General features: G+C 39.1%; 50 protein-coding genes and 1 pseudogene (1 of these 51 running past the window's edge). 22 read left to right on the top strand and 29 right to left on the bottom strand.

Features of this window, described 5'->3' with window-relative positions; genetic code table 11:
• Nucleotides 1–124: 124 nt before the first annotated feature.
• On the bottom strand, nt 125–883 hold the full coding sequence (locus JOD18_RS08695; RefSeq protein ID WP_204668568.1) for a DeoR/GlpR family DNA-binding transcription regulator: 759 nt from the start codon (nt 881–883) through the stop codon (nt 125–127).
• 837 nt (nt 884–1,720) lie between these two features.
• Between JOD18_RS08695 and JOD18_RS08700 the strand changes: the two genes are divergently transcribed.
• From JOD18_RS08700 to JOD18_RS24595, 8 genes are all read left to right on the top strand, one after another.
• Entirely contained in the window at nt 1,721–3,178 is a 1,458-nt protein-coding gene (locus JOD18_RS08700) for a CoA-acylating methylmalonate-semialdehyde dehydrogenase (protein WP_204668569.1), read from the top strand.
• 353 nt (nt 3,179–3,531) lie between these two features.
• Entirely contained in the window at nt 3,532–4,350 is an 819-nt protein-coding gene (iolB, locus tag JOD18_RS08705) for a 5-deoxy-glucuronate isomerase (protein WP_204668673.1), read from the top strand.
• Between the two features lie 215 nt (nt 4,351–4,565).
• The gene (iolC, locus tag JOD18_RS08710; protein ID WP_204668570.1) at nt 4,566–5,546 is read left to right on the top strand and encodes a 5-dehydro-2-deoxygluconokinase; all 981 of its coding nucleotides are present in this window, start codon (nt 4,566–4,568) and stop codon (nt 5,544–5,546) included.
• A 135-nt stretch (nt 5,547–5,681) separates the two neighbouring features.
• Nucleotides 5,682–7,595 carry a 3D-(3,5/4)-trihydroxycyclohexane-1,2-dione acylhydrolase (decyclizing) gene (gene iolD / locus JOD18_RS08715; RefSeq protein WP_204668571.1) on the top strand — a complete coding sequence of 638 codons (1,914 nt, stop codon included), beginning with the start codon at nt 5,682–5,684 and terminating at the stop codon, nt 7,593–7,595.
• Nucleotides 7,596–7,614: 19 nt separating this feature from the next.
• Nucleotides 7,615–8,502, top strand: coding sequence for a myo-inosose-2 dehydratase (gene iolE, locus JOD18_RS08720; protein ID WP_204668572.1), 888 nt, complete (start codon nt 7,615–7,617; stop codon nt 8,500–8,502).
• A 28-nt stretch (nt 8,503–8,530) separates the two neighbouring features.
• A complete protein-coding gene (fba, locus tag JOD18_RS08725; protein WP_204668573.1) occupies nt 8,531–9,394 on the top strand; it encodes a class II fructose-1,6-bisphosphate aldolase in 864 nt (287 codons plus the stop codon).
• 76 nt (nt 9,395–9,470) lie between these two features.
• Nucleotides 9,471–10,484 carry an inositol 2-dehydrogenase gene (gene iolG / locus JOD18_RS08730; RefSeq protein ID WP_204668574.1) on the top strand — a complete coding sequence of 338 codons (1,014 nt, stop codon included), beginning with the start codon at nt 9,471–9,473 and terminating at the stop codon, nt 10,482–10,484.
• Nucleotides 10,485–11,060: 576 nt separating this feature from the next.
• Nucleotides 11,061–11,186, top strand: coding sequence for a hypothetical protein (locus JOD18_RS24595; RefSeq protein WP_275582976.1), 126 nt, complete (start codon nt 11,061–11,063; stop codon nt 11,184–11,186).
• Nucleotides 11,187–11,490: 304 nt separating this feature from the next.
• On the opposite strand, the gene JOD18_RS08735 is transcribed toward JOD18_RS24595, so the two are convergent.
• Nucleotides 11,491–12,429: an aldo/keto reductase gene (locus JOD18_RS08735; protein WP_204668575.1), complete on the bottom strand. Its 939-nt coding sequence runs from the start codon at nt 12,427–12,429 to the stop codon at nt 11,491–11,493.
• A gap of 422 nt (nt 12,430–12,851) precedes the next feature.
• Complete coding sequence (locus tag JOD18_RS08740) at nt 12,852–13,658, bottom strand: histidinol-phosphatase HisJ family protein (protein ID WP_204668576.1); 807 nt, start codon at nt 13,656–13,658, stop codon at nt 12,852–12,854.
• Nucleotides 13,659–13,796: 138 nt separating this feature from the next.
• On the opposite strand from JOD18_RS08740, the gene JOD18_RS08745 reads away from it, so the two are divergent.
• Complete coding sequence (locus tag JOD18_RS08745) at nt 13,797–14,405, top strand: biotin transporter BioY (protein ID WP_204668577.1); 609 nt, start codon at nt 13,797–13,799, stop codon at nt 14,403–14,405.
• 47 nt (nt 14,406–14,452) lie between these two features.
• Here the strand turns inward: JOD18_RS08745 and JOD18_RS08750 are convergent, their stop codons facing one another.
• From JOD18_RS08750 to cidR, 3 genes are all read right to left on the bottom strand, one after another.
• Complete coding sequence (locus JOD18_RS08750; RefSeq protein WP_239588012.1) at nt 14,453–14,815, bottom strand: hypothetical protein; 363 nt, start codon at nt 14,813–14,815, stop codon at nt 14,453–14,455.
• Nucleotides 14,796–15,344 (bottom strand): acyl-CoA thioesterase, encoded by a 549-nt coding sequence (locus JOD18_RS08755; RefSeq protein ID WP_204668674.1) that lies wholly within the window; start codon nt 15,342–15,344, stop codon nt 14,796–14,798. Before JOD18_RS08755 ends, JOD18_RS08750 begins: the two co-directional genes overlap by 20 nt.
• Nucleotides 15,345–15,472: 128 nt before the next feature.
• Nucleotides 15,473–16,375: a cidABC operon transcriptional activator CidR gene (gene cidR / locus JOD18_RS08760; protein ID WP_204668579.1), complete on the bottom strand. Its 903-nt coding sequence runs from the start codon at nt 16,373–16,375 to the stop codon at nt 15,473–15,475.
• Between the two features lie 360 nt (nt 16,376–16,735).
• Here cidR and JOD18_RS08765 point away from each other — a divergent pair, with 360 nt between their 5' ends.
• The 3 genes and pseudogenes from JOD18_RS08765 (at nt 16,736) to JOD18_RS08780 (ending at nt 18,421) form a co-directional block, all read left to right on the top strand.
• Nucleotides 16,736–17,026 (top strand): PadR family transcriptional regulator, encoded by a 291-nt coding sequence (locus tag JOD18_RS08765; protein WP_204668675.1) that lies wholly within the window; start codon nt 16,736–16,738, stop codon nt 17,024–17,026.
• A gap of 64 nt (nt 17,027–17,090) precedes the next feature.
• Nucleotides 17,091–17,386 (top strand): annotated as a pseudogene (locus tag JOD18_RS24995) (DUF2812 domain-containing protein); the annotation flags it as partial.
• A gap of 258 nt (nt 17,387–17,644) precedes the next feature.
• Nucleotides 17,645–18,421 carry a hypothetical protein gene (locus JOD18_RS08780; protein WP_204668581.1) on the top strand — a complete coding sequence of 259 codons (777 nt, stop codon included), beginning with the start codon at nt 17,645–17,647 and terminating at the stop codon, nt 18,419–18,421.
• A 124-nt stretch (nt 18,422–18,545) separates the two neighbouring features.
• Here JOD18_RS08780 and JOD18_RS08785 read toward each other — a convergent pair whose 3' ends face one another.
• The 11 genes from JOD18_RS08785 to JOD18_RS08835 all read right to left on the bottom strand — a co-directional run bounded on the left by JOD18_RS08785 (nt 18,546) and on the right by JOD18_RS08835 (nt 32,523).
• On the bottom strand, nt 18,546–18,782 hold the full coding sequence (locus JOD18_RS08785; protein WP_204668582.1) for a TM2 domain-containing protein: 237 nt from the start codon (nt 18,780–18,782) through the stop codon (nt 18,546–18,548).
• A 98-nt stretch (nt 18,783–18,880) separates the two neighbouring features.
• Nucleotides 18,881–20,203 (bottom strand): nucleotide sugar dehydrogenase, encoded by a 1,323-nt coding sequence (locus JOD18_RS08790; protein WP_204668677.1) that lies wholly within the window; start codon nt 20,201–20,203, stop codon nt 18,881–18,883.
• A 922-nt stretch (nt 20,204–21,125) separates the two neighbouring features.
• Entirely contained in the window at nt 21,126–22,139 is a 1,014-nt protein-coding gene (locus JOD18_RS08795; RefSeq protein WP_204668583.1) for a LacI family DNA-binding transcriptional regulator, read from the bottom strand.
• A 12-nt stretch (nt 22,140–22,151) separates the two neighbouring features.
• Nucleotides 22,152–23,420: a CehA/McbA family metallohydrolase gene (locus JOD18_RS08800; protein WP_204668584.1), complete on the bottom strand. Its 1,269-nt coding sequence runs from the start codon at nt 23,418–23,420 to the stop codon at nt 22,152–22,154.
• Nucleotides 23,420–24,271: a carbohydrate ABC transporter permease gene (locus JOD18_RS08805; protein WP_204668585.1), complete on the bottom strand. Its 852-nt coding sequence runs from the start codon at nt 24,269–24,271 to the stop codon at nt 23,420–23,422. Before JOD18_RS08805 ends, JOD18_RS08800 begins: the two co-directional genes overlap by 1 nt.
• A 2-nt stretch (nt 24,272–24,273) precedes the next feature.
• Entirely contained in the window at nt 24,274–25,185 is a 912-nt protein-coding gene (locus JOD18_RS08810) for a carbohydrate ABC transporter permease (RefSeq protein WP_204668586.1), read from the bottom strand.
• 67 nt (nt 25,186–25,252) lie between these two features.
• A complete protein-coding gene (locus JOD18_RS08815) occupies nt 25,253–26,593 on the bottom strand; it encodes an extracellular solute-binding protein (protein WP_204668587.1) in 1,341 nt (446 codons plus the stop codon).
• Nucleotides 26,594–27,366: 773 nt separating this feature from the next.
• On the bottom strand, nt 27,367–29,376 hold the full coding sequence (locus tag JOD18_RS08820; protein WP_204668588.1) for an alpha-amylase family protein: 2,010 nt from the start codon (nt 29,374–29,376) through the stop codon (nt 27,367–27,369).
• Between the two features lie 35 nt (nt 29,377–29,411).
• The gene (locus tag JOD18_RS08825; protein WP_204668589.1) at nt 29,412–30,239 is read right to left on the bottom strand and encodes a carbohydrate ABC transporter permease; all 828 of its coding nucleotides are present in this window, start codon (nt 30,237–30,239) and stop codon (nt 29,412–29,414) included.
• Entirely contained in the window at nt 30,226–31,173 is a 948-nt protein-coding gene (locus tag JOD18_RS08830) for a carbohydrate ABC transporter permease (protein WP_204668590.1), read from the bottom strand. Before JOD18_RS08830 ends, JOD18_RS08825 begins: the two co-directional genes overlap by 14 nt.
• Nucleotides 31,174–31,263: 90 nt before the next feature.
• On the bottom strand, nt 31,264–32,523 hold the full coding sequence (locus JOD18_RS08835; RefSeq protein WP_204668591.1) for an ABC transporter substrate-binding protein: 1,260 nt from the start codon (nt 32,521–32,523) through the stop codon (nt 31,264–31,266).
• A 279-nt stretch (nt 32,524–32,802) separates the two neighbouring features.
• On the opposite strand from JOD18_RS08835, the gene JOD18_RS08840 reads away from it, so the two are divergent.
• The 3 genes from JOD18_RS08840 to JOD18_RS08850 all read left to right on the top strand — a co-directional run bounded on the left by JOD18_RS08840 (nt 32,803) and on the right by JOD18_RS08850 (nt 33,814).
• Nucleotides 32,803–33,105, top strand: a complete 303-nt coding sequence (locus tag JOD18_RS08840; RefSeq protein ID WP_204668592.1) for a helix-turn-helix domain-containing protein — start codon at nt 32,803–32,805, stop codon at nt 33,103–33,105.
• A gap of 207 nt (nt 33,106–33,312) precedes the next feature.
• The gene (locus JOD18_RS08845; RefSeq protein ID WP_204668593.1) at nt 33,313–33,459 is read left to right on the top strand and encodes a hypothetical protein; all 147 of its coding nucleotides are present in this window, start codon (nt 33,313–33,315) and stop codon (nt 33,457–33,459) included.
• Nucleotides 33,446–33,814 (top strand): hypothetical protein, encoded by a 369-nt coding sequence (locus JOD18_RS08850; RefSeq protein WP_204668594.1) that lies wholly within the window; start codon nt 33,446–33,448, stop codon nt 33,812–33,814. The genes JOD18_RS08845 and JOD18_RS08850 overlap by 14 nt, the downstream gene beginning before the upstream one ends.
• A 149-nt stretch (nt 33,815–33,963) precedes the next feature.
• On the opposite strand, the gene JOD18_RS08855 is transcribed toward JOD18_RS08850, so the two are convergent.
• Complete coding sequence (locus tag JOD18_RS08855; RefSeq protein ID WP_204668595.1) at nt 33,964–34,593, bottom strand: spore coat protein; 630 nt, start codon at nt 34,591–34,593, stop codon at nt 33,964–33,966.
• 174 nt (nt 34,594–34,767) lie between these two features.
• Here JOD18_RS08855 and JOD18_RS08860 point away from each other — a divergent pair, with 174 nt between their 5' ends.
• Nucleotides 34,768–35,352: a TetR/AcrR family transcriptional regulator gene (locus JOD18_RS08860; protein ID WP_204668596.1), complete on the top strand. Its 585-nt coding sequence runs from the start codon at nt 34,768–34,770 to the stop codon at nt 35,350–35,352.
• Between the two features lie 19 nt (nt 35,353–35,371).
• Nucleotides 35,372–36,436: a serine hydrolase domain-containing protein gene (locus tag JOD18_RS08865; protein WP_204668597.1), complete on the top strand. Its 1,065-nt coding sequence runs from the start codon at nt 35,372–35,374 to the stop codon at nt 36,434–36,436.
• A gap of 61 nt (nt 36,437–36,497) precedes the next feature.
• Here JOD18_RS08865 and JOD18_RS08870 read toward each other — a convergent pair whose 3' ends face one another.
• The gene (locus JOD18_RS08870) at nt 36,498–37,631 is read right to left on the bottom strand and encodes an IscS subfamily cysteine desulfurase (RefSeq protein ID WP_204668678.1); all 1,134 of its coding nucleotides are present in this window, start codon (nt 37,629–37,631) and stop codon (nt 36,498–36,500) included.
• Nucleotides 37,632–37,750: 119 nt separating this feature from the next.
• Here JOD18_RS08870 and nadB point away from each other — a divergent pair, with 119 nt between their 5' ends.
• The 3 genes from nadB to nadA all read left to right on the top strand — a co-directional run bounded on the left by nadB (nt 37,751) and on the right by nadA (nt 41,307).
• On the top strand, nt 37,751–39,328 hold the full coding sequence (nadB, locus tag JOD18_RS08875) for an L-aspartate oxidase (RefSeq protein ID WP_204668598.1): 1,578 nt from the start codon (nt 37,751–37,753) through the stop codon (nt 39,326–39,328).
• Nucleotides 39,297–40,130 (top strand): carboxylating nicotinate-nucleotide diphosphorylase, encoded by an 834-nt coding sequence (gene nadC, locus JOD18_RS08880; RefSeq protein ID WP_204668599.1) that lies wholly within the window; start codon nt 39,297–39,299, stop codon nt 40,128–40,130. Before nadB ends, nadC begins: the two co-directional genes overlap by 32 nt.
• Nucleotides 40,131–40,203: 73 nt before the next feature.
• Nucleotides 40,204–41,307, top strand: coding sequence for a quinolinate synthase NadA (gene nadA / locus JOD18_RS08885; protein ID WP_204668600.1), 1,104 nt, complete (start codon nt 40,204–40,206; stop codon nt 41,305–41,307).
• A gap of 97 nt (nt 41,308–41,404) precedes the next feature.
• Here the strand turns inward: nadA and JOD18_RS08890 are convergent, their stop codons facing one another.
• From JOD18_RS08890 to JOD18_RS08915, 6 genes are all read right to left on the bottom strand, one after another.
• Nucleotides 41,405–42,760, bottom strand: a complete 1,356-nt coding sequence (locus JOD18_RS08890) for a sulfatase family protein (protein WP_204668601.1) — start codon at nt 42,758–42,760, stop codon at nt 41,405–41,407.
• 372 nt (nt 42,761–43,132) lie between these two features.
• Nucleotides 43,133–44,011, bottom strand: coding sequence for a carbohydrate ABC transporter permease (locus JOD18_RS08895; protein WP_204668602.1), 879 nt, complete (start codon nt 44,009–44,011; stop codon nt 43,133–43,135).
• A 13-nt stretch (nt 44,012–44,024) separates the two neighbouring features.
• Nucleotides 44,025–44,978 carry a carbohydrate ABC transporter permease gene (locus JOD18_RS08900; protein WP_204668603.1) on the bottom strand — a complete coding sequence of 318 codons (954 nt, stop codon included), beginning with the start codon at nt 44,976–44,978 and terminating at the stop codon, nt 44,025–44,027.
• A gap of 68 nt (nt 44,979–45,046) precedes the next feature.
• Nucleotides 45,047–46,474 carry an extracellular solute-binding protein gene (locus JOD18_RS08905; RefSeq protein WP_204668604.1) on the bottom strand — a complete coding sequence of 476 codons (1,428 nt, stop codon included), beginning with the start codon at nt 46,472–46,474 and terminating at the stop codon, nt 45,047–45,049.
• Between the two features lie 101 nt (nt 46,475–46,575).
• Complete coding sequence (locus JOD18_RS08910) at nt 46,576–47,313, bottom strand: response regulator transcription factor (RefSeq protein ID WP_204668605.1); 738 nt, start codon at nt 47,311–47,313, stop codon at nt 46,576–46,578.
• Entirely contained in the window at nt 47,306–49,177 is a 1,872-nt protein-coding gene (locus JOD18_RS08915; RefSeq protein ID WP_204668606.1) for a cache domain-containing sensor histidine kinase, read from the bottom strand. The genes JOD18_RS08910 and JOD18_RS08915 overlap by 8 nt, the downstream gene beginning before the upstream one ends.
• A 402-nt stretch (nt 49,178–49,579) precedes the next feature.
• Here JOD18_RS08915 and JOD18_RS08920 point away from each other — a divergent pair, with 402 nt between their 5' ends.
• Both JOD18_RS08920 and JOD18_RS08925 read left to right on the top strand, forming a co-directional pair.
• Nucleotides 49,580–50,083 (top strand): hypothetical protein, encoded by a 504-nt coding sequence (locus JOD18_RS08920; protein ID WP_204668607.1) that lies wholly within the window; start codon nt 49,580–49,582, stop codon nt 50,081–50,083.
• 749 nt (nt 50,084–50,832) lie between these two features.
• On the top strand, nt 50,833–52,761 hold the full coding sequence (locus JOD18_RS08925; protein ID WP_239588014.1) for a CDP-glycerol glycerophosphotransferase family protein: 1,929 nt from the start codon (nt 50,833–50,835) through the stop codon (nt 52,759–52,761).
• Nucleotides 52,762–53,106: 345 nt separating this feature from the next.
• Here JOD18_RS08925 and JOD18_RS08930 read toward each other — a convergent pair whose 3' ends face one another.
• The 4 genes from JOD18_RS08930 to JOD18_RS08945 form a co-directional block, all read right to left on the bottom strand.
• Nucleotides 53,107–54,153, bottom strand: a complete 1,047-nt coding sequence (locus tag JOD18_RS08930) for an ABC transporter permease (RefSeq protein WP_204668608.1) — start codon at nt 54,151–54,153, stop codon at nt 53,107–53,109.
• A gap of 155 nt (nt 54,154–54,308) precedes the next feature.
• Nucleotides 54,309–55,808 (bottom strand): sugar ABC transporter ATP-binding protein, encoded by a 1,500-nt coding sequence (locus JOD18_RS08935; protein WP_204668609.1) that lies wholly within the window; start codon nt 55,806–55,808, stop codon nt 54,309–54,311.
• Between the two features lie 79 nt (nt 55,809–55,887).
• Entirely contained in the window at nt 55,888–56,877 is a 990-nt protein-coding gene (locus tag JOD18_RS08940) for an ABC transporter substrate-binding protein (RefSeq protein WP_204668610.1), read from the bottom strand.
• A 493-nt stretch (nt 56,878–57,370) separates the two neighbouring features.
• Nucleotides 57,371–57,671 carry the end of a hypothetical protein gene (locus tag JOD18_RS08945; protein ID WP_204668611.1) on the bottom strand. The gene runs 350 nt beyond the window's last position, so only the last 301 of its 651 coding nucleotides appear in the window; its start codon lies beyond the right edge, outside the window; it ends in the stop codon at nt 57,371–57,373.

Below are 57,671 nucleotides of genomic sequence, written 5' to 3' on the forward strand. Positions count from 1 at the left end.
ATTATGCCCTGCAAAGCATACATTTTATGATAGAGTACCTTCTCTTTTTTGGCTAGGGGATTTTTTATCACTTTCGAGTATTATTTTACACATACAGCCATCCTGGCGCAGGATGGCTTTTCGATTATTGTTCCGGATATAGAATTTCGTAATAATTTTCTTTACTATGTTTGATATAGTCCTCATCCGGCTGCTTGTCTGTGATTAGATAATCAATTTGCTTAAAATCACAATAAGTGGTTAGTGAGTACTTACCGAATTTGCTATGATCTACCAGAACAAAGACTTGCTCACTTTTCTCGATTACTTGACTTTTGATCTGTGTTTCTAACGGAGAAGAATTGGTAACCCCCTTCGATAAAGAAAGACCTGTAGAAGCCATAAAAGCTTTATTAAAGTTATATTTGCGGATAATATCGGCACTTTCTGTTCCGACATAAGATCGAGTCGAACGCTCAAACATGCCTCCGGTGGAATAAATACTCAAGTTCGGATAGCCTGTTGCCTCTAAGGTAAAATCAAGGTTATTCGTCACAATCGTAATATGTTTATCTCGAATAAACTCCAACATTTCCCCTGTTGTTGTACCAGAATCAATAAAAATGATATCTCCATCCTTGACAAACTGAGCGGCAAGTTGTGCCAATGCTTGTTTTTCACGGAATTTCTTCACTTTACGATCTTGATATGGGACGGTAAGTGGTTTTGCGATCGAAACGCCGCCATAAACCTTTTCTAATTGTTCTGTGTCAGCAAGCTCCTGTACATCCCGTCGGATCGTATTCTTTGATACATTAAAGACCTCGACCAATTCATCCAAAGATACCGATCCATGCTGTCTCACATATTCTAAAATGGCATTTACCCGTTGTGCTTTCATCATAAGACATTCTCCTTGTCAGATTAAAGTGCGTTGCTTTTATCTTACCAGAACAGACTCAAAAGTTCATCAAATTTTCATAATTCTTTTCTTTAATAAACAGTTTTCGCTCTGTTGATTTCTAATTATACCTAAATCAGTTCACCTTTTTTGTTCTACATTGGTGACATAATAAGTGTAAATCCCTTATCATCTTTTCCAAAACACCCAATAATTACCCAACCCCTGTATAACATCATCACTATAAAACGCTTACTACTTATTTTAACATAAACACCTCACCAAACTTAACCAAAATTACATCATTTTTTAATCACTTTATTGTTAACTTTTTGAATATCCTATGTTATACTCAATGTATAAAGTGAGGCTTCATCTCACTGACTACTGTAATTCAGGCGATATTAACAGTCTATCCATGCTGATAAACTAACCTGTCCAGCCAACTGTGATATGGGCTGTCTTTTATTTATCCCGGTGCAACCCCCAAGACTAGGTGGATTGCAAAGAAGTCTAAATGGAAGATAACAGAAATGATCCCGATAAGTCTTATTTTATCAAAAGCATAAGTAACCGTTATCACACATTGTTTGCAGTGTTCCAGCTTATGCTTGGAACGCTTGTCTTGTAACAGGAATGACAGTGACGAAATGTCCAGATACATCCTTGCTATACTAATAAGCAGCTATTTGAATTAATTTGGATTAAAAGGATATCATCCCTTTTGAACCAGGTGGAACCGTCCGTAAACTGCACTTCCATGGCAAAGAAGGATGATTCCAACCTATAAATCTCGTTTTATAAGACTATCATCTATATATATCTAAGGAGGAACTATCAATGTCAAGGAAATTAAAGAATTTTATTAATGGTGAATGGGTGGAAAGCAGAGCAGAACACTATGAAAACGTCTATAACCCCGCCACCCAAGAAGTACTGGCACAAGTACCAATCTCGACAACAGAAGATTTTGAAGAAGCCGCTCAAAAAGCACAAGAGGCACAAGACAAATGGAAAAAAGTATCTGTTTCGAAACGGGCACGTATTTTATTCAAATACCAGAATTTACTGCTAGATCATCAAGAAGAACTGGCAACTCTCATTACAAAAGAAAATGGAAAAAGCTACACCGAGGCACTGGGAGAAGTAGGACGCGGGATCGAGAACGTAGAATTTGCCGCAGGCGCACCGAGTTTAATGATGGGTGATTCCTTGGCTACTATTGCATCCAATATTGAAGCAGCAAACTATCGCTACCCGGTCGGTGTTGTTGGCGGTATCGCACCATTTAACTTTCCAATGATGGTACCTTGCTGGATGTTCCCTATGGCGATTGCACTTGGCAATTCTTTTATCCTCAAGCCATCAGAGAAGACACCTCTGCTTGCAGAACGTTTAGCAGAGCTGTTAGATGAAGCCGGCTTGCCTAAAGGTGTCTTCAGTATCGTTCATGGGGCACATGATGTCGTCAACGGCATTTTAGATCATCCGATTGTAAAGGCTGTTTCCTTTGTTGGTTCCAAACCAGTTGGTGAATATGTGTACAAACGCGGCAGTGAGAATCTCAAACGTGTTCAGGCACTTACAGGCGCCAAAAATCATACCACTGTACTTGCTGATGCTGATTTAGACTTAGCTACTAAGGAAATTATCAGTGCTGCCTTTGGTTCTGCAGGAGAACGCTGTATGGCCTGTGCCGTTGTAACAGTAGAAGAATCGGTTGCTGATAAACTAGTGGCTAAATTAAAAGAAGCCTCTGACCATATCAAAATGGGGAATGGCCTTGATGATGGCGTCTTCCTAGGCCCCGTTATCCGTGATGAAGCAAAAGACCGTACATTAGGCTACATTGAAAAAGGACTGGAAGAAGGAGCTACACTTGTCCGTGATGGACGCAATGATCAGCTGGAAGATGGTTATTTTATCGGTCCGACAATCTTTGAAGGTGTTACACAAGAAATGGCCATCTGGAAAGATGAGATCTTCGCTCCTGTTTTATCGATTGTACGAGTGAAAAATTTAAAAGAAGCGGTCGAATATGCCAATCAATCGGAATTTGCCAATGGTGCCTGCCTATTCACAACCAGTGCTATTTCCGTACGTTATTTCCGTGAGAATATTGACGCAGGTATGTTAGGTATCAACTTAGGTGTTCCTGCACCAATGGCCTTCTTCCCATTCTCAGGCTGGAAATCTTCTTTCTATGGAACATTGCATGCCAATGGGAAAGACAGTGTAGATTTCTACACTCGCAAAAAGGTCGTTACTGCTCGCTATAATGAACCCGACTTTTCTTAAGTATATGGACTAACCACCTTTTACGATATGATCAACACTTATGAATGATAGACTTTTGTTTTGATAGTTTACTTAATTAAGAAGATGTTCAAAAAGTCCAGGTAGCGAACTTTTTATACGAAAACTCTGTCTAAGAGATTGCACGAATGAAGCAAATCAGGAGGGCGACTAAAGTTTTCACAACTAGAGATGCCTTTCAAAACATGTTGATTTTGAACACGCGCTATAAAGGAGCGCATCTGTTTTTCTCCATTCAGCTCTTTGAACTAGGAATGCGAGACTTGCTGATGCTCTCCTCATGATAAAGCTGGAAGCGTTATCCCAATATCATTCTACATAGGAGGGAACTGATGGTGAGCAAATTATTGAGAAAACCTGCCAATCAATCTATCACCAATGGCGTAACCCTGGTACATGAAGTAAATAATGAGAATTCCGGACTGGAATATGTAGGCTTTAAAGTAATAGATCTGGAACCCAATGGAGTTTACAGTGAACAGCTGACAAACTTGGAACTATGTGTCGTTGCATTAACTGGAAAAATTACTGTATCTGATGGTAAGGAAAGTTTTGAAGAAATCGGAACACGGGATACCGTATTTGAAAGAAAACCAACAGACAGTGTCTATATTTCTCACAATAAATATGTAACGATAACCGCTAATACCAAGGCTCGTGCTGCTCTATGTTATGCACCTTCTCTTAAGGAACTGCCAACTAAATTAATCAAGGCAGCCGACAATGGTGTCGAACACCGCGGAAAATATAATAATAAACGCCTAGTACACAACATTTTGCCTGATGCGGATCCATCAGCAAATAGTCTGTTGGTGGTGGAAGTATTTACGGAAACAGCAAACTGGTCCAGTTATCCTCCTCATAAACACGATCAGAATAACCTGCCAGAAGAATCCTTCTTAGAGGAAAGTTATTATCATGAAATGAATCCGCCTCAGGGATTCGTCTTCCAGCGTGTCTACACGGAAGATCGTTCCTTAGACGAGACCATGGCTGTAGAAAATGGAGATGTCGTACTCGTTCCTAAAGGATATCACCCTGTAGGTGTGCCAGATGGCTATGCCTCTTACTATCTCAATGTTATGGCTGGACCAGAACGTATTTGGAAGTTTTATAATGAGAAAGATCACGAATGGATTATTGATCGACCATAAAGTGAAACTTCATTCAGTGGGGGTTTTTCGGCGCACAGAACGTGCTAATGCAGACGCTGCGACACGACGTCGCAAACTTAGTCTGGTTTCATCATCCCTCACTGAATGTTAGTTAAGCCAATCGTGCCGTTACTGGCTCTTAGAAATGACATGCTTCCTTATGAGTCTTATAGCCAGTTACACTGCGATAAATCTAATTAAAGGAGAGAAAAGCAATGGCACTTACATTTCATCAAAATAGAGAGTTTGACATTATTGCGATCGGCCGTGCATGTATTGACCTGAATGCAAATGAATATAATCGTCCCATGGAAGAAACGATGACTTTTACGAAATATGTTGGCGGCTCCCCTGCCAACATAGCGATCGGAAGCGGAAAACTTGGACTAAAAGCTGGTTTTATCGGAAAAATCCCTCAAGATCAACATGGAAATTTTATTAAACAATATATGAGTGACAAAGGCGTGGACACTTCTAACATGGTATTTGACACCGAAGGACGAAAAACAGGCTTAGCCTTTACGGAAATTCTCAGTCCTGAAGAGTGCAGCATTCTTATGTATCGTGATAATGTAGCAGACCTTTATTTAGAGCCCTCAGAAGTAAACGAAGCATATATTAAAAAGGCCAAGATTCTGCTTGTTTCTGGTACAGCATTGGCATTGAGTCCTTCCCGTGAAGCAGTCTTTAAGGCGATCAGCTTGGCTAAGAAAAACGATGTGAAAGTTATCTTTGAATTAGATTATCGTGGCTACACTTGGAAATCCCAAGAAGAAACTTCGATCTACTATTCGTTAGCAGCAGAATTAGCTGATGTTATTATCGGAACGCGAGATGAATATGATGTGATGGAGAACCGAAGTGAAACAGGCGATAATCAGACTACCGTTAACCACCTTTTTGCACATGGTGCAGAATTGGTAATCATCAAACATGGGGTCGATGGTTCTTATGCTTATGAACCAGATGGTACGATTCATCATGGGCAGGCTTATAAAACAAAGGTCTTAAAAACATTTGGTGCTGGTGACTCTTATGCCTCTGCCTTTCTTTATGCATTAGTGAAAGGAAAAGACTATGAAACAGCCCTCAAATTCGGCAGTGCCTCTGCCTCGATCGTTGTCAGTAAACACAGTTCCTCCGAGGCAATGCCTACAGTAGAAGAAATCGAACAGCTGATTAAAGAGCATTCCTAAATAAAGCAAGACTTATCAAGGTGTTAACATCCGAAATCTCTCAACTTACAAACGAAATAAAACAGAACTGTCAGCGGGCCTTCTCTCCCCGCCGCCAGTTGATCAAAGATCAAATAAGAAAGAAGGTTAGATGGTATGGGTAAAAAAATTCGTTTAACAACCGGGCAAGCGTTGGTTAAATTCTTAAAACAGCAATATATACATGTCGATGGCGAAGAATTTCGGTTTGTGGACGGGGTATTTAATATCTTTGGACATGGAAATGTATTAGGAATTGGGCAAGCACTTGAACAATATGGCGACGGCCTGAATATCTATCAAGGGAAAAACGAGCAAGGGATGGCACATGCTGCAATAGCTTTCAGTAAACAAAAGCTCCGCCAGCAAATCTATGCCGTAACCACATCGGTCGGTCCAGGTTCCGCTAATCTTGCCGCTGCAGCGGGAACGGCTCTTGCTAACAATATTCCTGTCTTATTTATCCCTGGTGATGTATTCTCCAGCAGACAGCCAGATCCTGTTTTGCAGCAGGTAGAGCATGAATACAGTGCTGATGTTTCTACTAATGATGCACTTCGCGCCGTTTCACGCTACTGGGATCGTGTGACAAGACCGGAACAGCTGATGTCTAGTTTGATTCGTGCTTTTGAAGTGATGACAAACCCAGCAACAGCAGGGCCAACAACCATTTGCATCGGTCAGGATGTAGAGGGAGAAGCGTTTGATTATGATGCCTCCTTCTTTCAAAAACGAGTTCACTATCTAGATCGAAAAACACCGGTAGAACGTGAACTGCGCGGGGCGACAGATCTGATTAAAAACAGTAAGAAGCCGGTTATTCTAGTCGGTGGCGGTGCCAAATACTCACAGGCAGGAGAAGTGTTAGCTCGTCTGTCAGAAAAACATAATATTCCTTTAGTAGAAACACAAGCCGGAAAAGCAACTGTGTCTGCAGATTTTCTAAACAACTTAGGCGGTATAGGAGTTACCGGTACGCTAGCTGCTAATAAGGCAGCAAGAGAAGCTGATTTAATTATCGGGGTCGGCACACGTTACACAGATTTTGCAACGGCTTCAAAAACAGCATTTGATTTTGACAACACTACATTTTTAAATATTAATGTTAGTCGTTTTCAAGCCTATAAACTAGATGCCTTCCAAGTAGTTGCGGATGCCCGTGCTAGCCTTGAACAGCTAGAAAAAACACTGGGTGATTACCAGTCTTTATTCGGTTCTCGTATCGCTGAGTTAAAAGCGGTCTGGAATCAAGAGCGCAAACGGCTTGGCAGTGTAACATTTGATCGAGACGCATTTGTACCTGAAGTAAAGGATCATTTTTCACAAGCACTTTTCAACGAATATGCCGATGCCTTAAACACTACTTTTGCCCAGACAACGGCACTATATACGATTAATGAAACCATTGAGGATGATGCGATTGTGGTTACCTCCTCTGGCTCCCTGCCAGGAGATATGCAGCGATTATGGCATCCGTCTAAGGAAAATACGTACAATGTCGAATATGGCTATTCTTGTATGGGGTATGAAGTATCCGGTGCACTAGGTGCAAAGATAGCCGCACCAGATCGAGAAGTCTATTCTATGGTTGGAGATGGCAGTTTCTTATTGCTCCACTCTGAATTTATCACGGCACTTCAATATAAGAAAAAAATCAACATTATGCTGTTCGACAACGCTGGCTTTGGCTGTATTAACAATCTTCAAATGGAACATGGTAGCGGCAGCTTCTTTACGGAATTCCGAACAGCCGATAACCAAATTCTAAATATCGACTATGCCAAAATAGCGGAAGCCTATGGTGCAAAGGCATATCGCGCCAACACGATCGAAGAATTAAAGGCCGCTATAGAAGATGCCAAAAAACAAGATACCTCTACACTAATAGAAATGAAGGTATTGCCAAAAACCATGACAGAAGGCTATGAAGCGTGGTGGAATGTTGGTGTAGCTGAGGTGTCTGACAACGAAAAAGTCCAAAAAGCTTATGATGATAAACAGCGTGTACGCCAAGAGGCCAGACAATATTGATAACGGATGAGGTGAGAAGATGGTAAATAAGCAGATAAAATGGGGCATTGCCCCGATCGGCTGGCGCAATGATGATATTCCCTCGATAGGAAAGGATAATACATTGTCCCATCTGTTAAGTGATATCGTTGTCGCAGGTTTTGACGGCACTGAGGTAGGTGGATTCTTTCCCGATGCACAAACACTTAATAAAGAGCTACAGCTCCGCAACTTAGAAATCGCCGGTAAATGGTTCTCTAGCTTTATCATTCGAGATGGTATCAAACAGGCCATTTCCGATTTCCGTGAACACTGTCAATATTTACAGAATGTACAGGCTGCGGTAGCAGTAGTATCTGAACAAACATACAGCATTCAGGGGTTAAGCCATAACATTTTTACCGAGAAACCGCATTTTACTGACCAGGAATGGGAATTACTCGCCGACGGATTAAACCAGCTTAGCCAAGTTGCGGATGAGTATGGACTAAAGCTGGTATACCATCACCATTTGGGCACTGGTGTACAAACATTAGCAGAAATTGACCGTTTAATGGACACCACCGACCCAGAACATGTTCACTTGCTCTACGATACAGGCCATATTTATGCCTCTGACGAAGAGTATATGCCTTTATTAGCAAAGTATATCAACCGAATTAAGCATGTCCATTTTAAAGATATTCGCCAAGAAGTAATGCAGAAAGCAAAAACGGAAGGCTTATCCTTCCAAAATGCCTTTCTAGCCGGTATGTTTACCGTTCCAGGTGATGGGATCATCGATTTCACAAAAGTATATGATACATTACAAGAAGTCGGCTATCAAGGCTGGATCGTGGTCGAAGCAGAACAAGATCCAGATATCGCCCACCCATTAGAATACGCACTCATTGCGCGAAAATATATTGACAGCAAATTATTGAAGTAATGACTCCTGAAAAAACGAGGTGAAAGTTATGGTATTTGTCTCCCTAAAAGACCTGCTCCCTGAAGCAAAGAAAAACAACTATGCTATCGGACAATTTAATATAAACAGCTTCCAATGGGTAGAAGCCATTTTACGGGCCGCACAACAACAGAATGCACCCGTAATATTGGCATCAACCGATCGGATTGTAGATTACCTTGGCGGTCTTAGGCTCATCGCTACAACAACAAAAAAAATCGTGGAAGAAATGAAGATCACGGTACCTGTTGTCTTACATCTTGACCATGGCTTCACTATTGAACGATGTAAAGAAGCAATCGACGCAGGATACAGCTCTGTTATGTATGACGGATCGAAACTTCCGTTGAAAGAAAATATTGCCCAAACCAAAGAAGTAGTCGATTATGCCAAAAGGCACCATGTCTCTGTAGAGGCTGAAATCGGTTCAGTTGGCGGTACGGAAGACGGGGTAACCTCTGGGATCAAATATGCCGATCCCAATGAATGCTATCAATTAGTCGAATCAACAGGTATTGATGCTTTAGCAGCAGCACTTGGTTCTGTACATGGTCCCTATCAAGGTGAACCAAAACTTGCCTTTGATTTAATGAAGGAAATTTCTGATCACCTGCAGGCAGTTCCATTTGCTCTTCATGGCGGCTCCGGTATCCCTGATCATCAAATTGTCAAAACCATTGCATACGGCCATGCCAAAATCAATGTAAATACCGAGTGTAACCAAGCATGGGCTCAAACTATCCGTGAATTATTAACGAATAACCCGGCTCTGTACAGCCCGCCTGATATCTTAGGAACAGGTATGAAAGCTATCGAAAAGGTGGTTACAGAAAAAATCCAGTTATTTGGTTCAGCAAATAAAGCTGCATCATAAAAATTGTATTATACAGCACCCAAGCTGTTTACACCGTGTAAACAGCTTATCATTCTGATAACTTGGAGGTACCAGCATGAGTAAAGTAACCGTAGGCATCATAGGTGCAGGACGTATTGGTCAACTGCATGCACGTAACATCTTATTATCTGACAACTATCAATTAAAAGGCATCTCTGACGTATATACGGATCACATCAAAGACATCGAATTCTTACAAGCTGTACCTGTGATCACGAACGAGGCGGACGATATTTTTCATGATCCGGAAATTGATGCCATATTTATCTGCTCCAGCACAGACACACATATTGATTTCATCACAAAAGCTGCACAAAACAAGAAACATATTTTCTGTGAAAAACCAATCAGCTTCGATATCGAGAAGACACGCAGCGTATTAGAAACCGTAAAAGAACATGACGTGAAATTTCAAGTCGGTTTTAACCGCCGTTTTGACCATCATTTCCGTAAAGCTTATGACGTGGTAAGAGAAGGCACGATTGGTACACCACATATTATTAAGATTACTTCACGCGATCCAGAAGCTCCACCGGAAGAGTATATCAAGCGTTCTGGAGGATTGTTTATCGACATGGCTATCCATGATTTTGATATGATCCGTTATCTATCAGGTCAGCCTGTCCAAAATATTACTGTAAAGGCAGCCTCTTTAGTAGATGAGAAATTCAGCCGTAATCAGGATGTGGATACAGCGATTATTACAATTACATTTGCTGACGGTTCATTAGGTGTGATTGATAATAGCCGCCAAGCGGTATACGGCTATGACCAACGTATTGAAGTCTTCGGTAATCAAGGAATGGTGCAAGTAGAGAACGAAAAACCGACCAATGTCAAAATCAGTACCAGTCTGACAGTTACAGAAGATAAACCCAAATACTTTTTCTTAGAGCGTTATAACGAAGGATATATCGCAGAAATCAATGAATTTGCCCAATCCATCTTATCCGACAGACCAGTCTTAGCAACCTTTGAAGATGGGCTGCAGGCAGAACTGTTAGCCCTTGCTGCCAGAAAATCTTGGCAAGAAAATCGCACAGTCGAATTAACGGAGTTTGATAGATAATAATGTATGTTAAAAAAGTTTGGTAAAAAGGATCAGCCTCGGTTAAATTCGCAATATGATATGCCTCAAAAGTTTTAGCCGATGTAGTTTTGAGTAACGGCTCTACACAGAAAGTGTTACTCTCTTTATTACTTATACAAGATGAGCAATCATATCAGAAATTCTACTTGTACCGACACATAAATTCGCTGCGTCATTTTATCGGATTTTTTGAACAATCTCTAATAATCAAACAAGAAGGCATTACCTATTTTCAAGGATAGGTAATGCTTTTTCAAAACAAATTTTCCTTTACCTAAGAACATACGTTCATTGTATATCAAAGCTGATCAAGGCATGGCAAAAGAAACAACTTGACCCATGGGAAAATCTGTTAAGTGGCTGGCTGTTGCTGTTAGGTGTAGTTGATAAACGTAAAAATCACTTCTATGATGATATCTATCAGGAATTGGAGGGAATCGCTATGCAGGATGAATCTTTACACAAGGCAATCATATCCTGGGATGATCTCAGTCATACCCGGAAGAACGCTTAGCCTACGAAGCACGCCTCAAACAGATTATGGATGAACAATCGGTGCAGCGGGATCGGGAGTTGTTGGAGATAGGGCGCAAAAAATTAGAAGAATTAGAAGAAGAAGTAAAAGGATTACAAAAGATAAATCAAGAGGTACAAAAAAAGAACGGGAAAAATCTGCGCTAGCGTCTGGAAAAATAGCGCAACGAAGCAAAAAGAGAGATTGCACGCCAGTTATTGCTACAACGTATAGATAGCTCAGCAATTATACAAGCTACCGGACTTTCTGAGGCAGAGATTCAAGTATTGGCAGATGAGATAGAGTAATAAAATAAACGCCTCTTAAAGAATTTGTCTCAGTAGCAGGTAACTTTCTCAAAAATAAATGATAAAACCAAGATTCTTTCTCTCTCACTTATAAACATACAGACGGCTGTAACCTGCTTATTCAGTGACAGCCATCTGTTATCTCTGTCATTTCCTTTTACCATTAAGCAAAAATATCACTAATCGCTCGATACTCTGCCTCTGAAATAGTAACATCTAATGTTTGTAAGTTGCTTTGTACCTGACTGCCATTCTTGGCACCAGGGATAATTACATCAATGGCATCATTAGCCAAATACCATGCCAATACTAAATGAGGAACTTCCACTTGCTTCTGACTAGCAATTTCTCGAAGCTTTTCTACTTTGGCGAGATTCTCACGGAATGCTTCGCCTTGGAAATGAGCTTGATTATTACGCAAATCACCTTCCGGGAACGTAGTATCTTCCTTATACTTACCTGCTAACAATCCAGAAGCAAGTGGAAAAAACGGAACAAAGGAAATTTGCTTGGTTTTGGTATAGTCGAAAAATTCTTGCTCTGCCTCACGCTGCATTAAATTATACAGCCCTTGAAGTACATCGACATAACCATCTTTATTAGCCTCTTTTAATTGTTCCGGTGAAAAGTTCGACACACCGATCGCACGAATTTTCCCTGCATCCTTCAACTCTTTCAAAGCTCCAACTGCTTCGTCTTTTGGTGTGTCTTCATCAGGAAAATGAATATAAAATAAATCAATATAATCGGTTTGTAAGCGTCTTAATGCTTCATCAACGGATTGCTTTAAGAATGCCGGAGAATTATCCATTCGCATTTCACCATCAACAAAATTATGGGCTGCTTTAGTTGCAATCACTACGTCGTGACGTTTCCCTATCTCTTTGACAACTTTCCCTACTAGTTCCTCTGAATAGCGCGGTCCATAAATAAATGCTGTATCCAAAAAATCAACACCATGATTAATGGCATCACGCACCATATCCATTCCCTGCTGCTCATCCAAATTCGGATATAGGTTATGGCCTCCAACTGCATTCGTGCCTAATCCTATTGGGTTCACTACTAAATCAGTGTTCGCAATGCGTACTTTATGACTCATCTTGTCCCCTCCTTTAATCCGTTCCGTTATCTTATCATATTAGCTGCAGTTTCAGTGTAGTATCTTTTGATGTTCGATGATTTCCTAGGGCAGAATAAAAATTTCTTCCCACCCACCTTTTTCTAAAAATCGATTGGAAGTAAAAAACAGGCAAACACTAATCCTTCACTTTTTCTGTTTACGGCATCCATGATATCATATGCTTGTTCAAAGGTGTTAATAGTTGATTCACAATATCCATCAAATTTCCAAATTAGTTTTCTTCCTAAAATAGTACAACAAATAGAACAATGACACAATAAATCAGTATCTAATTGATCATATACCTGACATCTCACGCATTTTTTCAGTCATATACAGCATGTTACATTAGCTTTCACTTTTCCAGAAAAAAGACACCCATTTCGAGAGCCTCATCTGCCCTATAAACTTACCGCCCGTCTTTTCTTTTCCACATAGTAAACCATTTCCTTAAAACCAATTTCCCTTAAAGTCTGTTGGACTTCCTCATACTCATCTCCAATTCGCTCTGGTACATGTGCGTCTGAGCCAAAGGAAATATCGACACCGTAATAACAAGCACGCTCTAAAATTTCATGAGACGGATACCAGCCGCCACAATCTTTCATTTTGCCGGAGGTATTTACTTCAATTGCTACACCTTCCTGAGCAATCACCTGCAGCGTTTCTTCAATAATAGGAGTCTCAATCTGAGAGAACTTTGGGTAAAAGCCTTTCATCGCATCAATATGACCTAATATTTGAAAAAGGCCGCTTCTTGCTGACTGCTGAATTAGTTTATAATAAAGTTCCTTTTCCGCTATACGTTCCTCTTCATTGAGACCATTCCAGCGTCCCCTTGCAAAAATATTAATACCCTCGACATAATGGACCGAACCAATGATATAATCAAAAGGATACGGACTATACATCTTTTGATACAATTCTTCATATGACGGAAAATAATCACTTTCCATTCCTAACAATACATGAATTTTGCCTTGGTATTTTTTCTTTAAGTCCAGTACTTCCTTCACATAATTAGGAAATTCACTCTTTGCCATCGCAATGCCCGGATATAATTGATCTTCTTCACTATAGAAATAAGGAGAATGATCAGCTATCCCGATATAGCTTAGCCCTCGTTCTATAGCCGCTTTTATGTAATCCTCAATATTTCCCTCTGCATGACCGCAGCGATAATGGTGATTGTGCAAATCAAATTTCATGAGAACGCCTCCCTTTTTATCTACTAGTTTACGGGAAATACAGAAGGCCAGCAACCCTTCTTTAATTGTTAACCAAACAAAATAATAGTTGACAATTATTCTATCTGCTATTAATCTATTGAAAGAGGAGGAATCAATATGTCTACGAAAAAAGGATTAACAGCCCTCGATCTATCAATTGGTGCTATCTTTGTAGCATTAATGGCGATTGGGGCCAACATTACATCAATCGCACCATTTATGGTAATCGGCGGAGTGCCTATTACATTACAAACATTCTTTGCACTTCTTGCTGGCTTAATGCTTGGCAGCCGCTTAGGTATGATATCTATGCTTGTTTATATGTTACTTGGTTTAGTAGGAGCGCCTATCTTCTCCCAATTTAGCGGCGGACCTTCTACATTACTGGCACCGACATTTGGATTTATTCTGTCTTATCCGATTATTGCATTTATTATTGGAAAAATCGCAGAGAAGAACCGCAAACTGCCTGTTTATCTTGGCGCTTCTCTATTAGGCTTAATACTTAACTATGCAATTGGGGCAAATTGGATGTATTTGGCTTATCAAGTGTGGTTTGAGGCACCAGAAGGATTAACTTATGCATTAGTTTGGATATGGCTCGCTGTTCCTCTGCCGAAGGATATTATCTTAGCCATCGTGGGAGGGATATTCGCCCATCGCCTCGAAAAAAGCTTTCTTGCGCGATCACAATTCCGTGCACAAACGAATATAAATAATTCTTGAAAATGGAGGCAGATCACTTTTTTAGCATGATCTGCCTGACCCATCTCTTATTTTATTATCGTATTAACTTGAATAAACTCTGGCTTGGCACCGAGCACTAACAGAAATACCTGTGAATAAGATATCTGCTCTGACTCATTAAGCATACGAAGCAGTTGATCAATATCCTCATCTTCTTTTAATTGCTGTACTTCCCCAAGATAAAGCTCTAGTACCGAGTCACGGATGAAAGGAGGCGGAGTTGCTGCCTCCCCTTTTACCAATACTTCTCCTAAATACTTATAAGGGATTTGCAATTGTCTGGTCAAACTTACGACATGTTTTAATCGTTCATATAGTCCAATATAGTTACGGCTGAGTCTTCGCAGTTCTGATTCTGCTTGATACAAATTATTTAGACTCGCAAACATAGATATCACTTCTTTCCCATGGTTTTTCAAGACCGATAATTTGTGTTAACTCTTTACTGTGCTCTCTTCTTTTACGACGCATGGCCGCACGTTTCTCACCTGATTCGTACAAAAATTTCTCTTCTGTTGATTCCGGAACAATATGTGGTACCTTAAGAGCCTTTTTGTTCTCATCTAAAGCCACAAAAGTAAGAAATGCAGTGGCCGCAATTTTTCTTTCTCCAGTCATCATATCCTCTGCAATCACCTTACAGAAGATTTCCATCGAGGTGTTACCTGTATAAGATACGAACGACTCAATACATACCGAATCGGTTTGGCGAATCGGATGAAGAAAATCGATAGAGTCGGTAGAAGCAGTCACACATTCTTTTACTCTGGCATGTCTTCTGGCAGATATGGTCGCATTGTTATCCAGCTTTTTCATTAATACACCTCCAAAAAGTGTATTATAATTATTTAGATCATTTACTAATACTTGATCAGTACTAACTACTCTGCTTTCATTTGGATGTTTATAACTATTCATGTCTAACACTCGTTCCTTCCATTCGTTTACTTTATTTTTTGCTACATTTCTTATCATAAGACGGATGGATTGATAATAAAAATAGTTATTTTTCATTGCACCTATAGATAAAATCTATGATAACGCCATCACTCCTGCTCATTATCATGTTGCAACATTAATTGTTCTTGAATAAACTTCAGCCATTCTTTAGTAACAAAGGAGGTATAGCTGTTCTTCTTCCAGATGATAGCCAGTTGCCATAATATTGAAGGATTGTTGAGTTCGACACTGACGATATTTTTATGAAGCATATCGATAATACTAGCTGGCAGAATGCTGACACCTAAGTTTGATACAATCATCTGCTCAATGAAATTCCACTGGGAACTTTCTGCAATTACCTTTGGAATAAAACCAGCTGTCTTACACGCTTCAATAATACGATCATTTAAGGCAAAATCCTTGTTAAACAGAATGAAATCTTCTTCTGCTAATTCCGCAAAATCAATTTTTTCTCGATTAGCTAAGCGATGTGTGCGAGGAACAACTAATTTTAACTGTTCTTCTAACAAAAAGAATTGATGGAACTTATCTGTATCGGTCGGCAATACCGTGATCCCGATATCCACCTCATCATTGATAATACTTTCCTCAATTCTCTTACTGCCATTCTCTGCTAATTGAAAGGTGATATCTGGATACCGCTCATGAAATTCCCCTAAAATATGTATAAACAGGTTGACATTCATTATCGGCGGTAAACCTATCTTGATATGACCTTGTCTTAATCCCAATAAGTTATCCATCTCGGTTGGCAAGTTCTTATATAATCGCACGATTTCCTTGGCTTGTTCCAAAAAGGCTTTGCCTGCATCGGTAAGCATTAGCTGTCGTTTATGCCGGTCAAATAATTCCACACCTAATTCAGCCTCTAAATCTCGCAGTAATTTACTAATTGTTGGCTGTGAAATAAATAAATTTTCTGCAGCTTTTGTCATACTGCCTGTCTTGATAATTTCAATAAAATAAATCATATGTTTAATTTCCATAACTTGCTCCTTTTCATAAAAAAATAATCAATCCTAGTGTAGCATTGAATACCGCCGGAATAACAGAAAAACCATGTAGAGAGTAAACTCATAGGGAGCATATAGGCCAGCAATAACTAATGCTCCTTTATATGTTTTCTAAGTTTATCAAAGATTAGGTACTTTATCGCAGTGTAATTGGCTTAAGTCTCCCACTTCAAGAAATAAGGAATATGTCATTTCAAGCGGGAACTCCAACAGTGAATAACGGTCTGATCGGTTCAACTATACAATTGACATTTATAAAGTTAAACTATATAGAACAACTGTATATAAAGAGGTGATCATTTGCGACCAAAACTACTGCCATTATCTGAAACAATGCATTATATCTTGCTTGCTCTACAAAAACCATTACATGGATATGGTATTATGCAATTAGTAACCGAAATGAGCAATAAAGAGGTTAATATTGCAGCAGGCACTTTATATGGGGCAATTGAAAATTTAAAAAAGCATGGATATATCCAGTTAGTTTCTGATGGAGACAGCCGCAAGAAAGTCTATCAAATTACAGCGTCAGGCCGCGAGATCTTAGCTATTGAAAACGAAAGGTTAAAACATTTAGTCCAATTATTTGAGAAAGGAAGCGATAGAGGTGAAAAAGTATAAAACCTTTTTCAATCCGATAAAGGAAGAAAAGTGGATTAACGAACAGCAATAGCAAGGTTATCACTTAACCAAGGTTACTCTGGGCTGTGCCTTTACCTTTGAATCAACTGATAAAGACTATGTAACACGGGTAGATTATCAGGAGTTTTTCCATGATGAAAAATTTCAAGAGTATATTGCTATTCACGCCTTGGCTGGACCCATACTAGTGGTTTGAAGTTTGGCGTCGGTAATCAGTACTGGACGAAAGAGAAAAATGGTAATGATGAACTATTCTCTGATGTAGAATCAAAAATTGATTATTATAAACGTACTTTACATATGACCTCGTCGTTTGCCATCTTATTTTTTCGTATCTGATATTCTTTGGTTTTGATATCAATTTCAGCTTCTACACACCTGGATTGTGGGAGATGGAAGGTCTGGAATTTTGGCGTGGCTTCTTGTTTGAATTACCATTCGTCTTGTTAAGGGCAATACCAGTTCCGCTCTTCATCATATGCCTCGCAGCCTCCTTGCTGGCATACAATAATATAAACAAAGAAAAGAAAAACCTTGGGTCATAAGGAAACAATGCTATAATAGACATAGAAAAGCAGGTTGTGAGGAGGGGGCGCCATGAAGACAAAGAAGAAGACTCAGACTTTTCAGTTAATAGATATCCGCAAACTGGCAGACACCAGCTTATTTCTAGCTGCACTTATCTTGCTGCTTCCGCTCGTGTTATTTGTTAGCCGATCACTGCTGACTGCCTATTTCATCATAGCCGTTCTGGCGCTTGCCTTACTGGTAACAATTTATTTACTGGTACAGGCAGCTTTCACCAAGAGAGACAACCCTGAATTATATATATCCTTTCTCAGTTTTCTGCTGATTCATTACATGGCTGTTTTACTATCTCTTGCATTTCACGCTGCGCTTGTGGTAACTACCTTGCGTTCGCTAGCTATTTTTTTATGGCTGTTTGCCTGTAGTCATGTCATCTTACAGGTTATCCAGGTATTTTTTGTCTGGACACTAAAGCAAGTGTTCCCGGATCAGTTGGCTGCTCCTAAAGAAGTCCAGATTCCATCATTGGCCAAACTGTCACCTTATATAGATATAACGACACAGAAAACATATCATGCTATGCGCTTGGGTAATACTGCTTTGAGCTATATTTTCTTTATTTTCTTTGCTTTTTGTATCCAAAACAGTACCGATATCTTCCGTATGGATCTTCATCCAGCACTCCTAAACTGGGTGGACAGCAACAATAATTGGTTTATTTTCTTTAATTGCTTAAGTTTGTTGGCTTTGATTATTACCATTCGCACCTTTACCTACATTGAGAAGAATAAAATGGTGGCTAATGCCTATCAGCGAATGAAAGAAGAGTTTAATAACCGTGTATAAAGTGATGGTTAGCACCATTATAAAAACTTAAATCAGGAAGAAAATGACTTATGGATAATTACGCTAGAATAAAAAATGATACAAACCTTATAAGATTTGTATCATTTTTTGATAAATATTACTTTTACCTAGGATTACGGCACAGTCCTGGAATAAGTAAAATATCAATAATTAGCCAGAAACCAAGAATCGCCAAGAAAAGCCATCCTACCAGCAGCCATGTCGTTGCCCAGCCAATAATACCTAGTAATGCTTGTGCTATCGCACTGCCTGAATATCCAGTATAAAAACGATGGACACCTAATTGCCCTAGGAAAAGCCATAGTATATAAGCAAGCAGTATATTTCTTCTTCTTTCCATTGAGTTACCTCCTCCTGATACAGCCTCTATCAGTAGTATATATAGTTTGATCATTTTTGCAAATATACTTTGGAAGCTCCTTCAAGAAACTGGTATTCTTATAAATTCCAGTAACGATACCCCATACGCTCCATTTCCTGCTGCTGATAGATACTCTTTACATCAATTATAATCCGCTCTTCTAACGGCACTTGGCCAAATAATCGATCCAGAGCGCCCCAGTCTAAGTCACAAAACTCGTCATGGGCAACAGCAAAAGCAAGACAATCTGCATCGGTTACTTCATTCATATGAGGCAAATCTAACTGGTACATCTCTTTTACCTCCATGGGGTCAGCCCATGGATCAACGATAATAGGTTCGATGCCGTATTCTCTTAGACGAGCGATAATATCTTCCACTTTAGAGTTACGAATATCTGCACAATTTTCTTTAAACGTAACTCCCATAATAACTACCTTCGCTTGCTTGACTACCTTGTTCGTTAATACAAGTTCTTTTATTAGGGCATCGGCGATAAATGCTCCCATGCCGTCATTAATTTTGCGGCCAGCCGTAATAATCTGACTATGGTAACCTAAGCGCTCGGCTTCATAGACAAAATAATAAGGATCTACCCCTATACAATGTCCTCCCACCAAACCAGGATAGAATTTCAGGGCATTCCATTTCGTATTCATGGCAGTGATGACTTCTTTTGTATTAATATTCATTTTTTCAAATACCATTGCTAATTCGTTCATAAAAGCGATATTAATATCACGCTGACTATTTTCTACTACTTTAGCAGCTTCTGCTACCTTGATTGACTCAGCCCGGTGGACACCAACTTCAATAATCAATTCATATACCTTGGCAATTTCTTCGAGGCTCGCTTGATCCACTCCGGAGACAATCTTGATAATGTTTTCTAACCGGTGGACTTTATCGCCAGGATTAATTCGTTCCGGTGAGTAGCCCACCTTGAAGTCTCGGCCGCAGCTTAAGCCAGATTCTGCTTCCAAAATAGGAATACATATATCCTCTGTTACACCAGGATAAACCGTTGATTCATAGACAACAACAGCGCCCTTTTTCAAATAAGACCCTATCATTTGGCTCGCTTTTTTCACAGGTGTTAAATTTGGTTTCTTATCCATATTGACAGGGGTAGGCACTGTTACAATATAAAACGAGGCTTGCTCCAACTTAGAAATGTCGGACGTGAAATCGACCGTTGTCTGGCTGATTTCTTCATTTCCTACCTCATCAGTAGGATCCACTCCTGCTTGATACAGGGCAATTTTCTCTTGATCTACATCATAACCAATTACCTTTACTTGCTTCTTAGCAAAAGCAATCGCTAATGGCATCCCTACATATCCTAATCCGATCACAGCAACCTTCGCTTCTTGATGAATAATCTGCTCGTATAGGTCCATGTACACTGCGCCTTCCTTCTATATAGTATGTCATTACTATTACTATTTCATTATATAGCACAATTTTTTATTAAGCTATCTTAATATGCAAGCAAACGGCTGTCATAATAAAAAGGAGTGTTCTCATTTAATAAGAATACTCCTTTTTTATGCGAGACCAGTTGAACCTCAGGTGATATACGAAGTAAAGTCTACTTTAAAACGAAACTTTGTGTTTCCTCATACCACATCGGGAAATTAGTTCCCCATACATTGTTATATAAATTAAAATGCACACCGCCATTTAATGCAGCTGCTTAATCATCAAACTGCAAAATCCGTTTTGCCCCAGGACTTACAAGAGCAGCATCTAGTAATGGGATATCCATCCATCACTCGCCTGATAACGAATTCCATGATATACAGTATGTAATTGCCCATTTTCGTGTTTCACAACTGTTAACGGTAATACATAGCGATCCACCTTATACACTTTCTACTGATTTGAATTATCCAACTTTGGTATAAAAGAAAACCAAATTGTTTCAGGTATTCTATTAGCCTCTTTGTTTCTCCAATAAAAAGTTATTTCGATTTAATTATTTATATAAAAGCCGTATTCGATAGAATTTGTTCAGGCGCCCCATCATTTCCTGCTGTCTTGGTTCACTGACATGATTTAGATAGTAATCAAATAACCATGAACCTGTCGTCCATAAAAACATATCCTGATAGCCATAATTCTCTAATTCATTGGCTAATTAAAGAGCTTTCGGAATATACTGATGTGTATATTGCTGTACGACATTCTCTGCAAAGTCTGAGAATTCAATATCTAAATGTGTTTTAAATATCACATGGACTTTCTTCACCATGATCATTCCCCTTCTATGATATGATTGCCGTCCTGTATATTGAAGCGTTTCGTTTTCATTCCTCACATTTACTGCTCTCTTGAATGAAACTTCGCTTTGACAACGGCACGTGATATCTCAGGATAATCTCCTACTTTGATTTGATGAAACAGCATTTGTACCGATGTTTTGCCCAATGCTTCTGCCTGCATATCCACAGTAGGGATAGGCGGCTCCAATTCATGTGATAATACTAAATCATCACTTAAGGCAACAATCGCCACGTCATCAGGAAATTTAATATTTAACTTTCTAAATGCCCGACAAATTCCAATCGCTTCTTTGTCCGTATCTGCGATAATAGCCGTATAACGATCTTTATCCGCTGCGAAATATTTCATAACTGTATCATATCCATATTGACTGGGATCCTCATATAAACTTTCCTTAAAATGGATTAGTGACTCGTTATTCGAAATGCCCAAGTCAGCGAATGCCTGCAGAAAACCTGCTTCTCTAACTTTTGATACAGTCATTTTCGTTGGAGCATTTAAATATAAAATACGCCGATGGCCTTTTTTCAATAAATAAGTAGTCACTTCTTCCACTATTTCTTGATTATTGTTATCTACATAACTCACTAAATTCTTATATTTAGCAGAGGGTTCACCAATGACCACTGCTGGAATATTATATTTAGTCAAATAATCCAGTCTTGTATCATCCACTTTCGGATTCAGCACAATCACACCATCTACTACATTTCCTGATAAAAACGGAAGCTCTAATTCTTCTTGAGCCAGTGTATCAATTAAAATCCGATAGTTGTGTAAGGAAGCCTCTGTAATCACGCCATTAATCAGATTCGTATGAAAGGTGGTTAATGATATCCGTTTAGCAGAAGGCATACTTAATGAGATTGTCATCGTTTTCTTTGTCACCAGGCTTCTTGCTATATGATTGGGTGTATAATTTAGTTCTTTAGCTGCCTCTAGCACCCTTTTTTGAACCTTTTCGCTTATAGGCCTTTTTCTGCTAAATACATTGGATACAGTCCCTTTAGAAACACCAGCCAATTTAGCTACATCATCTATTTTTGACAACTTGATCCATCCTTACTTTGAATATTCAACAAAAATTGGATTAGTAATGACTTTTGGTTGAGATTGATCCTCTTCCCAAAGTTCTGCACGATAAAACAATGTATTTGCTTTTACCGAAACAACCAATTGCTGCTTTTGCTGCTTCACTATTTTATCATGAATTAATCCATCAGAAGTATATATTTTCAGATAACCAGTTATCGGCTGTTGACTGCTTATTCGAAGATCCACCCATTCTGTGTCATCTGTCAAACGAATCGTTTCTCCCATGTTTTTCTCTGCAATGGCCAGATCTATTATTGTTTCATGAGGATTCGCTAAAATAGCAGCTCGACCTTTGCTTATTCCTTCCAAGATACCTTGTGGACTTTTTACACTGGCTTCTACAGCAGTGGTTGGCTGTCCATATTGAATATACGGATCCGGTCCATGTTTATCACTGCCGCCAATTGCAATAATCCGCTGACCTGCTGCTAGTTGACTTTGCCACCAGTCTAATGTTTTTTGGTTACTTTGCTTCCACGGCCCATTCCATATTTCTGCAAATTCAAATGTGAAGTTCTCCAACCCCCAATCCCACCAGCAATAATCACAATGCGGGTGATTGACTGATACTAAGGCATTGTTTTCTAATCCTTCCGTGATCGCTTGTTGTACATCGGCAATGGTTTCACATCTAAAATCAGTAAAAGGTCTAAGGACACCGTAGAAATTGCAATGTCCTCGGTTAGTTGTCAACTCTACCGCCGGAATAATAATCAAATCTTCTCGAGGCTCGAAGGCTTCATTTTGACTAAATGTATTATGATCTGTCAGCGCTATATAACTTAACCCTGCTTCCTTTGCATTCGTGATCATCTCTGAGAGTGAATACGGCGAATCACTATGATTGGAATGCATATGGGTATCTCCTTTTATCCATTCCGGAGTTTCTTTTTCCAGCATGATTTCCACCTGTATGGTACAGTCAGTTGATATTCGATAGGCATTTAATATGACACCCCATGTTCCCGCTTTGATCGAGTCAATTATATACCCAGGTGTTGCCCGATCTTCTCTGACAAAAATAGTGCGGCGTGCTCCCCCACTCCAGCCTCTTACCTGCTTTGTATCTTCTAAGCCTAAGTCAATGACATTTTCATCATTCCCAAGAACTTGCAGATGTACTTTAACTTCTTGGATTCCTTTAGGGACTTCAAAAGGAAGTGTTAAATAAGTTCCCTCTAAATCTTTGGTTATGTCTCTGACTATCTTTTGATAAAGCATATTTTCTTGTTTCATTAGTCTTTCATCCCCGTTCCGATACCACTTAATCCTCGCTCAAATAGTGGCTGTAGTAAGAAGTAAATGATTAACATAGGTATGGCAGCTGTCGTAGCGCCCGCCATGATAAGTGTCCATTCAATATTATGCTCTGTCTGAAATCTAGCAAGGGCAATCTGCAGTGTATACATTTCCTCTGAGCGTGCCACAGTCAAATGCCACAAATATTCATTCCAATTCCCCAGAAAGGAAAAGATAGCAACCAAACCTAATGCCGGACGGCTTAATGGCATAATTATTTTCCAATACACTTTTAGTCTGGAGCAGCCATCAATCGTCGCCTGATCATCCAAGTCTTTCGGTATAGACATAAAATATTGTCTCAATAGGAAAATAGCAAACCCTGTAACAGCAGTTGGAATAATTAACCCTGCATAACTGTCCAGCCAGCCATTCGCACCTGCAAAAGGCATATGCCTTATCATGGAAAATAACGGCACCACCATTAAGCCTGAAGGGATCATCATCGTCGCTAATACGGTTAAAAACAGCCCATTCTTACCAGGAAAGTCTAGCCTTGCAAACGCAAAGGCTGCTAAAGAGGCAAAGAATACGTTAATAACCGTAGCAGTAAGTGCAACAATGACACTATTTAGAAAAGCTCTCGGTAGGACAGAGTTCTGCCATATCGTTACAAAATTCTCAAAATACAACTTCTCCGGCAGGATGGTAGGCGGCCATGCCATTACCTCTCCTGGCGTTTTTAATGCAGTTGCCAGCATCCATAAATACGGCCCCACAAAAACAATTAGCACGATGCTAGCCAGCACATATATTATCATTTTATTCATTTTCTGTTTCGTCTTCATTATTACCCACCTCGATTAGACAGCTTCAGATTTAACCAAGTCAAAAGAAGTAAAAATGGAAAAATAAATAATGAAATGGTTGCACCGTAACCTACATAGTTAAATTCAAACGATTGCTGCCACAAATATTTTAGTGCGACGAGTGTACTGTTTCTCGGTCCGCCATCGGTTAGAACATCTACGATAGCTACCACTTGAAATGAGCCAATAATAGACATAACCATACAATATACCGAAATCGGCATAATTGATGGAATCGTAATTTTCCAAAATTTCTGCCAGCCATTTGCCCCATCTATTTCTGCTGCTTCATAATAAGATTTTGACACACTCCCCAGACCAGCTAAGAAGATGGGAATATTATAGGAAGCTCCACGCCATGCACCTACTACAATAAGAATCATCATCGCCCAGAAAGGATCTAATAACCAATTAGGAGCTGCGCTAAAACCTGCCTTAGTCAGCAAATAATTAAGAATTCCTAAATTGTGATCGAAAATCCAAAAAAAAATCATTGCTGAAATAACATCTGAAGTCACTGTCGGCAGGAAATAAAAAACTTTGAAAAATCTTTTTCCTCTAAAACTTCTATTTAGCAATACTGCTATACATAATGCTGCAAAAAGCCCGATAAACATAGAACCAATGGTATAAACCAGGGTATTCCATATACTCGTCCAAAACACAGAATCTGAAAATAAACGAATATAGTTTTCAAATCCGATAAAAACGGGGTCTTCCGGCAATCGAAACCGATGAAAACTTAAATAAATAACATACAATATAGGAACAAATGAAAATGTAAATAATAATGTTAAGGCTGGGGCTAAGAACATATACGCCCCTAAATGTTTCTTCCATTTACCGCTGTGTGAGGCAGTCTGATGCCCCATTGTACTGGTAGACTTTGACATTCTATTCACTCCTAGTGATTTAGTAAGGCATATCTTAAACGATATACCTTACTAAATCTCATTTCTTTTATTGCTCCCTTTCGATTGCAGCCTCTGCTTCTGCTTGTGCTGCATCAAATGCTGATTGCACATCTTCTCCATCAAAGACATTTCTAAATGCTTGTGTATAGGCATTATTCACTTCTGGAAATGCCTCTAAATAATATTGTTCTGCATGTTTTAACGTCTCCACAAACGGCTCCAGCAGCGGGTCATCATATAATTCATCTTCATATAGATGCTCTTTAACAGGGTGTCTACCCATTTCTTCTGCCATACGCAGTGCATATTTATCAGAAATAATCCACTTCATTAATTCAAAAGCTGCTTCCCTGTTTTCTGACCCGCGCGGCACAAACATACTGCCGCCTCCTGCTACTGAGCCCTCGCCTGAACCTGGTATAGGAGCGGTGCCCACTTTATCGTACATATCAGGAAATTCATTTTTTATGCGGGCAATATCAAATGGACCGGAAACGATCGCTGCCGTCCGCTCATTTCCAAACATAGCTACCGGATGATCCGACTGTCTTGATTGAGCAGGTGGAATTGGCCCAACTTCATATTCGGTTGCAATATCTGTGTACGTTTTGATTACCTCTAATGCCTCTGGATTGTTTAGTTTAGGTACAAATTTGCCGTCTACTTCTTCCAATACATCCGTACCTTCTGCAATTAACCATCCCTGTAATCCCCACGTACTTGCAGCAGGCACAAATCCATAACGTCCCTCATCGATCTCTGCTACCTCTTGAGAAACTTCTGTGAATTCCTCTAGTGTAGCTGGCGGCTCTAACCCTTTTTCTTCAAACATTTCTGTATTATAAAGATAGAAGGTGGTATTGATATCGATAGGTACACCGAACATTTCACCTTCCCAAGTTACATTATCAATCGCTCCCGGCAAAAATTGATCTTCTGCACCCCATTCTTCCCATAAATCACTGACAGGTTCAGCTAATCCTTGGCTCCCCATTGCAAATGCATGTTGATGGGCTAAATCAGGTGGTGCTCCTCCATTGACAGCTAATCGTACTTGATCTTGCATATCTCCCCACTCATGACCAGCTGTTTCCACTTTGATATTAGGATATATCTCCATAAATTCCTCGATAGCCTCCACTACTGGCGCTTCATCTACATAATCTGCCGCTAACCAAACTTCAAGTGAAGTGTCAGGTAAATTGGCAATGGCTTCATTAAATTCAGGTAATCCTTCCTCTTCAAAATTGCGAGCTGCCATCTCATCCAAATGTTCTTGGCTGGCTCCTTCATCCACTCCCCCCGATGTTTCGTCATTACCAGAACATGCTGCTAAAAGACACAGTGCTGTTAGTAACATAAAAACTAAATAATAATACTTCTTCACAATTTTCTCCTCCCTTAAATGGAAATTTGAATCATTAAACCGGTTTAACGATTTAACAAAAATAAAATGGAAGTATGATTGCAATAATGCTATCCCTTCCTTTTATCATAGCTGTTCTTGATGTTATAACTTAAAAATCAAATATACAATAAGATTGTGACCTAGCTTCTTTAGTTCGATAAATTCCACCTTACAAAGGTTTATTTTTTTGAACTTATGCAACGTACCTACCTGTTAAGTCATGTAATCCCCCTCCTAATTTTACTACCACAATCATTAAACCGGTTTTATTCATGATACTGATTAAAATATGTAAGGAATCACTTGATGTGCGTTTAGTGTAACAAATAGATAGTGCTGCTGCTATATGAATTAAAAATTTTCACATACACTTAACTGTTGTTTTACACTCTTTTTATAAATTTACAATTGCTTATGGAAAATAAAATTATCAGCCTTCAATAAAATGCCTTTACCTTTTGCTTAAAAAACAAACAGTGATGGACTGAGATAACGCATTTCTATTTCTTCTGTCCATCAGAAATCATTAAATCGATTTTATTAAGCGCTTTCAAAATAAAATCTAACATATCCTAATCTTTTCGTCAACAACTAATTGATTTTTGTTCCTATCAGTTTCTTTGTAAAGAAGCCCCTTCTGACACGTTACTCTCCCTTCTTTTCCCTGATATCAGCTTACTTGAAGCATTGATCCGATAAACAGCCCTGTCTGGATTGAGTGAAAATTAGTAATAGACAGGGCTTTTCATCAATTATTCAAAGGTGACACTAATCATTTGGTGTCCTTTTATCATGGGGACATTAAAAGTAACGTATCCGTTATCTATCTCAAACGGTACCGGCTTTTCTTCTGGTACAAGAGAGATCTCCTTCACTGTTCGATTATCAATACGTAATACCATTTCTGTATCATATAAAGGAATAACAGCTTCAATGGTATCCATATTTACTGACTTCCGTTGTGGAATATAATGTAAAGCATGCACCACCCAACGATTTTCCTGCTTCTGCTCATTAATAGTTATTTCTACTGTAGAGGGACCATTATGCTGAATAATTCGATCTGGTAATAATAAATTAATTGCATTTTCTAGCAACTGTTTACACCACAAAGGTGCATTAAGTCCATATTGTTTGAAAATAGGATGTGCAAAGTAAATAGTTTTGCCATGCTGCAGAATACCAGGATAGCCTGTTTTACCACTGGATGGTGTATGTCTGTGTGAGATAAAATGTTCCCAAGTACGATTAAAATATGGTACTGTCACCTCTACTAATGTCTTTGCTTCACGAGGCTTCACCTCTGTCCCTCGTGTATACATGACATATTCAGTTGTAGCTAATCCTTTTCCCATCTCTCCTTGTGGATTCAGAAAATCCGGACTATAAGTAGCTTCATCCAAATAATCTATTCCAAGCGACTGAATCGCAAATGCTGTTGTTTCTGGATTTAGCCCAGAGTGATAGGAAGCAATTAAAGCACCGCCTTTTTTTACGAAATCATCTATTTTTCTCGCTAATCCCTCACCAACGATAATATTATCTGGTAAAATCAATAACTGAAATGCTTCAAAATCACATTTAGAATCAATGATATCAAATTGGAAACCCGCTTCCTGTAACATAGAAGTTACACCTAGCATTTCTATCGCTAAATCTTGAGAAGCTGTTGCAGCAAACTCCTCTGTCGTTAACACCCCTATCTCTGTTATAGCAACGGCATAGTCACACCAAGGTTCCTTCTTTTCAATTTCCTTATATACACTGCCAATCAATTCATATGAATGCTCAGAAATCCTACCTGATGGCTCTAATTGATCCCCAATAGAGGCCTTGGAATTTAGTGCCAGCATTCGAAAACATTCATACTCTAAAGCAGCTTGATTTCTAAAAGAATGGAAATCTCCCCATGATGTATGAAATTTACCTGTCATCCCTAATGTTTCTTTCCCTAATTGTCTAGCATATCTCACCGATATTGGAAAATGCAAATAGCTCCATTCTATACCTGGCAGTGATTCTAGCTCAAAGTGAGAATACGCCTCAGCCACTTCTCGATGAGCCGGCCCTACATGTCCACGGTTATAAAATATGGTACAATTTTGATTGTATTGCCGAACAAAGTTACTCATATCCCTTTTGAATTCTACAACAGTATCTTTTGCGAAAACTAGTCTATCTTCTTGATTCGCTGGATTCAAGCCTTTTGACTTCATCTTTTTCTGGCATGTTTCGCAAGAGCAATCTATCGGTTTTACAATATCAAAGAATAGCCCATCGACAGAAAATTCCTCTAAAAGTTCTAATGTATGCTCTTTTAAAAAGTCACGATAGGCCGTATTTACACATAAAAAACGGTAAAATCCAGGCTGATATAATTTATCTTTACCTTCAATGTGTCCATAAACGGGGGCACCTTCTGGGTCACGCGTTAACCATTCCGGTCGTTTTCTTGCTAAATGATGATCCCATTGTACAGTCGTATAAATTGGTGTGCGAATATTCCTCTCCCGACAGGCTTGTATTTGATCCTTTAATAATGATTTATTAACCAAATTCGGATGAACCAACTCAGGATTTTTCTTCGAATCATAATAGATCATTCCATGGTGACAACGTGCAAATAGTGTGACAGAATCTACATGCCCTTTCACTAATGTCTCTGCAAATTGATCTGCATCAAATGCTGCTCCTACATCTGGAATACTCGGACTTGTATGAAAATCCATATGAACTTGACGATATCGTAATTGTTTCTCCATTTTCATTACCTCTTTTCATTTATTATTACAGCAGCTTATCTGCCGCCTAAACCACTTGTTGCTATACCATCCGAAATATATCGTTGTGCAAACAAATAAAAAATCAAGGATGGAATGGTTGTCATCGTAGCTCCTGCCATTAATAAGTTCCAAGCAGTAGAATATTGCCCATGAAAGGCTTGTAATCCAATCGGGAGAGTATACAAATTTTGATCATTCAAAATAATCAATGGCCATAAAAAATTGTTCCAATACGTAATAAAGGTAAATACGGCTAATGTGGCTAAACCAGGTCTTATCATTGGCAGCAAGATTCTCCAGTACACTTGAAAGTGGTTGCATCCATCAATAATAGCTGCCTCGTCTACTTCATATGGTATAGTTAAATAATTTTGACGTAACAAAAATGTTCCAAAAGCGGTAAAAACAAAAGGAATAATTAACGCCATATAACTATCTACCCAGCCAAGTTCACGCATAAAAAGAAACATAGGAACTACAACTACTTGCTGGGGCACCATTAAGGTTGCTAAATATGCTCCGAACAACTTATCCCTTCCTCTAAACCGCAGCCTGGAAAAGGCGTAAGCAGACAAACTGGATGTCAGTAGTACACCCACGGTCCCTATCAAAGTAACGAATAAACTATTAAATAAGTATTGTCCAAATGGAAAATATTCTATCGCCCGTGAGTAGTTCTCAAAACGCAGGGAAGAGCCGAGCCACTTTCCATCTGCAACTTCATTATCTGGCTTGAGAGATGTTGCCACCATCCACAGAAAAGGGGTAAAAACAATGATACAAGCTACCGCTAAACCAAATCTATTCAGGAAAGCTAAAAACTTTCTTTTATTTTGTCTCATAATGCACCCACTTTTTTTGGAGAATTAATTGTATTAATGTGACAATGAGGATAATGACAAACAACACTACTGCCAATGCTGCCCCATAGCCCATTTGGAACCATTCAAATGCATTCTTATAAATATACAACCCCAGCACCTCAGTTGCATATCCAGGGCCGCCATTTGTTAGAATAAAGACTTGATCAAATATTTGAAAGGATGTAATTAATGTCATCACCATCGCAAATAAAATGGCGGGACTGATACTAGGAATCGAAATTTTAAAGAATTTCGTTAATGGCTTCGCGCCATCAATGGAAGCTGCTTCCAGAATAGTCTGTGGAATCCCCTTTAATGCCGCCAGAAAAATTAACATATTGTAGCCAAACTGCTGCCATACACACATAATAATTAAAGCAAACATGGCATAGTCTTCATTACCAAGCCAATTAACTGCACTTAATCCTATCGCCTCCATTAAATGATTGATTAATCCTACGCTTGGTTCATACATAAACTGCCAAATCAAAGCAATGGCAACAGGCGGCACTAAGACAGGTAAGAAGAGTATGGCACGGTAAACAGCGATACCTTTTATCTTCTGATTTAACCACGCTGCAAATGTTAGCGATACCAATAGGTTTAATGTTAAATACACTATTGTAAAAAATATAGTATTGAGCAATACTCGAATAAAATTGCTGTCAGAAGTAAATAGGTAAATATAGTTGCGTAATCCTACAAATTTAGGTTCTGCTATTAAAGACCATTCGAATAAACTTAAAACAAATACAGCTAGAATTGGCGTCAAAGTAAATACTAAGAAACCTGATAGATTAGGCAACAAGAACCAAAAAGCTGTCCTGCCATGTCGCTGGCCTTTTATTTTATTCTGTTTTGCTGGCTGTTCTTTTTCCCCTTCCTTAATCATCGACACATTCACTAATTTCATTCCCTTCCAAGTCTATCTAAATTAGGTCAGCTAAAAAAGCAATCGTTAACAACCCACTGCAATCTTATTGATTTAGAACGAAAGACATCATTATTCTTCAATATTCTCTAATTCTTGCTGTAATTTGTTCATACCATCCTCAGCAGACATCATGCCATTCATGATCGGCACCAGATTTGCAGTAAAAATATCCTGTGCTCGATTCCATGTATTAGTAACTTCAAATGGCACCGTATTATCTAATGCATAATCCAATGTTGTTTGAAATTCATCTGGTACATTACCATAGAATGCCTCAACTGCTGATAATCTAGCTGGAAATGCTCTTCCTATTTCGGCCAAATGATTTAAGTTAGCCTTATTAGTAAACAGCTTAACCGCTTGATAAGCTTCCTCTGGATAATCCGTATCGGCTGATACACCGAATCCAGATCCCGCAGATACTGTCACAGATCCTTCACTTGATTCTGGTACCGGTATCAAACCAAAATCAAAAGTAGTTTCGCCTAAGAACCAAAGAATGTTCCACGGGCCGTCTAACAAAAGACCTATATTACCATTCAGCCATTGCTCTGCTTGCCAATTCCCTGCTGATTGAGATACTAACTCCGGAGCCTGCCCATTTGCAACAAATTGTGATAATTGATCCATCGTTTTAATTGTTGCTTCACTATTTAGTTGATATTGACCATCTTCATTTAAGTATTCACCCCCGTTAGAATAAATAAATGGAATATAGTTTTCTAAACTATTATTTTTTAAGATAATCCCATAGTCCTCTCCCTGAGATAAAGCTTCAATCGTTTCGTTGAATTCTTCCATGGTCCAGCCTGCTTCTGGATAATCGACACCATGTGCATCAAACAAGTCTTTATTGTAATACATGACATATGGCCCTACATCGTATGGTAAAGCCGCTACTTGCTCATCATAGCGCATATTCTCAAGAATATTCTCATCAAAATCTTCGATATCTATCTTATCATCATTCTCGATAAACTCATCTAATGGGTACAATACGGAACCAAAACCAGGCATTCGCAAACTCTGCATCGAGATAATATCAGGCGCTGTACCTCCTGCCACTCTGGTTTGTAACCTTGTCCAATAATCACTAAAAGCAAGTGTTGTTAATTCGATTTCAATATGAGGATATATTTCATTCACTTCATCAGCCATTTCCTGCCACACTTTGGCTTCACTTTCATTATCAGACCACATCATCCATTCGAGTGTCACTACATCATTTTTGGTACCGCTATCATTTTTGCCGTTTGTTTGTCCGTTATTTCCACAACCAACAAGGACTAATAAGACAGCAATTATCACTAACCCGACTCTTAACTTCATTTTAAACACCTCGCTTTTTATTTGTTTTGAAGTGAAACATTTAATCTTAGACATTAAATCACGGCTATTTTTTGTTAGCGTTTTCAATAAAATTCTGCATAAATTACCTCCTTTACTATTATTGGTAAAAGTTTTAAATATTGCTTATAGCTATAAGTAAAATTAATTATATCATCACAAACGATTATTTCAACCTTTTTATAGATATTTACGATATTTTTTTGTTTATTTTTTACCTTTACAATATATAAGAACCTATAATGGTACTAGGTGATAAATATGAATATTGGGAACAGAATTAGAAATCTACGATTAGCAAAACAAATGAAAACAACTGAAGTTGCTCGAAAAGCATTTATCTCACAACCATATTTAAGTGATATCGAGAGAGGACGCACCACACCTTCTATAGATAAATTACAAGCTATTTGTGATGTTTTGGGCATATCATTAAGTGAGTTCTTTGGAGAAACAATGGAACTGCCGCCCAATACCCAGCAGCTGCTAAAAACAATCCAGCAATTAACAGATGAAGAACAGCAGCAATTGAATAACTTTATTGAGCTGATTTTGAAAAGATAAAACAGGAATAAGGTACCTCATTAATATTTAACTTCAAGAGGTACCTTATCCTTATTTTTTTATGTAATGCGTATGTTGATAATATATGAAGACAGCCAGATTGGTCATATCTAATATGATTTTTTTGCTGCACATCATGACGCACATACAAGCATCAGTATTCACAATCAAGCTACTTCAATAGAAATGGAAAATGGAGGAAATAACATGAAATTAGGTTTTTCTATTGAAAATCCAGCTCTTCTTGCAAAGAGGCACTCGAATCAACAAAATCTATTATTAGAACAGTTTTTTAAGCAACTTAAAGGAAGATGGCATTCAATCTATCGAGATCCGCGTATTGAAGAGATGTGATGAGGCAGTTTATCAGCAGGCTATCCAGTTATATGGGATTTGGGGCTGGAAATCACTATGCATGGAGATATTTCCGGCCAACTCCCGTATGATCATTTCCTCCAACTATATCCATCTATGCAGTATTATCCAACATTTTGATAAATACCAAGATAAACTTGTAATGCCGATTCATGCCTATTATAGCGATGTAAATAGCAGCACCCAAGCTGCATTAGGCGAACAAACAATTGAAGACGTCACGACTCATTTTCCATTAACAGCTATAGAAAGTCTGCCACTAGAAACGTATATCAACGCTCTCAAACAGGTTATGATCATACGTCTTAGAATTATCCTTTCTGAGATGAGGTGACACTATATTGGAACAAGATCATATTGCTCAAACGATCAAGCTCTTTCCCTCTATTTAATTTAACACCCATTATGCCTTATAGAATGGACATTTGTGGTAGAAAGTCAAAAGAAGTTCCAAATAAAGGAACTTCTGTTTTGTTTTGCTTATTAATGCTGCATTCCTTGCTGACCAACTGGCGCATAACCTTGTGCCATAATTGCCATGTCTTGTGTGGATAATTGCGGCAGTTGATAATAGCCATGCTTGTTTTGATATAAGAATATTTCGTAACTCATTTCGATCATATTCGGAATGCTGTCAGCAATAACACGACGCAGAACTGGCTGATTCATTTCTGCTGCAGCTGTAGTCATGCCACCTGCTATTGCTTTTGTCTGCCCTAGCATAAATGACGCATAACACTCATCTGTCAATTCGTTAACTGATTGCTTTGGCTGCTTCGGCTGACCTGGTTTCATACCATAGGTCACTTCATTGCTTTCTTTCATCTGATATTCCTGAGTCGGTACCTTTGGATCTTGACCTGTCCGGAAAACACTAATAACCGTGTTATACAGCTGTGTTGTAAATGTTGCTTGTCGCTGAAGAATGTCTTTCAATTCCGGATCCTGAATATGCTGCTCATATAACTTGTACTGCTCTAACATCCCGATTAGGCTGCCAATCACCTCATGTGTGTCCATCATCTCATGGGCACTATGATTTTGAGATGTTGACGGATTCATGTTCATCTGTTGGTTTTGCATACCTTCTGGCATTTGATTTTGCAATTTCATAACCTCCTGTAAATTCAATACTGGTATAGTTTGTGCAGGAGAATATAATATATGTATGAAAAATGCGCAACAAAGTAAAAACAAGCCTTTACAAATCCAAACCATGATGTATAATAATTGATATATAACAAATGTTATATATCAATTATTATACTTTCTGAAGGAGAGACTGTCATGCCGCCAAAAAATAGGTTTTCGAAAGAGCAAATCGTTGATGCTGCCTTTCATATTGCTAAAACAGAAGGAATAGACAGTATGACGGTAAGAAAAGTCGCTGATCAGCTGGGAAGTTCGATTGCCCCTATTTACGTTAACTTTAATGATGTGGAAGAACTGAAACAGGCAATAATTAAAAGAGTCGTTGAGATAAGCAAGCACCTGTTAAACGAGCATAATACCGGAAACCCATTTGCTGACATAGGAGTTGCAAGTCTTCTGTTTGCCAAGGAGTACCCGATTTTGTTCAGGGATTTTGTAATGAAACAAAACGATTATTTGCCAGAATATGATCTAGAAATGGCTGATATCCTTTTAGCACAAATGAAAAAAGATCCAGAGCTTGAAGGTTTCACAGATGAGGAACTTCAGATGATTTTATTTAAAATGAGGACGTTCCAATTGGGATTGTCAATCACGGTTGCCAATGAATTGCTCCCTGAAAAATGGGATACAGAAAAAATGTTAGAGATGTTAAATAGTGTTGCTGAAGATGTGGTAACCTCCACTCGTTTACGTATGCAAAAAGAAAAGAAAGAATAGCAAATTAGGAGGCTTTATAATGGCAAAAAAATTAGATGAATCTTTTCTCCATCATACTGTCAAGCAAATGATTAACAAACGCAACAATTTCGGAGCTGTTTTGTGTGTTGAACAAGGGAACAATGCTTTTTCCTGGGTCGGATCAGCAGGAAACATGGAAGCAGATGACCGTTATTTTATTGCCAGTGTTACGAAATTATATGTTACAGCTGTTGTTTTGAAATTAAGAGCGAAAAATCAGTTGCAATTGGAAGACCCGATAACAAACTATTTGTCTGAAGATATCATTCATGGCATTCATGTTCTAGATGGAGTTGATTATTCTAATGACATTACGATAAAACATTTGATCTCCAATACATCAGGTATACCGGATTACTTCGCCTATAAGCAATCCAATGGGAAAACAGCCGCTTCACAGCTTTTCAATGGCCAAGACGAGGATTGGCCTTTAGAAAAAACGTTGGATCTGGCAAAAGAATTAAAGCCAAAATTCAAACCCGGAGAAAGAGGAAAAGTCAATTATTCGGATACAAACTATCAACTTTTAGGAAAGATCATTGAGAATATTACTGGACTGAATATGTCAGACGTGTTTAAAACGTTCATATTTGATGAGTTGGGGTTATCAAAAACGTACGTATACGGAGATACCAATGAGGCTGAACCTGTGTCTTTATACTATAAAGCTAAGACTTTGCACCTTCCCCGATATATGGCTTCCATTACTCCAGAAGGGGGAATTGTGTCGACTGCTAAAGAAACGATGACTTTTTTAAAAGCATTTTTCAACGGTCATTTTTTCCCAAAAGAAGAACTAGAAGAACTCAAACAATGGAAGATGATCTTTTTTCCGGGACAATTTTATTATGGCATTGGATTGGAGAAGTTATGGACGCCTCGAATCATTTCACCGTTCAAGCCAATCAATGAAATATTAGGCTTTTGGGGGCAGTCAGGTGCCTTTGCTTTTTACAATCCTGAGCGAGATGTCTACTTTACAGGTACGATTAATCAGGCCAGCGGTTGGGGACATAGTGCGGCTCACAAAGCCATGATAAAAACAATTAAGGCTATCCCTTAAAACAAATTATCTAACTCCAAACGGTCTTTAATTTCCCTTGTCGCAAACCGCTGTTGATTATCTAACTTCCTTTATTTGGCTGGGAAGAAACCAGGCTAACCAATACCTTTCCTAACTGCCGTACGGTTTCTTCTGTCGAGTCTATTCCCAAAGAGATACGAATAAATTCTTTTGCTGCTTTTCCGGTTACCCCAAGAGCTGCCATTGCATTGGCAGGAGTCTGCTGCCCTATGTGACAGGCACTTCCAGTTGAAATCGCATAACCATAACGGTTGCATTCCAGCATAACCAGCTGTCCTTCCAGTCCCTTAAGCCGCATGCCAATAATAGCGGGAAGGTCGGCAGGATATACAATTGTCTGTTCGTCTATCTCCCCTATCGCCTCCAAAAAATGCTGTCGCAGCTGCATCAATTGATGATGTTGTTCCTTTAATTTGGCGGTAATTTTTTGTGCAGATAAGGTCATGGCCGCAATAGCTGGGACATTGACCGTACCCGGACGAAATCCCCTTTCATGACTTGTATTTGGATAAAAAGGCTGCCAATGAAGGCGTGGATCGATATAAACCATACCAACTCCCTTAGGACCATAAAATTTATGGCCAGAAATGGACAAACTATCCACAGCCTGCGTCAGTTCTTGAAGATTTACTTTGCCAAAAGTTTGCACACAATCACTGTGCAGCAGAAGATCATTCTTTCGGCAAAGTTTACTAATTTCCTTAATTGGCTGAATGGTGCCAATTTCTGAATTACCATGCTGAATCGCGACTAGTACGGTCTCTTTCCGAATAGCATGTTCTAACTCCTTCAAATCAATATGTCCCTTCTGGTTAAAAGGCAAGGCTGTCACTTCATACCCTTCTTGCTTTAGTTTTTCTAATGTATGCTGAACGGAATCATGTTCAGCGATACTTGTAATGATATGTCTGCCTTCTTTTAATGTAGAGGATAGTAAGGCTTGAATCGCTAGAAAGTTCCCTTCTGATCCGCCGCTTGTAAAATATACCCCTTCTTTATGAGCACCCAACATAAGTGCGAATTCTTCACGGCAAGTTTCCAATAACTGCTTCGCTTGACTGCCAATATCATGGAGGCTGCTTGTATTTCCAAAACAGGTAGCAGCGGTTTGGACATAAAGCTGCGCAGCTTCCTTATCAAGCGGACATGTCGCTGCATAATCAAAGTATAGTATGATAATCGCTCCTTTTTTCAAAAAAACTCTTGTCATAAGTGTAATCTTATGTAAATATATATGTCAAGACACATGTAAATACATAAAATCTTTGACTAAGCTTAACAGAGGAGAGGATTATGAGACAAACAGACGTATTAATTATCGGAAGCGGAGTCGCTGCCTTTCAATTAGCTAATAAGCTGCGACACGATATAAATGTGATAATTATCACAAAATCAATGATTACAGAAACCAATTCTTATTTGGCACAGGGCGGCATTGCTGCAGCTCTTAGTGATCAAGACAATTCTGCCAAACATTTTAAGGATACACTTGAAGCCGGGCGTTATCACAATGATCCCGAGGCCGTCAAAACGTTAACTTCAGAAGCCCCTGCCCTGATCAAGGCACTGCAGCAACAGGGATGTTTATTTGATAAAGATAAACAGGGACAATTACTGCTGGGCTTAGAGGGCGCGCACAGTGAGAAAAGAATTGTTCATGGCGGCGGTGATGCAACAGGAAAAACTCTGATGGATTTCTTGATCGCCTATACCTCCAGTCATGTAGAGATTTTAGAAAATTATTATGTGTACGAATTGTTAGTTAAAAACAATCGCTGTGTTGGTGTCAAAGCAAAAGGGTCTGACCAGCAAGTAGAAATCTTTGCTGCTCGACATATTATTTTAGCTACAGGAGGCTGTGGTCAGTTGTATCGCTACAGCTCCAATGCTGAAACAGCCACAGGAGATGGGATTGCACTTGCCTATTTAGCAGGAGCAGACATAACAGACATGGAATTTATTCAATTTCATCCTACTCTACTTTACGCTAACGGCAAAACCCACGGATTGGTGTCAGAAGCAGTTCGTGGGGAAGGCGGTCGCTTAATCACAGCTGATGGTAATGAATTGATGAGGGATGTCCATCCTTTAAGTGATTTAGCCCCCCGGCATATTGTTTCACAAACCATCTATCAATCTCTATCACGTGGAGAGCAGGTTTATTTAGATATAACACATGTAAAAAATTTTACTGCGCGATTTCCAACTATTGCACAACTATGCCGAAAAAACCATATTGATTTGACCAGCAAACAGATTCCAGTGGTTCCCGGCAGTCACTTTTTAATGGGAGGAATTAAAACAGATGTGATCGGACAAAGCAGTCTGCCAGGTTTGTATGCGTTAGGAGAAACGGCATGTACCGGCGTACACGGGGCTAACCGCCTTGCCAGCAATTCGTTATTGGAAGGTTTGTTCGCTGGAAAGAAATTAGCAGAGTGGTTAAATAAACAAGACTATACATGGGATCTGCCCCACGATATCGAAGGAAAATCGAAAAAAAGCGAGCTTGCATGCTTACCTAATCTCCATGATATCAAGCATTCTATGATGGAAAGAGTCGGAATTGTTCGCAGCCATAACGGTTTATTGGCGCAAAAAAACTGGTTAAATTCATTTCAGCTAGAGGAATATAGGCATGTAAATTTAGATGCTGCCACCACAGAAACAATAACTCGCTTTTTTATGCTGGTAACTGCTGCATTAATCACGAATGGGGCTTTACAAAGAACGGAAAGCCGTGGAGGCCATTACCGGGTAGATTTCCCTTGTGAAGATAATAACAATTGGAGACAACACCAACTTATTCAAAGGCTGGGAAGGAGACTAGAGAAACAGGATGAACAAACTAAAATTAAAACAGCAACTTGAGCAATTTTTTGTAGAAGATATTGGTGACCGAGATGTATCCAGTACCATATTCCATGAAAAACAAGCAGGACAAATCGATTTTGTGGCAAAAGCTGATGGTATTTTTTGCGGGGAAGAGATTATACATACTGGCTTTTCTATGCTTGTTGATAACGTAGAGATAGAAATGCATGTTCATGATGGAGAATCGGTAACAAAACAGCAAATACTTGCTACGATTAGCGGAAATGTGGCTCAGCTCTTACAGAGTGAGAGAGTCATTTTAAATCTAATCCAGCGAATGAGCGGGATTGCAACGCAGACACAAGCAGCTGTTTCAATCTTAAATAGTCAGCATACCAAGATATGTGACACTCGCAAGACAACACCTGGGTTACGAATGTTGGAAAAGTATGCGGTACGTTGCGGGGGTGGTGTCAATCACCGCTATGGCTTATATGATGCGGTCATGCTCAAGGATAATCATATTGCCTTTGCTGGTTCCATTACAAAGGCAGTGGAAGCAGTCCGACAACGCGTAGGACATATGGTCAAAATTGAAGTGGAGATCGAAACAAAAGCACAGATGCTGGAAGCTATTGAAGCGCAGGCAGATGTGATTATGTTTGATAATCGCCAACCGGAAGAAATCAAGATGTGGATTCAAGAAGTGCCGGACACTATTGTGACAGAAGCCTCTGGAGGAATCACACTGGAACGTTTAGCCGATTATAGGGAAGCAGGTGTCGATTATATTTCTTTAGGCTTTCTGACACATTCTATTTCGTCTTTGGATATTAGCGCCAAGGTCACCATCGAGTAGTGTAGATCACATTTCGCATCGAAAGAACTGGAATAAGCAGCTTTTATATATATAACAAAATGGAGGGAAACAAATGAGTTTATTACAAGCTTTACAAGCACACACACTTCCAGAAAAGTATCGCAACATGTCAACAGCCGAATTAGAACGAAAGGTGCACAGCATCAAGGAAGAAATGGGCGAAAGATTATTTATTCCATGTCATCATTATCAGAAAGATGAGGTTTTTCAATTTGCCGATGTAACAGGCGATTCCTTAAAACTTGCACAGTTATCACAGGCAAACCGGAAAGCGGAATATATCGCATTTTGCGGCGTACATTTCATGGCAGAAACGGCCGATATTTTAACTGCAGAAAATCAGCAGGTGTTTCTGCCGGATATGCGGGCAGGTTGTTCTATGGCTGATATGGCTGATATTTATCAAACCGAACGTGCTTGGGACAAATTGCAATCATTATTTGGTGATACACTGCTTCCTTTGACATATGTCAATTCAACGGCAGCTATTAAAGCTTTTGTTGGTAAGCATGGCGGAGCTACTGTTACTTCATCCAATGCAGAACAAATGGTACAGTGGGCTTTTTCGCAAAAAGAACGCATTCTTTTCTTACCTGACCAGCATTTAGGCAGAAATACTGCCTATAATTTGGGTGTGCGCTTAGAGGAAATGGCCATTTGGGATCCGATCGAGAACAAGCTAGTATTTGACGGACCACTGGAAACAGCGAAAGTGATCCTTTGGAAAGGCCATTGCTCTGTGCATGAGAATTTTACTGTGGCTAATGTACAACAAGTGCGTAAAAATTATCCGAATATGAAGATTATCGTGCATCCGGAATGCAGCCGGGAAGTGGTAGAACTTGCCGATTTAGCCGGATCGACGAATTATATTATCCAGGCCATTGAACAAGCAGAGCCAGACTCTTCATGGGCAATTGGAACCGAAATGAATCTTGTGAACCGGATTATTCAACAGCATCCAGATAAACAAATCATTTCCTTAAATCCGCATATGTGTCCTTGCCTGACAATGAATCGAATTGATTTGCCTCATCTTGCCTGGTGCTTGGACTCCATTAAACAAGGAGAAAGACGCAATATCATTCAAGTGGATCAACAGACAACTGGCTTTGCGACGCAGGCATTAGAGAGAATGCTGGCATTATCGGTATGATTCGGGGGAATTTATAAAAACAGGAGAGCCATTCCGAAAGTAGGGCTCTCCTGTTTCCTTTTTCACCTGGTTAACCGGAAATTGGAATACAAATTCTTTACCCCTGATCACTGCCTGCTCGGATTTCCATTGCCCGTTGACCGCTAGGTTCTTCCGCTGCACTAATAATTTCCGGGTTCTTTCCCTCTATTGCCGCTATTCGATCTAACAGCTTTTGTTTTAATTCACTTTTTACGTGATGAAAAGCATCTAATTGAATAATATTATTTAATTCATGTGGATCTGCATGCAGATCATATAAAAATTCTTCTTCATACGTATCAGAATAGGAATCATTCCAACTGTCTTTCTTTGGTGCAGATACACTGTATTTCCATCTACTGGTCCTGATCCCTCTGCCCACTTGTGATTCACTGATTTGATAAAATATTTCCTGCGGCCAGTCTGTGTCCGTATGAGCTAATAGTGATAAGACAGACCTTCCTTGCATATGATTCGGGACACTAATGCCAGCCGCTCCAAGCAAGGTAGGTGGCAGGTCGATTAAACTTACCAGTTCTTTTACTTGTCCTCCCCCATTAAAACCCGGTCCAACTAAGGCTGTAGGCACACGTAAAGAACTATCATGACATGATCGTTTATATTCACTGTTTCTTGTTTTGAAATGGCAGCCATGGTCAGAGGTATATAATATAATTGTATGTTCATCCATCTGCAGGCTTTTCAAACCATCCCGCACCCTGCCAAGTGCTTCATCAAGCTTTTTCACCATACCATAGTATCCTCCCAAATGCTGAGCCGAGGTACCACCTAGTGCCGACAAGTCGGCTGGAGACCATTTTCCTGTATAGCGTTCCTCATAGCCATCTGGGGCTGGGTAACTATCCAAATGATTCTGATGGTGTGGTTCTAAATAGGACACAAATAGAAAAAAAGGATCTTCTTGATGACGATCAATAAAGCGAATAACCTCATCAGTCATCGCATCCACACGATAACCCGGTAATTTCGTTGTTTCATTATCATCGTTGTATAATACGGTATCATAAGCATCCGAGCATAGTTCCAACGCATTGGAACCAAGCCATTCTTCATACCCGCCTCGCTGTTCCTTCGGTACTGGCTCTTGATCGGCCAAATGCCATTTTCCAATATAACCTGTCTGATAACCTGCCTCTTTAAAATAAGCCGCCAGTGTCGTTTCCACTCGATCAAGTGAAATACCATTACGAAATACACCGTTCTCTGTGGCATATCGGCCTGTTTGTAAGCAAGCACGTGCCGGAGCACAAACAGGCTGACAAGTGAACGAGTGATAAATATGTGTCCCCTCTCTTGCCATCCGGTCAAAATTTGGTGTTAAATCAAGTGGATTACCATGTATCCCTGTAGTATCCCACCTTTGTTGATCTGTGAAAAAAACAATAACATTTGGTTTGCGATTATCTGTCATTAGGCTACTCCTCCTATACATGTGTTCAAAAAGGTCGAGAAAAAAGACCATCATCGGTTAAATTCGCAACATCGTGTTGCAACAACGATACTAGCACATCATGTGCGTCGAAAGTTCGAGGCAGCGCAGCTTTGAATAGCGAGCCGACTTCAGCGAAACCACTGCTTCGCTGGCTTGCACCGAGGAATTTTGCTTCTCAGCATTCACTTGAAGACGCAGGTGCAGAACGTTTTTTTATATATGCCATTAATACATGAGCAGACGATCTTGCCCGTAGAAAAAGTGGTCTTCTTTTTTTAAGGAACGGAAAAGCAAGCTAATTCCTACATTCGACGTGTCATTTTTATTGGCCTTTTTGAACATTCTTTATATTTAACCTTTTACCGCACCAGCAACACCATCTACAAAATAACGCTGGAAAAATAAGAAAACCAGTAAAATAGGGATAAAAGAAATCGTCGCACCTGCTGCCATCCCGACTAAATCAGCTGAATTATCCTCGACAAAGGAATACATACCAACTCCTAATGTCCGTAAATCAGGCCGATGAATGGTAAAAACCAGTGGAATGAAGAAACTATTCCAAGTTTGAATAAACTGCAGAATAAAAGTGGAGGCAATCACAGGCTTCGCCAGAGGTAGCATAATGATCAAGAAAGTCCGCATAAAGCCTGCACCATCCATTTTCCCCGCTTCTTCCAATTCCTTTGGCAGTCCTCTGAAATAAGCAGCAAACAGTAAAATATACAACACATGTGTCCCTCCAGACTCGGCTAGCACCAAGCCGCTCATCGAACCGCCTATCCCCAGAGCATTAATTAACTGCCAAAGCGGGATGATAGTATAACCGGCAGGGATAAACATCGTTGCTACAATTGCCGCCATAATAACCGTCTTGCCAGGAAAGGTGTATCTCCCTAACACATAGCCTGTCATACAACATAAGACTAACACAATCAGCACAACGGACACAGTAAACACAACTGTATTGAAAAAATAACCGCTAAAATTAGCCAATTCCCATGCATTAACATAATTCGAAAAATTCATGTTCTCGATAACATTCCCCCAGTTCCATGGTAGAAAATCACTCCAGTTCGCACTGTTTGGCAATAAAGAAGTAGATCCAGAGAACATTTCCCGGTTTGTCTTAAAAGACGATGTGATAGTCCAGATCAATGGATAAACCCAAATTAGTGTAATCACCAAAAATAACAGATGTAAGATAATCTTTATCATTCTTTTGTTCATGTCACACCCCCCTTTATGTGGTCTTTGTACTGCCAAACTTTCGTACCAAAATGCCCAGTATAATAGAGATAATCATTGTCGCAAAACCATATATAATCCCTGCTGCTGAAGCAAATCCCATCCGCGGGAATCCGCCTTCTATTTCAAATGCATACCGATAAATATATAACGGGACTACATCTGTACCAAAATATGGCCCGCCATTGGTAAAGGTCTTGACTAAATCAAAGACATTAAAGGCCCATACCGTTTGGAAAAAGGTAATCACCACCAGAAAAGGAATCAAAAGCGGCAGGGTGATATAGATAAACTGCTGCACAATACCAGCTCCATCTACTCGTGCTGCTTCATATAAATCCTTCGGCAATGTTTGCAGGCCTGCCAGCCAGTAAATCACTTTAATACCGAACCCTTTCCAAACACCGACCAAAATCAAGGCCACCATTGCAAATGCAGTATTACCCAGCCAGTTAATCGGCTCTTGAATCACTCCAATATTCAGCAGCACCTCATTTAAGAAGCCACCTTCAAATGCAAAGATATTCTTCATAATAATACCGACAATTGCCATGGTTAATACAACTGGCAGGAAAAACATCGACCGAAAGAAAGTGGCAAACTTCAATTTGGGACTATTTAATATAATCGCTACAATTAACGAAGTCGGGACCACGATAACAACCAAACCAATGGTATAAATAAAACTATTCTTAAATGCTCCCCAAAAATAAGAATCTTGTAACACCTCGACAAAATTTTGAAATCCGATAAAATGGGTCGGCCAGCCTGTTCCATTCCAATTAAAGAAACCAAAATAATAACTAGCAATAATCGGCCATAAAGTAAATGCCAAGTAGATTACTAATTGCGGAAATAAAAAGATATAACACCACATCACTTCTCTTCTTCTGATGGTGGAGATATGCTTCTTTTTTGCAGATCGTTTTGCTGTACTTACAACCTCCATAGCTGTTCCTCCTTATCATAAAATCTGAGATCATGAGCTTAACCCCTGCAGGAATTAAGCTCATGGCATTATTCGACAAGGTAATCTTTTGTTCCATCAAAATCTGGGAATGTGAAATTATCTTGAGAAACGTTTTCCCCTTCCGCTTGGACATTCTCTATCGCCTGCTGAAACCGTTCATTATAGGCATCATTTATTTTGGTTAATTCGGACTGCCAATCATCAATTTCACCAATATAGGCCCCTTGGACAACCTGCCAGAATTTCTGCGGTTCCGAAAGAGCTGCTTCTTCTTGTTTGACTTTAAAAGCAGCCTCATCTTGTTCAAATACTGGACGAGCAACAACAGTCTCTTCAAACACGTTAGCTAAGTTTTTCAATTGCTCATTGTCGATTTCATCTAAGTTACTGTCAAGCGGGGAAAGCAATAAATCTTCTGCTTGCTGCCTCTCATAAAATTCTTGAGAACTAAACCAATCGATCAGTTTCCCTGCTGCCTCTGGATGCTCTGTGGTAGACGAAATATAAGCATTAAAATCGGCACCTAATGACAATTGGCTATGTTGCATTTCCTCTTCTAGTACTGGAATCGGTGCAACATTATAATCCTCTACCCCATCTAATTCAAATTCATTAACGCGGACAAAATGATGGCCATTAAAGCCGAAAGCAGCTTGTTTGTTAGCCCACAATCCTTGGTAATCTAATAATTCTTGTGTAGGCGAATTAGGATGGATCACACCTTCATCACGCATCTTTAAGAGAAATTCCATCGCCTCGATAACATGGGGCGAATCTAAATCATATGCCCCTTTTTGATGGTCAAAACCATTGGTATCTAAAGTCGGCTGCATCGCCTGTGCAAGAAGAATCACATGTGGAAAATCTTCATTTAATGGCACTGCAAATCCATATGCTCCATCCACATTCTCGGTAATCTGTTTTGACATTTCTAATAATTCATCCCATGTTTGAGGTGGCGCATTAGGATCTAAACCTGCTTCCTCCATTAAATCCGTATGATAATATAAAGCAGATCCCCTTTTCGCCACAATACGCGGGAATGTATACGTGTCATCACCAATAATATTAATCCCTTCGGCAAAAGCAGAGTCCGGAAAGTCATCCCTAAAGCCGTCCCTCACATAATCATCAAGCGGCTGGACCCAATCATTTTCGATTAAATCAATTAAGGAAAAATTACCGGTAGGCTGAATAACATCAGGCAAGTCACCAGATGAAGCTAAAGCTAATAATGTATCATTATAATTGCTACCATGGGCATAAGATATCTCCACATGGATATCCGGATTCGCCTCCATAAATTCCTCTACCATCCGTTCACCAAAGTTGCCTTTATTAAATTGTCCATGAGATGAAAATAACGATATGGTTACCTTATCCTCGTCTCCGCTGTTCTCATTATTACTGGCTCCACTGGAACAAGCGGCTAATAAAAATAAACATACCAAAAGAATTGCAACTAGTTTCTTCACTGTTTATTCCCCCTTAGAATAGTTAATAATTACATACTATATTGAAAGCGTTTACTTAACAATGAAGTCAAAGTTTGCAATCCATAGGTGTTTTTTTGCATTTACAAATTCTTTTGTAAATTCTCTCGGTATCTTTCCGGCGAAACACCTAATTCCTTTTTAAAAAGACGATAAAAATGCTGATAATCACTATAGCCAACCGTATTGCTAATTTCATTGATTTGATATATTGGATTCTTTAACAGTTCACACGCCCTTTCTATTCTGGTTTTCGTTAGATAATGAATAAAGGTATTGCCTGTCTGTTGTTTAAATTTTCTGCTAAATGAACTAGGATTCATCTGGACATAATTTGCAACACTGGATAAGGTGGCATCACTCAGATGTAAATCTACCCAATTCTTAGCTAAGTCAATTTTATCCTCTGCTTCCGTTCCCCTTGCTAGATCTGTTACAAAGCCAGACACATTCAGCTCTTCCCGGATTCTATGGATAGTCATACGCAACTCTTCTTCATCGATCGGCTTTGTTAAATAATCAAAAGCTTTCAATTTCATCGCTCTGCGTACATATTCAAAATTAGGATAACCGCTCACATAGATCACAACCACTTTTTTCCGGCGGTTATACAGGATGGATTCAATAAATTCTAATCCATCTTGGCCAGGCATCTTGACATCTGTAAAGATGACGTCTGGACGATTTTTATCAAAGGCTATTCTTGCTTCCTTCCCGTTTCGTGCAACAGCCACCACTTGAAAATCCTTAAACCGCTCAATTTTCCGTTTTAATGCCTCACGAAACAAACGTTCATCTTCGACTATTAATGTTTTAATCATCATGCTCCACCTCATCTTGGATATGAATGGTTATTTTTGTCCCTTGGTCTTCTTTACTATCGATCGTGATCTGGCATCTGCTGCCGTAAATCAACATAAACCGTTTAATAATATTCTTGATGCCTGATAGACGTACTTGTTTACTGTCTTGACCGAACATAACCGGGTTATGTTTGATATAAGCTACAAAACCTCTTAGATTTTTGAGTTGTTGCTGACTCATACCTATCCCGTTATCTTCTACAATAATTTCCACATCTGTATCATATTTTTTAATGGATATATGGATCAGCCCAGGCTCTTCTTTCGGTTCTATCCCATGGAGAAAGGCATTCTCTACTATGGGCTGGAGCATTAACCGATTAATTTTCCAATCATATAAGGCTTCATCAATATCCCAGTTCACCCGAAACGTATCTTCATGACGAATTTTCTGAATATCGATAAAGATGTCAATATGCTCCAGCTCTTCACTCAGGCTGATTTTGGACGTCGTTGATTTTACAGAATAGGATAGTAATTGCGATAATAAATATACCGCCCGATCAATTTTTTCCAACTCTTCTAACTCAGCTAAACTTTGAATGCTAGAAAGCGTATTATTCAAAAAATGAGGATTAATTTGAGCTTCTAACTGACCAAGCTCCGCCTCTCTTTGTCTTAATAAAGCTTCTTGCTGCAGTAATTGGTGTTCCCTTGTTTGAATTTCTAATTGATGTTGTTTATTGATGGAAAGATAAAGCGTGAACGTTAATTGATTCAGCCGCTCTACCGTTCGATTATATTGATTCACAATGGGCTCCAGTTCAATGATCTTCGCATCTTGTAATGTACTGGTAAAATCACCGCTTCCCAATTTTTTGATAGCATGATTAATATTATGTATTGGTTTTAAAGTAGCATAAGAAACATTCCAATAAATCACCAGCAGAATCATTAAGGTAATGATACTAATCATAAATACTACCTTCATTAAACTAATCGCCCCTTCGTTTATTTCTTGTTTAGGGACAATTCCGATAAAGGTCCAATTCAAGTACTCCGAGTTCTCGTACACTACCAGTGTTTCGACTCCATCTCTATTTACATAAAACTCTCCTTTTGACTTATTGATATCGATCTGTTCAATAAAGTCAAACTCTGCATGGTCGCCAATAAGCTGCTGATCTGGATGATAAACAATCTTATGCTGGCTGTCAAAGGCCATTACCTCGCCACTATCTCCTATTTCCACTGATTGAAAACGCTTAAATATTTCATCAGAATGAATATCTACTTTTATCACACCCTCCCACTGATAAGAGGGCATTATCCATAATGGACGAACAATAGAAAAGACGAATTGATCACCGCCATATGTTTGGTAGGCAGGGCCGTAAATAAATGGCTGATTCATCTTTTGTGACCGTTCTATAAATGGTTCATTCGCAAAATGATAGTCTGGATCCATAGAATAAGACGTTCCGCTGGATAATATTCCATCCAGCTTGGTAAGGACAAGCACCCCCCTGATATGTTGCTGCCAGCCAAAGATATCATTAATATTCCTTTTCACATCGATCATTTTTCTTGGATATTGGCCCCAATCTTCACCTGGAATTCTGATTAATTCCTGTAATCCTTGATCAAGCCAGACAGGAACAATCGAAGATTCATACTGTTCAAATGTATTCTCAATCTGTTGTTTTAGCGGAAAAAGAATCTGTTCAGAATATCGGATGGTTAATTTCTCAATATTGTTCATATATGTATAATATCCATAACCACCTATCAGGAAAGCTGGAATAAGGATAATCAACATACAAGTAATAAAGATCCGTCTGGCCAAAGAATATTTTTTCGATGGATTTAGTAATTGTTTCATATGATGGACTCCTTTGCGAAAATAAATGATACTGATACATGATAGTGCTTTCATTTCTTGATATAAAATGTATGCCAGATTTATAGAATTTAGAGTTGCTCACTTTTTGGGCATCCTAACCATATCATTTAGCAGTTATTCCAATATCTGATAAAGAAGGAAGCTATGATATGACAATCCGCTTTTTTCTATCAAATCAATTATAGATGATACTATTTCAGAATTGAAATAAGTGTGAAACTTTTAATTTATTCCGCCTAAAGCATTTCTATTTTTTGAAGATTATTGGAAATATGGTTGACTTCCTTATATGCTTCTTCCATAATGATTAAAGCTTAGCTTTATCATGTTATCTAAAATAGAATTTTTATCAATATATTAATGAGAAAGGGAGTTATTCATGTGAGGAGAAGTATGTTATGGCTAGTAGGTATTGGCCTTCTTCTGCTTGTTGCTGCTTGTAGCAATGGGAAGAAAGCAAATAGTTCTGGACAGCAGACACCTGATACCACAGAAAACGAGGACGAAATAGTACCTGAGATTGAGCTTGAATATGATACTGACGTGAGTATTCACGGCTCCACAGCAATTGTAGAAGGTACGACAAATTTAGAGAATGGTGCCCTTATTCGCTATAACGTTACCAATTATGAAGTGATGGAAATGATGGAGATAGGAGAGACCGAAGTACAGGATGGGACCTTTACAATTAAAATAGACATCTCTGAATATGACGAGGGAGAATATGAAGTATACTCCAGCTTCAATGCAATAAGGCAGCCTGATGAGATACAAGAAATCTACGGGCCGTTGGGAGAGAGAATCAAGGTAGAAGGCCCTGTAACCGACGAGGGATTAACAGAGAATGCACGAATTGCTGAGAGTGTAACTATATTCAATATCTGATTTTAAAACAGCACTGACGAATTCCGTCAATGCTGTTTTAAAGTTTAGAAAAGTGTGAGTCACTTCAGAAGTGTGCTTCACTTTCTGCCGCCTTTTGCTATGCGCACAAAAAAGATATAAAAGCGGCTTTTCGCTGGGCTTTGTTAATATAGCTTATTTGAAATTGGCTGTTAGAAGGGAGATGGACTACTCTCTTTTTCTCGGCATAATGTCTTATGCATTGATATACGATCTTTTTATGCCAGTGTAGAAGCCATGCGATTAGGTTATTTTACGATCCAGCAGAAAAACTTTGGGAACGGTATTTCCTTAATGTGTGACTATAGCGGTGCTTCTTCTTATTTGTTCACTCCCCCCTAGACATATTTGCCCTCACTTCCCCCCCGTTACCTTTACTCTCTAAATAAAGGATCAATGATATATTACCTTATCCTTGTTTATTTTTATTATGCAACACAAAGCATGTCCATTCTCATAAAAAGTTGGTACATATATCCACCCTGTTGTTATTCAAGACATTTGTCCTGTTATTACTACTTTTTTTGAGATAATTCCCAATCTATGTCATCCATAAATGAATAGTTCAGCACGTTGTCGGAAAAACTATTTTTAGGTATGATGCAAGACTACATACACCTCTTTCATTTCTGACGAGCTGATCTGGTTGGCTCCTCAGTGAAAGAGGTTGTTTTGACGGGTGATAAATGACACGTCAATAGAATGGAATACAACAAAGGAGATTGTATACCTTGGAATCCATCGTGAACAAAAGAGGAAAATATCTATTTTTAAAAGATGATTTAGAAGATTTTAATAGAATATCCTTGATAAACAGTAATCGCCGGATGCCTTTCAAGAAGTTCTATGTTTACAGGCAAGGGAAAATAGTGGTTGATGCTAATAAACAGAATGATGATATTGAAATCTTGGAAAAATACCCAAATCCCTTCTTACACAATACACATGTCGTGATTTATTGGGATCCTTCGGGCAGGCTTTCGTTTATGATCATGAGAGAGCATCGTATATTATCCGATGTAAAGGTGTTAGAAAAAGCCGAATCAACACCTGCACATCGGATGTTTACCTTTGGATTTTCGACCTCTCTTTACCTGATAGGGGCGCTTCGCTTTCGCTATGCCAATATGTCAGAAGTAAAGTTGGCAGTTGGCTACGACAAAAGCTTAGCCTATGATTTTAAGTATTTTCTGCCACGCGCTGTACGCAAGCTGGCAGCAGAGAGAACCAACAAATTGATCCTGCTTACGCAATTAGGTTTTTGCCGTCTGAAATTGTCAGACGTCCTGCAGAAATACAAAGATACAAGTGAAATCAATAATCCTATGTATATCAAAGCAAAAACGTTCGATGGATTATATTACTATTATCCGCTTAAACAGAATGGCTATGATTCCTATGACAAAAACCATTACCTTTATAGTTCCAGACGTTACACTTTAGAAAAAAACATCATCCAGGCCTTTTTACGCAAATCGATCACTGGACAATACGTATTAGTTATAAGCGATTATCTAAACAAAAACATACCGATCAAAGAAATATGGGCGAAATTCCTTTCTCTGTTTGGTAAAAAGAAAAAATTAGATATCTATTTTGAGAAATTTGCTAATGGTGCGAGTGAATCGGCATTCGAAGTATTTAAATATGCCAAGTCGCAACACGATAAAAAAGCTGTCTATATTTTGAATGCCGCACACAAACGATTTCAAGCATTACAAGCTCAATACGGCAAAGACAGTGTTGTCGCTCATAATTCCGTGAAGGCCTTTTATTATATTTTTCATGCCGATAAACTGATTTCATCGGATTTACCTACACACATTATGCGCAATCTCTATGACAACAGTAAATATATTAAGGAAGTCATACTTCGTACCAACAAGAAAATTTTCTTGCAGCATGGTGTATCACTTGCTACTAATGTGTTTGAGCGTGGTTATTATAATCGCAAAGTTCCGATTGCCCCTGATTATATTGTTACTAATTCTGCGATGGAAAGTGCTTATTTTATGAAATATCCCAAATATGAAAGAGAACAATTAATTCAAGAGGGGACGCCTAATCTTGATTTGTATGTCCATGATCAGAATAGAAAAAAGCAGGAAATCAGCTTTCTCCTAACATGGAGGCCATGGGATGTAACAGGTAAAATTGAAAAGGACTCCTATATTGATCGATATCTGCAGTTTTTGAAATTAATTCAAGCTCATGACTTTTATCAATCCATTCAAGTCAACCTCATCTTACATCCAAAGGCTAAACTATTAATTGAACATCAATTTGCGGATGTGTATGAAGCCATTGAGAGATTTATTTATGAAGGGGATATAAAAGAGGCGCTGTTGCGATCTAAAGTTGTGATTACCGATTATTCCTCGATTTGTTATTATGCCTTTGCAGGCGGCAGCAATATTATCTACTTCTGGGGCGATAAAGAGCTGGCAGAGAATGAATATGGGGCACCAAATATCTTACAGATGGATAATCGCTTTGGTGATGTGGTGTATCAAATAGATGATTCGCTCCATGAGGCCATCATCCAAAATTATACGATCGAGCAGCCCGACCCATATACGGAAAATTATCATCAGTTGGTAGAATGTACATCTGGACACAATACAGAAAATGTATACCGAGCGATCAAAAAGCTGGAATAGACGAGATTTTCTTAGAACACAAAAAAATTGTTGCACAATGTACATGCTGCATTTTGTAACAGCTTTTTTGTATGATGGATGGCTCCTTTTGATTATTGCTAGTGATGAGAAAGGGCATTCACATAAGACATCCTTTTCCCAACTTTCTCAATTGGCTTCAATAGCCAGAATCATAGCTTGAAAAGGATGGAATGACCATACATCCCCCCTTTTCACCATTTGAAAAGAATAAGTTTTGCACTTAAAAAGAGGGACTGTCACACCATGTAATTTCCATTGTGCAACAGCCCCTTATTCCCCTTTATAACACCAGTCAAATCAGCCTCTAAGGTACGAGCCCTTGGCTTAAGAAGTCTGTTCTTTTCTTTGAAGCAGTACCGCAGCGATAACAATCGCTCCTTTAAAGGCATCACGAAGGAGAGGCGGTACACCAAATAGATTTAATAGATTATTCAAAACAGCGATAATCAACATGCCGTACACAGTACCTAAGATAAAACCTCGTCCGCCCATCATACTGGTGCCGCCCACTACAGCGGCGGCAATGGCATCCATCTCCATCCCCCGGCCAGATCCAGCAAAGTCCATGGAACCAATGCGAGAGACTTGAATAATTGCGGCAATAGCTACCAACACACCAGACAAAGCATAGACCCAGAACTTTACTTTTTTCACATTAATTCCAGAAAGTCTGGCTGCCCTCTCATTAGAGCCAACGGCAATAATCTGGCGTCCGAAGGTGGTGTGTTTCGATATATAATACATAATAGCTGCAATAACCAGCCAATAAATAATCGGCATAATCATATAATCGCCAATCTTGAGATTAGAGATTAACAGAAATTCAGATGGTACCCTTGGCGAGGCGCCTTGCATATAATGCTGGGTCACACTTCGAAATACCATCATCGCACCTAATGTAGCAATAAACGGGGGCACCATTCCTCTAGATACGGTAACCCCGATCAGTGCACCTAATAGATACCCAAAGGCAATCACCACTATAATCGTAATAACAATTGCTCCCCATCCAGTAATCCCCATCGAGGCTAAGAGACCGTTGCCTGTTGCATCCAGCAAAGTCATCGCAAGCGCACCAGTCGTTACCAGTGTAGCACCAACAGCTAAATCAATACCACCTGTCATAATAACAAAAGTCATGCCTAAGGCAACAATCGCAATACTTGCATTATTTCGGAGGATATTGAGCCAGTTATTGATCCATGATTGAAACCAATCGCCAAATGTTGGATAATCAAACCCCAAGACGATTGTCTGCAATATAACCATTACAATCAAAGCAATAAAGATACTAAATAAAGGGCTATTAGACCAATTATGCTTAAACCAAGTAAGGAACCGCACCATAACATTTGTATTCTGTTCTGTCATCCATCCTGCCCCTTTTCTCGTTATTTTTTATCTTCATGGCATAATCCATAAGTTCTCCGCTCACATTTTACTATGTTCAACAAGTGAAAAATGACAAACACTAATCAGCTCGTTAGAATGAAAAACTGTCAATAACAGCATAGTTGTTTTATTCCTTATGAAACAGAAATGGAGGCAGCGCCGCCCGTGGCTAATTCCATCATCGTTTGTTCATTCATTTCCTCTCCAGTTAATTCACCTTGCAAATGACCATGATACATGACATATGTCCGATTACATAACCGTAATATTTCTGTAGCCTCACTAGAAAGGATAATAACAGCGATTCCCTCATCAGCTAATCGCAAAATAATATCATAGATATCTTCTTTGGCACCGACGTCCACTCCTTGGGTTGGATTATCAAGAACCAACACCTTGGGATTAGTAGACAGCCATTTTGCCAAAACAACTTTCTGCTGATTGCCTCCAGACAAACTTGTGATATTATTCGAATAATTCCCCATCCGTATCTTTAATGTTTTTTGGAGTTCCGACAATTTCTCTTTATGTACCGCATGTTGAATAATCCCCCATCTGGCATACTTTTCCCATGAGGCAATCGCACTGTTTTCTACAATATCCATATCTTTAATAATGGCATTCTCTTTGCGATTTCTTGGCAAATAGCCAATTCCATGCTTGATAGCATCCATAGTGGATCGTATCTTTACTTCTTTGTCATGAAGATAGAGTTTGCCGGAAGTGATTTTATCCGCTCCAAAAATCGTTTGAAACAATTCACTCCTGCCATCTCCTAATAAACCAGTAAAACCAACTACCTCTCCCTCATAAACAGAAAAGGAGATGTCCCTAAATTTCTGTTCACAAGTCAGCTGTTCTGCCCGAAGTACTTCAGCCCCCTTTTCCCGTTCCCGCACTAACTTATCTGTTCGTACATCATAGCCAACCATATATCGTGCCAAGTCCTTCGTTGTCACATCTGCTACTTGTCCTTCCGAGACCATTTTCCCATCTCGAAGCACTGTATAGCGGTCACAAACTTCCATTACTTCCTTTAATTTATGAGAAATAAAAATAATTCCGACATTCTGTTCCTTTAAACGCTCCATCATCGCAAATACTCGCTCAATTTCGGAATCAGTCAGTGAAGTGGTAGGTTCATCCATAATAATGACCGATGCCTCCATAATTACGGCCCGACAGATCTCAATGATTTGTTTATAGGATGAATCCAAGTTTTTTACCAATGTTCGGGGATCGAGGTCTACTCCCATACGTTCAAAGATCTTCTGTGTCTCTTGGATCATATAGGTATGCTTGACCCTACGAAAACCACTTTTATATTCTGATTCCAAGAAAATATTCTCATAAATAGGCAGATCATTAATAAGATTCAATTCTTGGTGAATAAAGCAAATTCCCAAATTAATTGGATGTGCCGGTCCATCAAACACCACCTTGTTGCCATCTAAATAGATATCCCCTTTATCTGGCTGATGAATTCCTCCCAGTATATTCATTAAGGTTGATTTCCCTGCTCCATTCTCACCAAGCAAGGCGCAGATCTCTCCTTCATTTATCCTCAAAGATACATCCTTCAGCACATGATTGTTGGCAAATGATTTGTAAATGTGCTTCATTTCCACTAACATAACACCCACTCCTCCTGCGAAATGAATGGAAGGGAGTGATGAAACCACTCATCGCTCCCTTTGTCTTCACCGCTTCATCTTAATACGGCGAATCTGTGTCTAGGAATTCTTCGTAATTTTCACGATCTACGATAGTAGTTGGAATAATAATTTCTTGTTCCACTTCTTCCCCATTTAACAAGTCAACTGCTGTATCTACCGCATCTCTTACCATCGCCGGACTATATAAGGCCGATTGAATCCAAATATCCTCATTCTCTGGCATCATTTCAAAATACTCTTGCATCCCTCCACCGCCAGTCACAACTTGAATATCAGTCCGCCCGGCTTCATCAATGGCTTGCAGCACCCCTACCGATGTCTCATCATCCAAGGAAAAGACCGCGTCGATTTGATCAACCGATGTCAGAATATCTGAGAAATCGGCTAAACCAGCTTCACGTGTGAATTCTGTCGCATATGTCATAATATTCATATCAGGAGCAATCTCTGCCATAGTTTCCTCAAATCCCTTGGTACGCAGTTCAGAAACAGAACCAGATGAAGGTACTTCTAACACTACAACATTACCTGTATCGCCGATCTTATCGACGATATAATTTGCCCCTTGAATCCCCATATCTTCATTATCACCGGTTACACGATAGACACCTTCTGCATCAATCACGATATCAAAATTGACTACCGTTACTCCATTATCGATCGCATTCTGAATTGGCACATCCATCCCTTCCCATTGCGGGAACGCAACAATAGCCTCTGCGCCCCATGTCATGAGATCGTCCAGCTGAGAAGTCATTTGTTCTGCATTACCGCTCGTTTGAATCTGATATTCCACTTGATCTCCCAATTCCTCCAAACGTGCTTCCGCATGATAAGCCACTGCTCCTACCCAGCCATGTGTAACTTCAGGTGCCAAAATCCCAATCTTAAACGTCTCTTCGCTTGTTTCGTTATCATCGTCAGGGCCTTCCTCCGCGTCACTGCCTGTCTGATCGTCTCCACCACAAGCAGCTAATAAAAGTAGTAATAATGCCATCATCGTAAACCAAAACAGCTTCTTTTTCATAATTAACCCCCTAATTTATTTATGGTGCATCAAGAAACTCAGTTATCTTTCTTATTCATATTAATATATGGGGCAAAATAGACTACTAACACTGAAAAAAATGGGTTACATAAGATGGGGAAATTTGGGGAGTAATACTGATAAAGAAAGATGTAAACTGCAGGTAACACCTCTTTAAAAAAGTGGTTCCCTACTTCCCTTTTGTTTTTCAAATAAAGATCAAAAACAGGTAGTAAGGATGAGTTAGTAAGTCTTGAATATTTTTTGTAAACGCCTTTAAAAATTAACTATATATAGCTAACTACTTCCCTGTAAAAACTTGTTTAGACACTGAAAATTCAAAGAATAACTAGCTCATTAGAACTATTATAGAAGATATTCAACACAGTAACACATCTAATTCCTACATTGACTTGCTTTTCCATTCCTTAAAAAAGGTGCTCACTTTTTTCCATCAAAAAAAGACAGTCCTCCCAAGAACTGTCTTAATCATCTATTCTCCTGCATTTTCCAAAGCCTCTGGATAGTGAATGGTATCAAATTCTTCACCATCTGTATTTTCCACATGGATTGTTACATTATATTCATCTGGAGCGGCACCATCATATAATTGATATAACATGGCAGCAAGTCCTATGCCAAACGCACCAAAACCATCCAAACTATTCTCATACTGCTCTTGATCTACTATCATAGTGAATTCCGAAAAATCATCATTACCGCTAACCTCCTGTATAGAAGGAAAGTCCTCACTGTTCGCAATTTCCTCAACAGATTGATTAATTTGTTCTCTC

Origin of the sequence: Gracilibacillus alcaliphilus (assembly GCF_016909015.1) — a bacterium.
GTDB classification, from domain to species: domain Bacteria; phylum Bacillota; class Bacilli; order Bacillales; family Amphibacillaceae; genus Gracilibacillus; species Gracilibacillus alcaliphilus.

What these genes read in the sequence shown, in the direction of transcription:
- JOD18_RS08910 (WP_204668605.1), bottom strand. Translation starts at nt 47,313, where the DNA reads ATGATTAAAACATTAATAGTCGAAGATGAACGTTTGTTTCGTGAGGCA.
- JOD18_RS08855 (WP_204668595.1), bottom strand. Translation starts at nt 34,593, where the DNA reads ATGAAATTGCAAAATCAAATGCCAGAAGGTATGCAAAACCAACAGATG.
- JOD18_RS08790 (WP_204668677.1), bottom strand. Translation starts at nt 20,203, where the DNA reads ATGGACCTATACGAGCAGATTATTCATCAAGAAGCGAAGGTTGCTGTG.
- JOD18_RS08860 (WP_204668596.1), top strand. Translation starts at nt 34,768, where the DNA reads ATGCCGCCAAAAAATAGGTTTTCGAAAGAGCAAATCGTTGATGCTGCC.
- JOD18_RS08890 (WP_204668601.1), bottom strand. Translation starts at nt 42,760, where the DNA reads ATGACAGATAATCGCAAACCAAATGTTATTGTTTTTTTCACAGATCAA.
- JOD18_RS08825 (WP_204668589.1), bottom strand. Translation starts at nt 30,239, where the DNA reads ATGAGACAAAATAAAAGAAAGTTTTTAGCTTTCCTGAATAGATTTGGT.
- JOD18_RS08755 (WP_204668674.1), bottom strand. Translation starts at nt 15,344, where the DNA reads ATGAATAGTTATAAACATCCAAATGAAAGCAGAGTAGTTAGTACTGAT.
- JOD18_RS08780 (WP_204668581.1), top strand. Translation starts at nt 17,645, where the DNA reads ATGAAGACAAAGAAGAAGACTCAGACTTTTCAGTTAATAGATATCCGC.
- JOD18_RS08695 (WP_204668568.1), bottom strand. Translation starts at nt 883, where the DNA reads ATGATGAAAGCACAACGGGTAAATGCCATTTTAGAATATGTGAGACAG.
- nadA (WP_204668600.1), top strand. Translation starts at nt 40,204, where the DNA reads ATGAGTTTATTACAAGCTTTACAAGCACACACACTTCCAGAAAAGTAT.
- JOD18_RS08895 (WP_204668602.1), bottom strand. Translation starts at nt 44,011, where the DNA reads ATGAACAAAAGAATGATAAAGATTATCTTACATCTGTTATTTTTGGTG.
- fba (WP_204668573.1), top strand. Translation starts at nt 8,531, where the DNA reads ATGGTATTTGTCTCCCTAAAAGACCTGCTCCCTGAAGCAAAGAAAAAC.
- iolD (WP_204668571.1), top strand. Translation starts at nt 5,682, where the DNA reads ATGGGTAAAAAAATTCGTTTAACAACCGGGCAAGCGTTGGTTAAATTC.
- JOD18_RS08930 (WP_204668608.1), bottom strand. Translation starts at nt 54,153, where the DNA reads ATGACAGAACAGAATACAAATGTTATGGTGCGGTTCCTTACTTGGTTT.
- iolG (WP_204668574.1), top strand. Translation starts at nt 9,471, where the DNA reads ATGAGTAAAGTAACCGTAGGCATCATAGGTGCAGGACGTATTGGTCAA.
- cidR (WP_204668579.1), bottom strand. Translation starts at nt 16,375, where the DNA reads ATGGAAATTAAACATATGATTTATTTTATTGAAATTATCAAGACAGGC.
- JOD18_RS08805 (WP_204668585.1), bottom strand. Translation starts at nt 24,271, where the DNA reads ATGAAGACGAAACAGAAAATGAATAAAATGATAATATATGTGCTGGCT.
- JOD18_RS08750 (WP_239588012.1), bottom strand. Translation starts at nt 14,815, where the DNA reads ATGTTTGCGAGTCTAAATAATTTGTATCAAGCAGAATCAGAACTGCGA.
- JOD18_RS08865 (WP_204668597.1), top strand. Translation starts at nt 35,372, where the DNA reads ATGGCAAAAAAATTAGATGAATCTTTTCTCCATCATACTGTCAAGCAA.
- JOD18_RS08800 (WP_204668584.1), bottom strand. Translation starts at nt 23,420, where the DNA reads ATGAAACAAGAAAATATGCTTTATCAAAAGATAGTCAGAGACATAACC.
- JOD18_RS08915 (WP_204668606.1), bottom strand. Translation starts at nt 49,177, where the DNA reads ATGAAACAATTACTAAATCCATCGAAAAAATATTCTTTGGCCAGACGG.
- JOD18_RS08935 (WP_204668609.1), bottom strand. Translation starts at nt 55,808, where the DNA reads ATGTTAGTGGAAATGAAGCACATTTACAAATCATTTGCCAACAATCAT.
- JOD18_RS08765 (WP_204668675.1), top strand. Translation starts at nt 16,736, where the DNA reads ATGCATTATATCTTGCTTGCTCTACAAAAACCATTACATGGATATGGT.
- JOD18_RS08830 (WP_204668590.1), bottom strand. Translation starts at nt 31,173, where the DNA reads ATGAAATTAGTGAATGTGTCGATGATTAAGGAAGGGGAAAAAGAACAG.
- JOD18_RS08840 (WP_204668592.1), top strand. Translation starts at nt 32,803, where the DNA reads ATGAATATTGGGAACAGAATTAGAAATCTACGATTAGCAAAACAAATG.
- JOD18_RS08700 (WP_204668569.1), top strand. Translation starts at nt 1,721, where the DNA reads ATGTCAAGGAAATTAAAGAATTTTATTAATGGTGAATGGGTGGAAAGC.
- JOD18_RS08900 (WP_204668603.1), bottom strand. Translation starts at nt 44,978, where the DNA reads ATGGAGGTTGTAAGTACAGCAAAACGATCTGCAAAAAAGAAGCATATC.
- JOD18_RS08785 (WP_204668582.1), bottom strand. Translation starts at nt 18,782, where the DNA reads ATGGAAAGAAGAAGAAATATACTGCTTGCTTATATACTATGGCTTTTC.
- JOD18_RS08835 (WP_204668591.1), bottom strand. Translation starts at nt 32,523, where the DNA reads ATGAAGTTAAGAGTCGGGTTAGTGATAATTGCTGTCTTATTAGTCCTT.
- JOD18_RS08845 (WP_204668593.1), top strand. Translation starts at nt 33,313, where the DNA reads ATGAAATTAGGTTTTTCTATTGAAAATCCAGCTCTTCTTGCAAAGAGG.
- JOD18_RS08740 (WP_204668576.1), bottom strand. Translation starts at nt 13,658, where the DNA reads ATGAAATTTGATTTGCACAATCACCATTATCGCTGCGGTCATGCAGAG.
- JOD18_RS08810 (WP_204668586.1), bottom strand. Translation starts at nt 25,185, where the DNA reads ATGTCAAAGTCTACCAGTACAATGGGGCATCAGACTGCCTCACACAGC.
- nadB (WP_204668598.1), top strand. Translation starts at nt 37,751, where the DNA reads ATGAGACAAACAGACGTATTAATTATCGGAAGCGGAGTCGCTGCCTTT.
- nadC (WP_204668599.1), top strand. Translation starts at nt 39,297, where the DNA reads ATGAACAAACTAAAATTAAAACAGCAACTTGAGCAATTTTTTGTAGAA.
- JOD18_RS08820 (WP_204668588.1), bottom strand. Translation starts at nt 29,376, where the DNA reads ATGGAGAAACAATTACGATATCGTCAAGTTCATATGGATTTTCATACA.
- iolE (WP_204668572.1), top strand. Translation starts at nt 7,615, where the DNA reads ATGGTAAATAAGCAGATAAAATGGGGCATTGCCCCGATCGGCTGGCGC.
- JOD18_RS08735 (WP_204668575.1), bottom strand. Translation starts at nt 12,429, where the DNA reads ATGAGTCATAAAGTACGCATTGCGAACACTGATTTAGTAGTGAACCCA.
- iolC (WP_204668570.1), top strand. Translation starts at nt 4,566, where the DNA reads ATGGCACTTACATTTCATCAAAATAGAGAGTTTGACATTATTGCGATC.
- JOD18_RS08940 (WP_204668610.1), bottom strand. Translation starts at nt 56,877, where the DNA reads ATGAAAAAGAAGCTGTTTTGGTTTACGATGATGGCATTATTACTACTT.
- JOD18_RS08745 (WP_204668577.1), top strand. Translation starts at nt 13,797, where the DNA reads ATGTCTACGAAAAAAGGATTAACAGCCCTCGATCTATCAATTGGTGCT.